This window comes from Aquabacterium commune (assembly GCF_004362855.1).
Taxonomy (GTDB): Bacteria; Pseudomonadota; Gammaproteobacteria; order Burkholderiales; family Burkholderiaceae_C; genus Aquabacterium; species Aquabacterium commune.
Genome location: NZ_SNXW01000014.1, coordinates 1 through 57,671, shown reverse-complemented (window position 1 = coordinate 57,671; position 57,671 = coordinate 1). Strand labels below are relative to the sequence as shown.

The window sequence follows — 57,671 nt, the reverse complement described above, 5'->3', positions numbered from 1 at the left end:
TTTGGCGCGCAGGCGATCGGCCGTCCCGCGCATGACACCCTTGACGATTTCATGGATGGCGCTGCGTGCCAGTGGTTTCTGGGCACCGATGATGGGCAACACCAGCGGACGGCTTTCGCCGCTTGATGGCAGTGCTGACAAGCTGTGGAGTTTGCGGTAGGCCATGAGTTCGGCCATCAACTCGGCCGTAGCTGGAATGATCCGCGACTTGTCGCCTTTGCCGGTAACCTCCAGCCACCAGCGCTCGACACCTGCGCGATCACGCTGGCTGTAGAAGCCACCCATGGTGCTGGACGTGACCTCAGAGACGCGCAGCCCACCGATGTAGAGCAGAGAAAACAGCCATCTGCAGCGGGCGGCGTGGGCCATTTCTCGCCCCGTGTCCGTGGGCATGGCCAGGATCGTCGCTTTGACCTCATCCCAGTGCTCATGGGGCAAGAAGCGGCTGGTTTGCCGTGGGCCTACACGGCGCTTGCGACGGCCAAGCGAAAGCGGGTTACCAGCGAGGTAGCCCGCCTCCACCAACCAAGAAAACATGGCGTTGATGATGGACAGCGCGTGGCGTTGGCTGGCGCTCGACAGTGGCCCTGCAAACGGCCGCCAGTGTGGCGAATCTCGTCCTGGGCGCTGGCGCATGGTCATGACCCAGCGCTCGGCCGGTTGCGGGTCAGCCAGGAAGCGCTCGTATATCAGCACGTCCTCATGGGTCAGCGAAGACATGGCCAGGCCGCGTTGGTGCACACACCACAGCAAAAGCCTTTCGGCCTCCTTGCGGTAGCTGGCCAACGTGGCGGGCGTGCCGGCATACCTGGCCAGCCAGGCGAGCACCGCCGAGCGGTCGTCGTCCGCCACCACCTGGCTTCGGGCATGCGAGCGGTTGAGCCCATCTTGCCCGGTGAGATGTGGCGAAATCAGCATCTGATCAATCGGGACAAGCGCGTTCACGGTGTCAGTGATTTCAAAATAGCATCAAACGGCATTCTATGGACATAAGATGAATTATGTCCATAGAATTGCTTGAATGCAAAATATATCAACGTATTACGTTGTATTATTTACCCGTAAATTTGGAGGATGACCATGACCGATGAGGCCCGCCTGCAGGCTGACATCGAGGCGCTGCGCCCTCGATTCCCAGACACCCAGGACCTCTATCGCGAGGTCTGCACGGTCCTGTTCTTCCGCTACGGGATCACGCCCACAGCCAACAAGCTCTACCAGTTGGTGCGCAAAGGCAGCATGAGTGCCCCGGCCGAGGCGTTGGCCAGGTTCTGGGAGAACCTGCGTGAGAAAAGTCGTGTGCGCATTGAGCACCCCGACATTCCTGAGGCCTTGAGAGACGCTGCAGGCGAACTGACGGCCAAGCTGTGGCAACAAGCGCGGTCATTGGCGGATGAGGCTTGCGCCGCCGTCCGGCTGGACACCCAACACCAGGTGGACGCGGCCAACCAAGCCATCGCTGCAGCCAAGCAGCAGGAAGGCCACGCACGCCATGAGCTTGTCTCTGAGCAGGCACATGGCGCAGCCCTTGCGGAACAGCTCCGAAATCTGGAACAGCGCGTGGCCCACGACGAAGGCCTGAGGACGGGCTTGGAACAGCAGATCCAGCAGCTCGCGGCACAGCGCCAGGAGTTGACCGCTTTCGTCGATGCGGCCCGGGATGCCGAGCAGAGAGCAACCGAAGAGCAGCGCCGACTCCTGCTGGAGATCGATCGAGAGCGCGGCAATGCCGCACGGGTTCAAAAGGAGCTTGACGCCGTCCGGGCTACCCTGGACAAGGCCGCCAAAGCCCAGGCCGAGAAGTTGGCTCAAGCCCTGCAGCAGGTCGATCAACTGCGCCAGCACAACGCTGAACTGGAAGTCTCCCAAGCTGCGCTGCGGGTTGAACGGGATCAGCTGCAAAGACGTTTGGCGTCCAGCGACGGTGATCACTCGTCCCTGACGCGTTTGCGTAGCGCAGGCGCCAACAAATTGTCGGCCAGGCGCCGGATGCGCTGACTTGGCCTGGGCGTGCCTCTGGTGTCTTTCCTCAATTGAGACTAAACTTCATCTCAATTGATTGAAAGCACTGAAAGAACATCATGGCAACCGCTGCGATCAAACCTATCTCTGCAGGCAAACGCTCATCTGGCAAGACCGCCAAGGCTGTTTCTGCTACTGCGGGTGTGAGCGTCACCAGCCGCGCCCGCAAGCCTGCCGGGCAATTTCAACCAGTGAAACCATCCACTGCTGGGGCTGCTACTGGTGGCGTTGTTGTGCTGGGCTACAAGCGCAGCCAGGGCGTGGACGCCTACCTCAAGCAGGTGCATGAGGCCACGCCCGTGCAGATGGTGGAGATGGAGCGTCAGGGGGTGGCAGGCACGTTCATCACAGACCTGTCCAAGCGCATGGAGTTACCGTCGTCACGGGTGTTTGCCATGTTGCGCATCCCCCCGGCGACGGCTGCACGCAAATCTGCTGCAGGCGCCGTGGTTGATGGCAGGGCTGGTCTGGCCGCCATTGGCATGATCAAGCTGCTGGGCATCGCCCAGGACATCGTTGAAGACAGCACGGCTGCCGATGCTAAGGACTTTGACACCGTAAAGTGGCTGGGCCAATGGATCGAGCGCCCCCAACCCGCACTGGGCGGGCGCAAACCTGCTGACTATCTGGATACCCCAACCGGGGTGGAAATCGTGGCCCAGTTGCTGGGCGCCATCCACAGCGGTGCCTACCTGTGAAGTTGTGGCGCATCGCGGCCGAGACGCGCAAATACGCCGCACATGACCTCAGCGGCGGCGGGGCTGCGGCCTCACCAGGCCGCTGGAATGACGACAAGCAAGCCGTCATCTACAGTGCGCCGACCATCGCCATTGCGGTGCTGGAGACCGCCGCGCACATCGACGATGCTGGTTTGCCTCTCAATCGGTTTTTGGTCGAAATCAATGTGCCAGACGACGTGTGGGCCATGCATGAAGTGGTGGCACTTGCATCTCTGCCCGCAACCTGGTCAGCCATCCCTGCTGGGGGTGCCAGTGTCCAGGTCGGATCGACCTGGCTGGCATCCATGAGATCGCCCATCTTGCTGGTGCCGTCGGTGATCGTGCCCGAGGAATTGGCTGCCCTGATCAATCCCCTGCATCCAGCTTCGGCCAAGATCACCGCGAAGGTGATCCGGCCGTTCGAGTACAACAAGCTTTTTCGTGCATAGACAGGCATCGGGCAGGACGTCGGTTTTGCGGCGATCTGGGACATTCATTCTTGGACAGGGATCTCCCATTCATCAATGCCCACGGCTGTCCAACCCAAAAGCGGGGAGCGGCTTGGCACGAGTTCACCCACGCAGACTTAGCGCGATGATCAGGCCGCTCTAGGCCCAAACATGATGATGGCCATGCCGCACAAGCTAACGGACACCCCTATCCAGTCTGTCGCTGTAGGCTGGACCTTGTCCACAAGCATCAGCCACACCACTGCCACGCCGATGTACACCCCACCATATGCGGCATAGACGCGACCGGCGGCACTTGGGTGCAGCGACAGCAACCACGCAAACAGTGCCAAGCTGGCCGCTGCGGGCACCAAGAGCCAAGCTGAGCGCCCTTGTTGAAGCCACAGGTAAGGTAGGTAGCACCCCACGATTTCCGCGACGGCCGTGACAGCGAAAATCAAGAAGGTTTTGAACAGGTCCATGCCGTCATTTTCCTACACACCACTTGCATCTAAAGCAGGATGGAGAACGGTGGCCGTACGAGTGCAAGTATTTCGCTCCTAACCGGGCATGAAATTCACGGCAACCTTTCCCTTGAATCAACCCGTTTAAGGGGCTTCTTGCAATCGGTGATGTTGATGTATATCCACTCTCCAACCTTCAACTGCAAATCATTGGGTACGGCGACTACCCGTTTAGTCCGTAACTTTTGGCTAGAGCCATAGCTATAGGAAGTCACGGCGTAACGTGCGTAGGGCGCATCGTTTCCCAGTTCGGCACGACAGTCCTTGTTGGCGTACTCCATCGCCGTTTTGGCTAGCCCGATCTCAAGAACTTGTGCTCTACGCCATCCCTCCTGATAGCCATACGGCTCATACCTGAAGGCTGCGCACGAACTCAGCAGGCTCGAAAAAATCAATGTCATCGCAAGCAAGCGTCTCGTCATGATCAACTCCTTAAAGGTGGGTATTGCTCTTTCCCGAAACTTCGGGATGAATATTCAGCGCGACGCCGAGATCCATGGCGTCGTCCAAGCGGTGTGCAAGCCGGTACAACAGCGGCAGCACGAACAGGGTCAACACGGTCGATGACAAGATTCCGCCGATCACCACCGTGGCCAACGGTCGCTGCACCTCGGCGCCGGTGCCAATGGCTACCGCCATGGGCACAAAGCCCAGGCTGGCCACCAGGGCGGTCATGAGCACTGGCCTCAGGCGTGTCAGGGCCCCTTCTCTGATCGCTGGCTCCAGGGCCATGCCGCCTTCGCGCAGGCTTCTGATGTAGGCAATCATCACCAAGCCATTGAGCACGGCCACACCCGACAATGCGATGAAACCCACTCCTGCCGAGATCGACAAGGGAATGTCCCGCAGCCACAGCGCCGCCACACCGCCGCTCAAAGCAAAGGGCACACCGGTGAACACCAGCAAACCATCCTTGACGTTGCCAAACATGGCAAAGAGCAACAGGAAGACCAGCAACAAGGCCACGGGCACCACGATGGCCAGACGGCGCGAGGCCGATTGCAATTGCTCAAAGGTGCCGCCCCAGGTGGTCCAGTAACCGGCTGGCACCTTGACCCCAACTTCGATCTTGGCTTGCGCCTCACCCACAAAGCTGCCGATGTCCCGCCCGCGCACGTTGGCGGTGACGACCACACGGCGTTTGCCTTCTTCGCGGCTGATCTGGTTGGGGCCAGGGGTCAGGTCCATCGTGGCCACATCGCCCAGTCGGGCAAAGCCCGCGTGTTCACCCTCAGCGTTGGCGGGAAGACGAATGGGCAACTGCCCCAAAGCGTCCAGGTCGCTGCGCAGGTTTTCTGGCAGGCGCACCAGGATGTCGAACCGGCGGTCACCCTCGAACACCGCCCCTGCCTCGCGCCCACCCAGTGCCGTGGCCAGCGTGTCCTGAATGTCGCTCACGTTCAAGCCCAGGCGCGCAGCCTTCTCGCGGTCGATCTTCACAGATAGCATGGGCAGGCCTGTGGTCTGCTCCACCTTGACATCCTCGGCCCCAGGCACGGCCTCCAGGACCTTGGAGATCTGCTCCGCAGTCTCGTTGAGCGTGTCCATGTCATCGCCAAACACCTTGACGGCCACATCGCTGCGCACGCCAGATATCAACTCGTTGAAGCGCATCTGGATGGGCTGGGTGAACTCGTAGTTGTTGCCGGGTACCTTCATCACGGCCACCTGCAAGGCCTTGACCAGGTCATCCTTGGGCCGCTTGGGATCGGGCCATTGCTCACGTGGCTTGAGCATCACGAAGGTGTCAGCCACGCTGGGCGGCATCGGATCGGTGGCGATCTCGGCCGTGCCCAGCTTGGCGAACACCGCCTCGACTTCAGGGAAGGCCTTGATGGTGCGCTCCAGTTGTGCCTGCATCTCGATGGCCTGGCTCAGGCTGGTACCTGGGATGCGCAGCGCGTGCAAAGCGATGTCGTGTTCGTCCAGGCTGGGGATGAACTCGCTGCCCATGCGGGTGGCCATCAACACGGCCAAGGCCACCGACACACCCGTGATGGTCAGCACCAGTGGCTGGCGGGACATGGCCTTGTCCAGCAGAGGCTCATAGCCGCGCTTGGCCCAACCCATCAGGCGGTTTTCCTTCTCGCTGACCGAGCCCGTCAGGAACAGCGCAACGGCTGCCGGGACGAAGGTCATCGACAGAATCATGGCGCCCAACAAGGCCGCCACCACAGTGAAAGCCATGGGATGGAACATCTTGCCCTCAACACCCGTCAAGGCAAAGATGGGCAGGTAGACCACCATGATGATGAGTTGCCCGAACAACAGGGGACGGCGCGACTCCTGCGCCGCTGCAAACACCTCGTGGAAACGCTCGCTTCGGGTCAAGGGGCGTCCGTGATGCGCTTGGGCGTGCGCCAGGCGCCGCACGCAGTTCTCCACGATCACCACCGCACCGTCGATGATGATGCCGAAGTCCAGCGCACCCAGGCTCATCAGGTTGGCACTGACCTGCTGGGTCACCATGCCCGTGAACGTGAACAGCATCGCCAGCGGGATCACCATGGCCGTGATCAAGGCCGCTCGGAAGTTGCCCAGGAAGGCAAACAGGATCACGACGACCAGCACAGCCCCTTCGAACAGGTTCTTCTTGACCGTGGCAATCGCCTTGTCCACCAGCACGGTGCGGTCATAAACCGTCTTGGCGATCACGCCTGCGGGCAAGGACTTGTTGACCTGCTGGAGGCGCACGTCGACCGCTTTGGACACATCGCGGCTGTTCTCGCCAATCAGCATGAACACGGTGCCCAGCACCACCTCGCGCCCATCCTCGGTGGCCGCACCGGTGCGCAACTCCTTGCCCAGCACCACCTCGGCCACATCGCGGATGCGAACGCTGACGCCCTGCGCTTGCTTGACGACAATGCTGCCGATGTCCGCCATGCCCTGCACCTGGCCAGGCGCGCGGATCAGGTACTGCTCGCCACGCCGCTCGATGTAGCCTGCGCCCACATTGGCATTGTTGCGCTCCAGGGCCGTGACCAGATCGCTCAGGCTCAGGCCATGGGCGACCAGTTTGGCCGGATCGGGTGCCACTTGGAACTCCTTGGCAAAACCGCCAATGGTGTTGATCTCAGTCACGCCGGGCACATTGCGCAACTGAGGCTTGATGATCCAGTCCTGGATCTCGCGCAGATCCATGGGGGTGTAGGGCTGACCGTCGGCCTTGAGGGCACCGGGCTTGGCTTCAACCGTCCACATGTAGATCTCGCCCAGGCCGGTGGCAATAGGCCCCAGAGAGGGGGCCAGGCCTGCAGGCAGTTTGCCGCGTGCCTCCTGGATGCGCTCGTTGACCAGTTGGCGGGCAAAGTAGATGTCGGTGCCGTCCTTGAACACCACGGTGACCTGTGACAGGCCATAGCGCGACAGGGAGCGCACCTCCTTCAATCCCGGCAAGCCTGCCATCGTCGTCTCGATGGGAAAGGTCACACGCTGCTCGGCCTCCAGCGGCGAGTAGCCTGAGGCCTCGGTGTTGACCTGGACCTGGACGTTGGTGATGTCCGGCACAGCGTCAATCGGCAAATGCTGGTAGCTGAAAACGCCCAGGGCGGCAACCGCCAGCGTGGCGAGCAACACCAGCCAGCGCTGCTCCAGCGCAAAGCGCAAGATGCGTTCAAACATGGCTGGGCTCCTTGAAGCATTCAGACAAAGGGGTGCGTTCAATGGTCATGGCTGGCTCCTGCCTTGCCCAACTCAGCCTTGATCACAAAGCTGTTCTTGGCGGCGTAACGCTCGCCTGCGCTCAAACCACTGAGCACCTCCACCACACGGCCGTCGCTTCGGCCCAGCTCCAGGGGGCGCGCCTCCAACTGCTGGCCGTAGCGGCCAAAGACCACCTGCCAATCGCGCACACTTTGGATGGCGTCCACCTGAACGGCCACGGGCACCTCGGCCTCGCTTGAGGTGACCTCCACGGTCACCGGCAAACCCGGGCGCCAAAGCCCCTTGGGGTTAGGCAAAACAACCCGCGCCGTGGCGCTTCGGGTCTGCTCACCCACCAGGGCACTGACGTAGGTGATCGTGCCCGCTGCTTGGGCGTCAAAGCCTGAGGCCTTGACCTGTACGGCCAGACCTGTGCGGATGGTGCCCAGGTCCTTGGTGGCCACAGGCGCTTCCACCCACACAGAGGACAGGTCCGAGACAGTGAACACTGGCTCGGTCTCGCCCACCGATTGGCCCACCGTGATGCGCTTGTCGGTCACGATGCCGTCAATGGGCGAGCGCAGTTCAAAACGCGTCAGGTTGCCGCCGCTGGTGGCCGTGGCACCCAGGTTGGCCAACTTCTGGCGGATGTTCTGCTCAGCGATCTCGGCCTCTTGCAGGGCCGCGCGTGCCTGTTGGTAGTCTTGTTCGGCAGAGATCTTGTCTTGCCAGAGCTTTTTCTCGCGATCATGGGTGGTGCGCGCCAAGGCCAGACGCTTCTGAGCCGCAACGCCTTCGGCGCGTTGATCGGCCAGCGCAGGGCTCGAAAGCACAGCCAGCACTTGACCCTTGCGAACGCGCTCACCCGCGCTGACAGGCACGGCCTCGACCAGCCCCGCCAGGCGCGGCACCACCTGCACGGTGCGGTCGCCGTTGTAGCGGACCTCGCCCAGCAAGGCCAGTTGGCTCTGGATGCGCGCCGGGCCCGCCACGGCCAGCGTCACCCCGGCCTGCTGGAGCTGGGCATCGCTCATGGTCACACGGGCTTCTTCCTGCTCATAGCCAAAGCGATGGGTTTGCCCGCCTTGCGCAGCCTCAACCGTGACCTTGAAGGAATGGGGCTCGACCACCTCGGCATCACCTCGCAGGAAGTCACCCTGGGGTTTGAACTGGATGACTTGCGGCTCACGGCCCAGGCGTTCCAGCGTCAGCTTCGCCGTGGTCTGGCCTGGGGCCAGGGGCTTGCCATTCTGATAGGTGTAGAGGCGGAACTCGGGTGGCACATCGGTCTCGAAGATGGTGACTTCCAGGCCATAAGCGCCAGCGTTGAACAGGCGGCCACCGTGGGGGCCTTTGGCGGGCTTGGCCTCTGTGGCATCTTCATGGTGCTCTTCGTCACCGTGCTCTTTGTCGTCGGCATGAGGCTTGGCTGCGGCAGCACCATGGTGCTCATCATCGGCATGCCCCTCGGCCTCTGCATGTTCGGCTTGGCCGTGTTCATCGTGGGCCTTGGGCTTGTCCTTCAGGAGGATCGCCCAGCCCAGCAGCGCGCCCAAAACGACGACGACCGCAATGGCCAGCCAGGATTTGTGTTTCATGGGGTTGTTCATGGGTCAGTCTTTCGTCGGGGTGGGCTCGCCCAGCAGCTCAAGCAAGCGGGCGTCGGCCTGATAGGCCTGGGCGGCGGCGCTCAGCGCCTGTGTTTCTGCTTCGAAGAGGGTGCGTTGGGCGTCCAGCACGTCCAGGAATCCGAACTTGCCCAACTCGTAGCCTTTGGTGCTGGCTGCAAACGCTTGCCGTGCGGCGGGCAGCACCTTGTCGCGCAGGGTCTGAGCCTGCGCCAGCGTGGCGCTCAGTTGTGCCAAGGCCTGGGTGGCCTGCGCCTCGACGCTGGCACGCACGGCCTCCAGCTCGATCCGCGCCTTGTCCTCGCGGCGACTGGCTTCCAGGATGGCGCCCAGATTGCGATCAAACAGCGGCAGCACCAGGCTCACACCCAAGATGGGCTGATCGCGGCCCAACTGCTGGTCGCGCTTGGCACCCAGCGTCACCGTCAGATCTGGAGTGCGACGTGCCCGCTCCAGATCACTCAGGGCCTGCCTGCGCGAGATTTCTTGTTGCGCCCGAGCGATGGCCGGGGCGGTCTCCAGGCGTTGAGCCAGGGGCTCCCACAGTCCAGCGGAGGGCAGCCGCCCGATGTCAGCGTCGACACGTTCGAACTTGACGGTTGGATCACCCAAGGCCTGTCGCAGTTGGGCCACCGCAGCACGCCACTCGCTGTGGGCAACGGTGCTCGCAGACAGCGCCTGGGCCTCAGCCACCTGCGCCTTGAGTTCCTCAACGGGCGAGACCTTGCCTGCCAGCACCCGCTTGGAGGCCGTCTCACGCGCTTGAGAAGACAAGCGACCCAGCTCATCGGACAGCCTTATCCGTTCTTGCGCCACAGCCACGCCGTAAAACGCCGCCATCACCTGCGACCTGACCTGGGCACGCCGCGCGGCCACATCCAGCTCGGCCTGACCTTGGGCCGCCCGCGCCGCGCTGATGCGAGCCGAGCGCTTGCCGCCCAACTCGATGGGCTGGTTCAACTGGATGGTGGTGGTGCGCGTGGCCTGCCGAGTGTCTTCCACCAGCGTGGACAACTCGGGGTTTTGTCAGGCACCGGCTTGTTGGGTGGCGCCTTCGCTGGCCTCGCGCTCCAGCATCGAGGCGCGCAAATCAGGGTGGTGTGCAAGCGCCGTGGCCAGCGCCGCATCCAGACTCAGGCCTTGAGCCCAAGCTGCTTGAAACATGAAGGGAACACACAGGGCCGCACAAGCCGTGCGCGCCGCCCGGGAAACATCAAATCGTCGCATCGAATTCTCCGCAAATCAGCAGGGGACATTCGGCGAACAGGTCAAGGGCTCAGTTTGAGCGCGTTGGTCACACAGCGCATGTTCTAAGCGGGTGGTGGCCCACCAGCCTGACATGGCCAGGATCACATCAGAGGATGTGCAAAAACCCGTCTCGCCGACTCAGAGCGAGACAGTCCAATTCGGGCGTTCAATGCGGGTCGCATCGAAGGAGACGTAACTCGCCAGCGGCGAGGCTACCCCGGCAGCCTGAGGCAATGGCCCAGGCAGTGGCACAGCAGCAGACAGCAACGATGCACCCGACCAGCAATGGTGATCGTGATCGAGCATCGCCGATGCCTTGCCGGTGTTCTTGGTGTCGTCATCATGTTGGGCGACGTCGGTATCCGCGTGGTGCTGATGCTCGTGGTGCCCGAAATGATGCGATTGACTCTGCGCGTTTTCATGCAGGCAATACGGTTCCATGGCAGCCCAAACGGCTTGGAACGGCAGTAGGACCAGCAGGAAAATGGCGATCAATCGACGCATGGCGCTGAGTATATCGGCATACAAAACAAAATCTGAACCCGATCAGCGTGACGAATTGACACGCAGCAGCCGCAAGCCATTGCCAACGACCAACAAGCTGGCGCCCACGTCCGCGAACACGGCCATCCACATCGTGCCCAGGCCCGTCAGCGTCAGGACCAGGAACACCGCCTTGATGCCAAGGGCCAGTACGATGTTCTGAACCAGCAGCGCATGGGTGCGGCGCGACAGGCGCACAAAACGCGGCAGCTTGCGCAAATCGTCGTCCATCAGGGCCACATCGGCCGTCTCGATGGCGGTGCCTGTGCCCGCCGCGCCCATGGCAAAGCCGATGTCGGCACGGGCCAGCGCGGGCGCGTCGTTGATGCCATCGCCCACCATGCCCACTGAACCACCTTGCTCGATCTTGCCCTCGATGGCCTTGAGCTTGTCCTCGGGCAGCATGTCGCCTTGGGCCTCGTCGATGCCCACCTGCGCCGCAATGGCTCCGGCCGTGTGGGCGTTGTCGCCCGTGAGCATGACCGTCTTGATGCCCAGCGCGTGAAGTTCGGCGATGGCCTGACGGCTGCTGTCCTTGACGGTGTCGGCCACGGCAAACATGCCATGAACGCTTTCTTCGTCTGTCAGCAAGATGACCGTCTTGCCTTGTTCTTCCAGGGAGGTTAAACGTACCTCCAATGCCTCGGAACAGCGGCCCTGCTCATGGATCAGGCGGTGATTGCCCAGAAGGTAGACCTTGCCGCCGATAAGTCCCTTGGACCCACGTCCAGGCAGCGCCTCAAACGCATCCACGTTTTGCAAGGCGATGCCGTCTTGTTGGGCCGCAGTGGCCAAGGCGCGGGACACCGGGTGGTCGGAGCGGCTGGCCAGACTGGCGGCCAGGCTGCGAACGTCCGCCTCGCCATGGCCATTCAACGCGGCGAAGTCCGTCTGCACTGGCTTACCGTGGGTGATCGTGCCTGTCTTGTCCAGGGCCAGCCAAGCCAGCTTGCGACCCTCTTCCAGATAGGCTCCACCCTTGATCAGGATGCCTTGGCGTGCCGCTGCGGCCAGGCCACTCACGATGGTCACAGGGGTCGAGATCACCAGTGCGCAGGGGCAAGCGATGACCAGCAGAACGAGCGCCTTGTAAACCCAGTCAAACCATGCGCCCCCCATCAACAGCGGCGGCAGGATGGCCACGGCCAGTGCGATGGCAAATACCACGGGCGTGTAGACGCGTGCGAATTGATCGACGAATCGCTGTGTCGGCGCCTTCGCCCCTTGCGCTTCTTCCACCGCATGGATGATGCGCGCCAAGGTGCTGTCGTCCGCAGCCGCCGTCACGACGTATTCGAAAGAGCCCGACTCGTTGATGGTCCCGGCAAAGACGGCATCGCCCTCGGTCTTGTCCACGGGCAGGCTCTCGCCGGTGATTGGGGCCTGGTTGATCGCCGAGCGACCACTGACGATAGTGCCGTCCAATGCGATGCGCTCACCCGGCTTGATACGCACACGCGCCCGGAGGGCCACCGACTTGGCTTCGACCTCTTGCCAGTTGCCGTCGTCCTGCAAGACGGTGGCGCGCTCCGGCGCCAGTTGCATCAAGCCCTGAATGGCGTTGCGCGCACGGTCCAACGACTTGGCCTCGATCAGCTCGGCCACCGTGAACAACACCATCACCATGGCCGCTTCGGGCCACTGGCCCAGCACCAGCGCGCCTGTGACGGCAATGCTCATCAAGGCGTTGATGTTCAGGTTGCCATTGCGGATGGCCACCCAACCCTTTTTGTAGGTCGTGATGCCGCAGGCCAGCACGGCAGTGACCGCCAGCAAAGCGGCCAGCCATGTCGGCAAACCGAACCAGTGCACCGCCTCAGAAGCGGTGGCGGCCACCAGGGTTTGGAGGGCTCAGGTGTGAGGGCCGCATCGGATGCGGTGCCCGTGTCGATTTCCGGCGTGAAACCCAAAGAGCGGACCGCATCGAGTACCGACTCAAGGGCCCGAGGCTCGTGCGTCACTGTCAGCACACGCTGCATCAGGTTGAATTCCATGCCGGAGACACCAACCATGCCGCCCAGTTTCTTGCGCAACAAGGCTTCTTCCGTCGGGCAGTCCATCTGCATGATGCGGATGGGGGTTTGGGTGCTTGCCCCCATGACGACGGACTGGCCCAACGCCACTGGTGCGGCCTTCACATCGTGGCCACAGCAAGCCGTCTCGCATGACGCAGCGGGCCGCACGGGTGTCTGGGGCTTCTCGCAGCCCGGTTCATCGCCATGATCGTGGTCGTCGTGTGAATGGTGTTCGTGATGGGTGGACATGGGCATTGAGATCAAAGTTTTGCTCATTACACAACCTGAAGCTACTATAGAGTCAAGTGGTTTTTGGAGTCCTCATGAAAATCGGTGAATTGGCCCAGGTCGCGCAGTGCACGGTCGAGACCATCCGCTACTACGAGAAGGAAGGCCTGCTGGCTGCGCCCGCGCGCACGGGCGGTAACTTCCGTGTGTACGGGCCAGAGCATGTCGAGCGCCTTCGCTTCATCCGCAACTGTCGTGCGCTGGACATGAGCCACGATGAGATTCGCACTTTGCTGGGTCTGGCAGACCAAGCGGAGCAAGGGTGTGGCGCGGTGAACGAGGTCTTCGATCAACACATCGCCCACGTTGACGAGCGCATCCGGGAACTCACCCACCTCAAGCTTCAATTGACCACCTTACGCCAGCGATGTCAAAGCGAGCAAGCCGTGCAGTCCTGCGGCATCTTGCAAGGGCTTGCGATCATGGAAACCGAAGCCAAATCGGAAAGACACACCCATCTGGGTTGAACACCTCAAGGAGTGCCGCATGCAGAACAAGGATCACTGGGAAAAGGTCTACTCCACCAAGGCGCCGGACAGCGTGAGCTGGTTTCAGCAGCGCGCCGACATGTCCATGCGGCTGGTCAAGGCAAGTGGCCTCGGCCGAGGCGCGGCCATCATCGATGTCGGTGGTGGGGCCTCCACGCTGGTCGATGACCTGCTGGACGATGGCTATACCAATGTGACGGTGCTGGATCTGTCCGCCGCAGCCTTAGCAGAAAGTCGGCACCGCCTGGGTGCCCGATCCGATCGCGTGACATGGGTGGAGGCCGACATCACCCGTGCGATCTTTGCGCCCCACAGCATCGACCTGTGGCACGACCGCGCCGTTTTCCACTTTCTGACGACGCAGGCAGACCGTGAGGCGTATGTCAGGCAGGTCTTGCGCGCGCTCAAGCCGGGTGGCCACGTCATCATGGCCACGTTTGGGAGCAAAGGCCCGACACAGTGCAGTGGCCTGCCAGTCATGCGTTACGCACCAGACGAATTGCACGCCGAGTTCGGCGAGGCCTTCACCATGCTGGCCCACGAAGAGCATGTGCACCACACCCCCGCTGGGGCCGAGCAGCAGTTCATCTACTGCATGTGCCGAAAGCACACTACATGAGTGGGTTGCACCGTGCGGCCTGGCCTGCCTTGGGCGCCGCCATCCTGTTCGGCGCGAGCACGCCGTTTGCCAAGCAGCTCATTGGCGCGGGCTTTGCCACCGCATCGCCCTTCTTGCTGGCTGGTTTGCTCTATTTGGGCAGCGGCCTGGGTTTGACGCTGGTCCGCCTGGTGCGCGACAAAGGTTGGCAGTCACCTGGCATGCCGCGCCAGGAGTGGCCCTGGTTGCTGGGTGCCATTGCCTTTGGTGGTGTGCTGGGCCCGCTGTTGCTGATGGTCGGCCTGGCACACACCACCGCAGCCACTGCATCTCTGTTTCTGAACCTGGAATCGGTGCTGACTGCCGTGCTGGCGTGGATGGTGTTTCGTGAGAACACCGATCGCCGCATCGTGCTGGGCATGGCACTGATCGTGGCAGGTGGTGCCGTGCTGGCTTGGCCAACAGGTGAGACGTCAGTGACAGGCATCGGCCCCTTGGCTTTGGCGGGAGCGTGTCTGGCTTGGGCCATCGACAACAACCTCACGCGCAAGGTGTCGGCGTCCGATGCCCTGTTCATTGCAGGCAGCAAAGGCCTGGTGGCCGGGAGCGTCAACACGGCATTGGGTTTGGCACTGGGCGCCGCGTGGCCCACCGCCAGTTTGTTGTCATCAGCCATGCTGATTGGCTTTTTCGGCTACGGCCTGAGTCTGGTGCTGTTCGTTCTGGCCCTGCGCGGTTTGGGGACGGCACGCACCGGTGCGTATTTCTCTACGGCACCGTTTGTTGGCGCAGCCATTTCAATTGCCGTGTTTGGCGAGCCCACCAGCAGCATCTTCTGGGCGGCAACTGCGCTGATGGTCTTGGGCGTCTGGTTGCACCTCACCGAACACCATTCGCATGAGCACGAACACGTGGAGCTAAACCATGAACACGGGCATCGTCACGACGAGCATCACCAGCACGAGCACGAGTTCAAATGGGATGGTCAAGAGCCGCACACCCATCCCCATCAGCATGTGAAATTGACGCACCGTCATATGCATTTTCCAGACGTACACCATAGGCACGCCCATTGATCGAGGCGCTCCTCGTGAGCAATTGCCTGACGCTGCTTTACAGGTCTGCGGGGTTCACTGCAGCCGATGTTCAAGGTCAAGACGACAAAGTCGGCAAACATGCAGGCAACAAACCAAGGGTTTTCACCAATTAGATGGCGGGACTCGCTGCACCGAAACCGAGATCACCCCATCACCCGAATTTCATGCTTGCGGATGCGGGTGAGCTGCTCGCGGGCAGCCGTGGCCACGGGCCCCAGCTTGGCGATCTGCCCGGCGTCTTCCACGATGGCCTGGGCCGCCTCGCGGTCGCCGGCCTTGAGCGCTCGGCGCATCGGCTCGGCCGACTTCTCGATCTCGCCCAGGCGGTCGTAGGCCAGCGCCTGGTCCTGGATGCGGTCAACCTCGCCGTAGAGCTGCTTGACGAACGGCGCGCGCCACCATTCGGTCCTGTCGCGGTCAATGCCGCGCGTGGCCGTGGTGTCGGCAATCGACGTCACGAAGCTGGCCACGCCACCGCCGTAGCCCCGGATCACGTTGTTGATCGTGGCGGGCGTCAGTGAAATGAAACCCTCGTGGTACTGGCTGCCGCCTGTGGCGGAGTTGATAAAGCGGGCAGCGCCGTGGGCAAAGGTGCCCTTTTGGCCGGCAAAAACCTTCTCGCTGTCGGGCATCTTGTCTTGCCCGAACCCCTCCGGGTAGAGCTGCTTGCCGAAGCTGTTCATGTTCAGCAGCGGCTCGACCAGGGGGTCCAGCGCATCGGGCACGCCGATCATGGCCACACCGCGGGCGTTGTCAAAGCTCGGCGCCACGTCGCTCACCGGGATCCACGACCCCACGAACGACTTGAACACCCGGGCGGCACCCTGGGTGGCAGACACGCCGTGCACCGGGTTCATCTGGTGGCGCAGCATGTCGGCCAGCCACCGCGCGGCGGTGCGCACAAACTGCGGGATGTTGCCGCGCGTGCCGATGCCTTGACGGTCAGCGTGCAGTTCTTCAGCGATGTCAGCCAGGGACTCCTCGACGGCCAGGGCGTGCCAGTTGTTGACCGGCATGGCGCCCTTGCGCGCCACGCCATCTGCGGAGCGCTTCCAGCGGGAGGCATACTGTTGCACCAGCGGGTCGGAGCTCATCCGCAGCATGCGCTGCACATAGGCATCCTGGCCCATCGACTGGCTCAAACCAAGGTGGAACAGCTCATGGAAGATCGTCCTGATCGCCTCGGCCTCGCTGACGATGCCGTCCCGGAAAAGGTAGATCTTTCCTGGGAGGGAAACGCCACTTGGCACAACCCCCGCTGGCGGGACAACCCCGATGGCACCAGGACCATCGACAACCTGTATCGATTTCCACGCATCCGCAGTTGGCGCCTCGCGGCGCACGAGCGCCTCAAGGGCATCTTTGGAAAGTTGCTTTTCTGGCGGAACCGCTGATCCCACAGAGAAAACAGCGTCGGCGTCATCGCCAGACGCTGCGGACGGATTCAGCCCTTGCGGGCCTTGAGCATCACGTCCATCTTCGCGGCTGCCTGCTTGGCGTCCTGCCGCAGCGATTCGACCTCGGACGTCGTCAGGCGACTTGTGCTTGGCAAGGTAGCGGGCTTCCGACTCTGTGAGCGCATCGAAGCCCCGGCCGGTTGCGGCGCGGAATGCAGGTTCGACATCGGAGTAGGTTTCACGGACTTGTCCCAGCAGCTCAGGGGAAAGCTGAAGTTTCGCCGAATACTGCTTGCCGGTCAACGCGACGGCGCCCACCACGGTGCCGCCGTTTTGCTGGATGTGGCTGGCAAGGGATGCAAACGTGCCGCCCTGCGTCAGGGTGTCATCCAGCAGCAGGTAGCGTCCGCCAGGCACCACGTCACCGATGAACTCGGGCGAGGCAAACAGGCGGCCCAGTCCGTCCATGGCCGTGCGGTGCGCGCGGCTGCCCTGCACCACCTCCAGGCCAACACTGGCGCCCAGATCCCGGGCCAGCACCTTGGCGCCAGCCAGAGGGATCTTGTTGCGCCCGGCCGCCTCCTCTGCGGTGACCGGCTGCACGATGATGTCCGACCCATAGGCCGCGCGCACCTTGGCCACCAGATCCGGCGTCACGAGATCACCAGCCAGGCGCACGGCAGCAGCAATGTCACCCGCCTTCGCAGCGACATAGTCGGGGTGGTTCGCAGTTGCCGCCAGCGAGTTGGCCACGATGACGTCCGGCAATGCCACCGGCCGGTCATCGCGCACGCTGAATGCCATGCCTTGATCACCATCGCGGCGATCCTGTTGCACACTCGCTCTTGCCCCAGCCGATGCGCCGTTTCGCGCACCCTCATCATTGGGGGTGGACAATGCTTCGGTCTTGAACGCAGCCGCCTGGGGCACCTCATCGCTCTTGCTGAAAGCAGGGTTCGGCGCACGGCTCACGAGCGTGAAGGCCTCGCCGTCGCGGGTCTTGCCGCGCTGGATGGCGCGACGCGCATCGCGCACCAGCTGCAAGACGTCGAGCTCGGCACCCGCGCGGTCCAGCTGGTCGGCCAGGCCGTTCAGGTCCAGCCTGCGCAGCAGCGCCACGATGGCGCCCTTCACATCGGCCATGTAGGCCTTGAACTGGGTCAGCGCGCTGGTGTCGTTGGCCTGGGCCAGGAACGCAATCAGCTCATCGACGATCATCGAGCGCCGGGCAGTCACATCTTCCTGGGTGCCCTGCACATAGGGCTGCAGGCGGTCCCATGCGGTGCTGCCGTCGCCGACCTCGATGCCTTTGGCCAGCTTGGCCACACCCGCCAGTCCATTGAGCTTGTCCCACAGCGCATTGAGGGTGGTCGTCGGCCTGCCGGCCAGTGCGGCCTTGACGCCGAGGTGGCCCAGCGCTTCGTGAAACAGCACACGCTGCGCATGCTCCACATCGCGCAAGTTGGAGCGAACCAGATAGACTTTGTCGCGGAACGCCACACCCTCCACTGCCCCCGCATGAAAACCACGCTTCTTCGCGTCATCAAGAATTTCTTGGGGAAGACCCGTCCAGTGGTCGACGGCGACGATGTTGTCAAGGCCAATGCCCCGCCACCCCTTGAGATTGAGTGCGACGACTACATTGAGATCCACTGCTCTGATGGTGGCGCGACTTGGACGAGGGAAGGTGGATGGGTTCTCTCCTATCCCCAAAATGCCGCCACCGATGCCGCCGGAGACGCCGTCACGCAGCCCACGGGAGAGAAGCGGTAGGTCTTGGCCGCTTTCACCTTGCACGCTGAACATTGCCACGTTGCCAGCGTCGTCCTCGCGGGTCTCGATGGTGTCCACCAGCTTCTGGAATGCTTGCTGCATGTCCAGGCGCTCAGGCCCAGATGGGTATGGGATGTTCTTGCCCGTCGATGCTGCCCAGTCGTGCCAGCCTGCGCTGTCCACCAGGCCGCTCAGGTACAGGCTCTCGCGCCGCCTGTCTTGCAGGGCATCCTTGGCGAAGGTCTCAAACGCCCGGGCGAACTTTTCCCACGGCGTTGACCAGTAGCCCTCGCCACCCGACTTCTTCGCATCCATGGCATCGGATGCCTTGCTGAAGTTCGTGGCCACCTGAGGGATGTGGGAGGCCATGAAGCGGGCCTCGTCTGCCAAGTCACGCAAGCGATAGGCCGCGGTGAACGCACTGGCTGCGATGCCGGCCCCGGGCTTGAGGCCAGATGCGCGCATGAACTCGGCCAGGTTCGACTCCACATCGGTGTCGCTGGGCTCGCCCACATCGCCGCGCTTGAGCTTCTCGGCGACGGCGTCCAGCGCTGCGAGGTCTGCACCCTTGTTGCCCTTGAACTCCTTGACCCAGCGATCAAAGCGCTGCTGGTTCATGGCGCGCTGATCGTCCATGTACTTGCGCGCCTCTGCCTCGGTCATGGGGCGCGAGTTGAGCGCCTTCATCACCTGGCGCATTGCGTCCATCACCTCGGGCCGCACACCGCCGGGGTCGCGCAAGGTGTCAACCACCGCCGACAAGTAGGGGCGCTTGGCCATCGACACCGCGCGGCCATGCTGGGCGGCAAAGTAGTGGTCAAGGGCGTGCCCGAGCTCGTGAGCCAGCGCACCAGCGCCAGCGTCGCGTGTGATGTTGATCTCGTTGACGCCCGGCATGAAGTGCGCCAAAGCCTTGCCGCCACCCTGCGCGCCGATGGCCACACCCAGCGTGCCGCCCAAGCTCATTGCTTTGGGTTGCACACCCAGGATGTCAGCCAGGTCACTGAAAGCATCGAACACATGGTTCAGGTGCAGCTGAGCGACATCCTGCTTGGCCTTGACGTACTCCCCCAGGTTGACACCACGGAAACCGAAGTGCGCCATGACCTGGTCGGCGGTCACATCCTTGCCACCGCGCCAGTCCGGCCCTGTGCGCGTCACGCCGGCAAGGTCAAGGCCTCGGCTGGGCGGCTGGACCTCACGCTTGCGAGACGTCAAGGTGCGGGCGAAGGCCTCGGCCTGCTCCTGCGTTGCATAACCGCCGTCCTGCATGCCCTTGGCCAGGCGGAAGCGCGAACCCTTCTCATAGACGGCAAACCGCTGCTGAGGCTGGCCCGTACGCTCAGTTTCGGGCACATCGCTGTCGCGCATCTCAACGGGGCGCACCTCGTAGGACTTCTGCCAGGCCTCTTGCTTGGCGGGGAAGCCATCGGCCAAGAGTTCATTCACCTTGGCCAGCGTCCGGCCAGTGAACTGCAGGGGCTGGATGGCGCCATTGCCACCAATCAGCAAAGCCCGACGATTGTTGTCCTTGCCCTGCTCGCTGGTGCGGTCAAAAGCACTGGGTCGGCCATAGGCAGAGCGCACATCCGTCGGGAGCGGGAACACCTTGCCAAAGACGTTGTCAGCCTTCAATGAGACCCGAAGGTCATCGCCGCCGCCGGCCGCCTGCACCCGGTCAAGCTCAGCGGTCAAGGCGTCCCGAACCGAGTGCATGGTCTCGATGTAGGCCTTGAGGTCCGCATCCGTGGGTGCAGCTCGCGTTGCCGGGGCGGCGGCCAGCTTGTCATAGACCGCCTTGAGCGCGGCGGCCTTCCATGCGGGTGCGCCGTCTTCCACCATCTTGGCGTAGTCCGGGCGTGGCCACACATTCGACTTGGTGACCTGTGCCACCTTGAGGGTGTCGTTCATCGCTGAAACGTCATCCCATGCCAGGCCCTTGAGCTTGCTGCGACGGTTGCCGATCAGCTCCTCGCCGGCGTCGGTCAGGCGCCGCGCTCCCTTGTCGGGCGCGGGTTTTCCTGTGGGTGCGGTGATCGCAGGCGCCGGCCGGGAGCCCCCAGCCTCGTCACTCCGGGCAGCCCCAGGGTCAGCCTGCGGGCTGAACATGTCCGTGATTCCCGACAGCTGCTGGTCTGCAGACTGACCCAGCTGGAAGTCATCAACGGTCGAGTCGGCGCGCGCCTTGTTGTCGCGGGCCTCGGCTTCACGGCGCAAGCGCTCTTGCTCGGCCGCCTTCTTGGCGGCTGCGGCCTTGGTCGCTGCGTCTTCGCGCTCGGTCTTGGCCTTGAGCTCGTCGGCCGACTGGCTGGTGAGGATGGGCTGCGTGTCCGTCTTGCTTGTCAAAAGCTCGCGCAGTACACTGCCGACGTCTCCTGCACTCAACGGGCCAGAATGCTTTGCCGATGCGTCGGTCGAGCTGGAAGAACTGGAAACCCGGGATTGCAGGAGATTTTCTTTGGTCGTCACACTGTGCAGGTACATCCGCTGGGTGTGCTCATCGCGGTGCACAAGCACCGTGACCACGTCATCAACGCCCCCGATGACCACTGGCGCGCTGACGTAGTAGCTGGACCGATCACCGGTTTTGCCCTCGGCAATCACCACACCCTTTGCCAACACATCCCCAACGGCGGCAAACGCAGCGGCCTTGAACTTGTTGATGCCGTGGCCAAGCGAGTCCCTGACTGCACGCTGGTCCAGCGTCACGTCGCCAAGTCGTGGGTTCTTCGCCATGCCGCCTGCGGCTGCGAACAGTGCGGTTGCCCATTCACGCAGAGCGCTCATGCCACCAGACGCCGGGGCCTCATCCCCGCGCAGCACTGCCACAGGCGCACCTTGGAGCACAGACGCCGCATGATCACGGTCATCCAGGAGGCTGTTCGCCTCCTCCCTGCCTTGGGCCAGCGCCGCCTTGGCTTTGCCTGCCTGCGTCTTGCCCACCACCACGCCGGTGGCTGACTTCATGACCGAGCGGGCGGGGATGCCAGCGTCGGCAAGTTGCTGCTTGATCGCAGCGCTGTCACCCATGACGGCAAGCGTGCCGTCCGGGCGCAGCTCGTAGCTCAGCCCTTGGGTTGCGTCAGGTCGATCTTGCCGTCCGTCGCCTCGGCCTCCCGCTTCGCTCGGATCGCCAGCAGCTTCGATGCCGTCTCCACCACCTTGCTGCGGTCGGCTGGGCTCAGGTTGTTCAGGCGATTCACCAACTCGGGTGATAAGCCTTTGGATTGCTTGCTTGACGGCGGCGTTGTAGTCATTTTGGCTTGCTTCCTCACCCACTTGACGGGCAATGTCATCACGGATGGTTTCGGTGCCCAGACCAGCCTGATCCGCTTCGGAAATCAGGCGTTCAACTTCGGCCTGCAGTTCAGGGTTCAGATCGGAGTAGCCCGCCTCATCCAGATCATCGGGCGTGAATGTGAAATCATCCCACGGGTCGCTTGAGGAACTGTGCGACCACATCCGCGCCCTGCCCCGCCACCAACTCTGGCGCTGGGGCCAGGCCGGCGATCTGCCGGGTGACGGCAAGCGTATCGACGCCCAGGCTCTGCAGCTCATCGCAGACGCGAACCGTTGGCGCCGGGGCTTTGGCTTCACGCACTATGACCCGGCCCTCAAGGCCAATGCCCGAGCCATCGCTGCGGCCAACGCCGGCGGGTTCACACTGAACCGCTCAGCCGACAACGTCGTCGAGGCCGACAAGCTCGTCGCCCTGGGCATCGCGCCCGTCGTCCTGGTGCTGCCCAAGGGCACGACCAAGCACTTCACCACGCCCGCCGGCAACCACGTCAGCGTGTGCCCGGCCACCGTGCGCGACGACGTGACCTGTGCCCGCTGCGGGATCTGCCAGAACAAAGACCGCAAGGCCATCATGGGGTTCCCGGCGCATGGCTCGGGCGCTGCCAAAGCTCATGTGATCAGCCTGACAGGTCTGACAAAGAGTCTGACAAAGAGTCGTCGAACGACGCCGTTCGATGACGGATCGGTCGAAACAGCCAAAAGAAAAACGGCCTAGCATCGCTGCTAAGCCGTTGTTCTACAAGGGAATCCTGGTAGGCGCTATTGGATTCGAACCAACGACCCCCACCATGTCAAGGTGGTGCTCTAACCAACTGAGCTAAGCGCCTGCAAGACCAAGACTATAGCACTATTTTCGACGAACGCGCAAGATGCCGCTGATTTGCGACACCCGCGACAACAGCCCGCCAAGCTTGCCGGTGTCGGACGTCTGCAGGGTCAGGACGATGTGCAGCTGGTCGCGCGTGGTCTGGTTGTGCATGGACAGCACCGCCGTCTTGCCCTGGGCCAGCACGTCGAAGACATCGCGCAGCAAGCCTGGGCGGTCGTGGGCATCGATGCAGACGTCCACCGCGTAATGCGTCGATTCGGCCGTGGCCTGTCGCCCCCAGGTGACGGGGATGACGCGCTCGCGGTGCGCAGTCGCCATGTGGCGGAAGTTGCTGCAGTCGGCACGGTGCACGGCCACGCCCTTGCCGCGCGTCACGTAGCCGCCGATGGCATCGGGCGGCGCGGGCTTGCAGCAACGCGCCAGCTGTGTGAGCAGCGAGTCCATGCCCACCACGAGGATGCCTTTGCCTTTGCCTTCGCCGGCCCGGTCGCCGGGCTCGCCCCGCAGCATCTTCTGGACGATGACCTCATCGGGATCGGGTGCGGGCTCCGCCGGCCGCAGCACCTGCTCGATGGTGCGCAGCGAGAACTCGTCCTTGCCGACCACGTCGAAGAGGTTGTCGGCGCTGCGGAAACCCAGTTGCGCGGCCAGGTCATCGAGCTTGATGGCGGTTTTGCCCTCGCGCTGAAGCAGCTTTTCCACGGCTTCGCGGCCGCGGGCGATGGTGGCTTGCTGCGCCAGGGCATTGAACCAGGCGCGCACCTTGGCGCGCGAGCGCGGGCTCTGCAAATAACCCAGCTCGGCGTTGAGCCAGTCCATGGACGGCCCCCCCTCTTTGGCCGAGACGATTTCCACCGTCTGACCGCTTTGCAGCGCGGTCTGCAGCGGCACCATGGCGCCATCCACCCGGGCACCCCGGCAGCGGTGTCCGAGGTTGGTGTGCAGGGTGTAGGCCAGGTCCACGGCGGTGGCGCCGGTGGGCAGGTCGATGATGTCGCCGCCCGGGGTGAAGACGTAGATGCGGTCGTCGAACAAGCCGCGGTTGCCTGCGCTGCCCTCCCCTTGCGCGCCATCGGCCAGGTCGCGCTCCCAGGCCAGCAGCTGGCGCAGCACGGTTTTGCGCGCTTCGGCCACGCGGCTTTCGAAGTCGCCCGCGGCCTGCACGCCGGCATAGCCCTTGGTGCCGGCTTCTTTGTAAGCCCAGTGGGCCGCCACGCCGCTTTCGGCGTGTTCGTGCATGGCCTGGGTGCGGATCTGGATCTCGATGGAGCGGCCTTGCGCGTCCACCACCACCGTGTGCAAGGACTGGTAGCCGTTGGGCTTGGGGCGTGCGATGTAGTCGGAGAATTCGTCGGGCAGCGGCTGCCACAGCTCGTGCACGCAGCTCAGCGCGGCGTAGCAAGCGTTGACGTCGGCCACGATGATGCGCAGCGCGCGCAGGTCGAACACCTTGTCGATGGACAAGGCCTTGCCCTGCATCTTCTTCCAGATGCTGTAGAGGTGCTTGGGGCGGCCTTGCACCTGCGCGGCGATGCCGGCGTCACGCAAGGCGTCGGCCAGTTGCTGGCGCACTTGCTCGATGTGGCGCTCGCGCTCCAGGCGCTTTTCGTCGAGCGATTGGGCGATGCTGCGGTAGGTGTCTGGCATCAGGAAGCGGAAGGACAGGTCCTCCAGCTCCCACTTGATCTGCCAGATGCCCAGGCGGTTGGCCAGCGGCGCGAAGATCTGCAGGGACTCCCGTGCCAGCGTGCGCGGGCATGGCAGCTTGGTCTCGGCGTAAAAGCGCAGGGTCTGCAGGCGCGAGGCCAGGCGCAAGAGGACCACGCGCAGGTCGCGCGAGAAGGCCAGCAGCATCTTGCGGATGCGCTCGACTTGTTCGGCGTCCAGGGGCGCATCAGCTTCGTTCGACAGGGTGTCGCGGGCATTGCGCTGGACCTGCACCAGCTTGACGGTGTGCGCGGCCAAGGCCGCCGCGTCGGGCCCGAAAGCGCGGCTCAGCACGTCCTGGGGCTGCGCGAGGTAGTCGCTGGCATAGACAAGGTAGGCCGCGGCGCGCAGCGAGGGCGATGCCCCCACGCCGTGCAGGATGGCGCTGACGCCGTCGGCATGGGCCAGGGCGTCTTCGCCGGTGTCGAAGCGCTGGGCCGTGAGCAAGGGCTCGGCAAAGGCGCGCGCGCGCTGCAGCATGCTGTGCTGGCTGGCCAGGGCGCCGGCAGCGGCATCGCCCTCGTCGGCCATCTGGCTGACTTCGGCCAGATCGACGATGGCCGCGTGTGCAGCGCCGCGGGCTTCGGGGGCCTGGACGTCCAGGATGGCGGTCTTCATGCCAGCAGGAACTCCTTGACCACGCGCACCTGGTCGGGCGCCATCAGGGTGGGCGCGTGGCCCACGCCCGCGAATTCCACGAGGCGCGCTCGCGGGCCGCGCTGGGACATCTCTCGGGCCGTGTCGGCATCGAGCAGGTCGGAATCGGCGCCGCGCAACAACAGGACCTCGCACGTCAAAGCGTCATAAACCTGCCAGACAGCGGCCTCGCCACTGGCCGCGCTTTCGGCGCTGAAGCCTTTGAAGGGCTCGGCGATGGCGGGGTCGTAGTGCAGCACCAGACCGTCGCCGTCGGGCGCAGGACGCAGCAGCGGCCGCGACAAGGCCAGCCACTGCTCGGGCGTGTGCGGGCCGAAGCCGGCGGAGATGCTCCAGAGGTAATCGGCCGCCTCCTGCTCGCTGGCGAAACGCAGCGGACGGCCGAGGTAGTCGCCGATGCGCTGCAGGGCTTCGACGCGCAGGCGCGGCCCCACGTCGTTGAGCACAAAGCGGCGCAGGCGCACCCCCGACACTTGGGGCGGCACCGACGAGAAACCCAGGCCGATCAGGCCGCCCATGGAGGTGCCGACCCAGTCGAGGTCCAGCACTTGGTCCGCCGCCAGGCCCAGCGAGGCGCGCAGGTGTTGCACCAGCACGACCATGTCGGACGCGTAGGTGAAGATCTGGTAGCCCTTGGCATCGGCCAGCCAGTCGGAGTGGCCACGCCCGACCACGTCGGGGCAGATGACTTGGTAATGCTGGCTGAGCTCGCGCGCCAGGGTGTCGAAGTCGCGCCCCTGGCGACTGAGGCCGTGCACGCACATCAGCACGCGTGGGTTGGCGGCATCGCCCCAACGCCAGTAGGCCATGCGGTGGGTCTGCGCATCGGTGCGGCTGGCGCCCGGGCAGCTCACGAGGTGCAGCGATGGGCTCGGGGTCAAGTTTTCAGCACTTTGCATCGTCGTCCTCAGGCATCGTCAGATAATGGTTCCAGTCACCATTGTGTTTCTTCACGTTGTTTCTTCAAGCGAACCGGAGGTCCAGATGTTGAACGGAAAAACTGCCCTCGTGACCGGATCCACCAGCGGGATCGGCCTGGGCATTGCGGAAAAGCTCGCAGCCCAGGGCGCGAACATCATTCTGAACGGCTTTGGCGATGTCGATGCGCCCAAGGCTTCTGTGGCCGAGGCGGGCAAGGCCCATGGCATCAAGGTGGGCTACCACGGCGCGGACATGAGCAAGCCCGCAGAGATCGAGGCCTTGTTCGCCTACGCCCTGGCCAACTTCGGCGGCGTGGACATCGTGGTCAACAACGCGGGCATCCAGCACGTGGCCAACGTCGAGGACTTCCCCGTCGAGAAGTGGGACACCATCCTGGCCATCAACCTGAGCTCGGCCTTCCACACCATGCGCCTGGCCATCCCGGGCATGCGTGCCAAGAACTGGGGCCGCATCGTCAACATCGCCTCGGCCCACGGCCTGGTCGCATCGGCTGGCAAGTCGGCTTACGTCGCGGCCAAGCACGGCCTGGTGGGCCTGACCAAGTCGGTCGCGCTGGAAACGGCCACCACCGGCATCACCGCCAACGCGGTGTGCCCGGGTTGGGTGCTGACGCCGCTGGTGCAAAAGCAGATCGATGCCAAGGCCGAGCGCGAAGGCGTGTCCGTGGCCGAGGCGCAAAAGGGGCTGCTGGGCGAGAAACAGCCCTCGCTGCAGTTCGTCACGCCAGCCCAACTCGGCGACCTGACCGTGTTTTTGTGCTCGCCCGGTGCCGATCAGGTGCGGGGCGCGGCCTGGAACATGGACGGCGGCTGGCTGGCGCAGTGAGCGCAGCCTGATGCGGTGGCGACGGGGATGACGGAGGGCGTGACGGGAGAGATGGCAGCGCCAAGCCCCAGCGACGTGTTCCTGGCAGGCCACGACTTGCCCACGCGCTGGCAAGGCCGCGAGCACTTCGCCATCCTGGTGACCGGGTTCGGGCAGGGCGAAGGTGTGATGGCCATCTGGGCCGCTTGGCGGGCCGACCCGCAACGCTGCGACCGGCTCACCGTCATCGCCATCGACCCCAAGCCTCAAGCCCCGCAGGCTTCGAGCGATGCCAGCCACCCGTGGGCGATCCGTTCGGCCTCTGGTTTGGCCTCTGGTTTGGCCTCTCGCATGGCGGCACTCTGGCCGCCCATGACGCCTGGGTGGCATCACCTGTGTCTGGACGATGCCCCTGCCGCAACGTGCGAGGGCCCGCACCTCAGCTTGGCGCCAGGGCAACACCTGCATCTGATGTTGGGCGTGGGCGAACCCGCCGACTTGCTGCCCAGCCTGGTGGCGTCGGTCGACGCATTCTGTTTGCCGGCGTGCCGGGATGCGCTCGGCGCTCAGACCCGAGCAGCGCGGTGGGTCTCGCGGCTGAACCGGCTGGCGGCACCGGGGGCCACGCTGTGTGTCCAGGCCGCCTCTGCGGACGTGCTCAGTGCCTTGGCAAGTGCCCATTTCACGGTTCAGCCGCCGGGGGCTGGCACGAACAGCGGCACCGTTGAGGGCCAAGATGGCGCACTGAGCGCAGCCGCCAGCACCTGCGCCAGGTACGTCCCCAGGTTCGTGGCACCTGCGTCGCCAGGCGGGCTGTGGCCTGCGGCAGCGCCTGCGCACCGCCACGCCCTGGTCATCGGAGCGGGTCTGGCGGGCTGCAGCGCGACCTGGTCGATGGCTCGGCAGGGCTGGCGCGTGACCTTGCTGGATGCCGCCGAAGGCCCGGCACTGGGCGCTTCAGGCAACCCCGGCGGTTTGTTCCACAGCATCGTCCATGGGGAAGATGGCATCCACGCACGGGCGCACCGCGCCGCGGCGCTGGCCACCTGGGCGCGTGTGCATGCAGCGCTGGCGCGCGGCGATTTGCCCGGGCAAGGCCAAGGCCTGCTGCGCCTGGACGCCCGCATGGACGAGGCCAGCGCACAGGCGCTGCTCGCGCGCCAACCCTGGCTGTCAGAACAAGCACGCTGGCTGAACCAGGCCGAGGCCCAGGTGCTGTCCGGCCTGCCCTTGCCCAGCGGAGGGTGGCATTTCCTGCAAGCAGGCTGGCTGCAACCGGGTGCTTATGCCCAGTGGCTGCTGGCAGACGCCGAAGCCCGTGCCGGCGCCGCCTTGCAAACGCAATGGTCATGTCAGGTGACCGGCATCCAGCGCGACGAGGCCAGAGGCCTCTGGCAGGCACTGGATGCGCAAGGTCAGGTGCTGGCCGAGGCCCCTTCGCTCGTCCTGGCCAATGCCTGGCAGGCCCAGGCCCTGCTGGACACCCTGCCGCCCGGCCAGGCCACAGCACCCCTGCCGATGAGCGCGGTGCGGGGCCAAATCACCGTGCTGCCGCCTGTGCCCGACGCCAGCGCATCGACGCGCATCACCCTGCCACGCCTGCCCGTGGCAGGTGGCGGCTATGCGCTCGCCTTGCCAGACGGCCGTCTGCTGTGCGGCGCCACCACACAGCACCACGACACCCACCCCGGCGTGCGCGCAGCCGACCACCTGCACAACCTGCGGCAAGCCGAACGGCTAGGCGCCTGGCGCGGCGGTGAGAAGGACGGTGAGCGCGGCAACAGCGCAGGCGAGGGCCAAGGCGTCTCACCACCGCCCATCGACACCCAGCCCCTCGACGGCCGCGTCGGCTGGCGCGCCACCACGCCCGACCGCCTGCCCCTGATCGGCGCCCTGCCCTGGCACGCCGACCGCCTGAGCGACGCCCGCCACACACGGCGCGAGCAAGTGCGCATGCTGCCGCGCGAACGCCACAGCCTGGACGGCCCCACCCAGGGCGGCCTCACCCAGGGAGGCCTCTACGTGCTCAGCGGCCTGGGCTCGCGCGGCATCACCTGGGCGGCGCTGGCCGGGGAACTTCTGGCGCACTGGGTCACTGGCTCAGTCTGCCCGGTCGAAGCAGAATTGCGGGACGCGATGGACCCGGCGCGCTTCCTGGCCCGTCAGCACCGACAGTGACATCCGCAGCCCTCACCCGATGACAACCGATGACAGCCGACGACGACCGCCCCCTGCCCGGACTGACCGAGCGCTTGCGCCTGGACAAGTGGCTGTGGGCGGCGCGCTTCTACAAAACCCGCAGCCTGGCCGCCGAGGACATCGACAAGGGCCGCGTGCAGGTCAATGACCAGGTGGCCAAAGCCTCGCGCGAGCTCAAAGCCGGTGACGTGCTGTGCGTGCGCCAGGGCAGCGGCCAGGCCGTCGTGGTGCGCACCGTCGTCGTCCAGGCCCTGAGCACCGTGCGCGGCCCCGCGCCTCAGGCACAGCGGCTTTACACCGAAACGCCCGAAAGCACCGCCGCGCGGGCTGAAGCGGCCGAGCGCCGGCGGATGTCGTCCGAACCCGCTGATGCCATCGCGCACGGGCGCCCAACCAAGCGCGACCGCCGCCTGCTGGCCGACTGGGATCGTTGGTCCGCCAGCCTGGACGAATGAGCAGCCTGCGCTGACACGGGCCGACGCCGGCCCGCCCCTGCGCTTCGGTTACATTTTCGCCCTTCGGCGGGACTTGCATTCCGTCACCCCATCCCCACTTGCAGCGGCATGCCCGCGCAAGGCGCGCCCCACGACAACCCGTCCGACACACCTGCCACCATGAGCGAGACCACCCCCACGCCCGAACACGCCGACGCAGGCGCTGAAGCCAGCCCGCTGACGCTGGAGCAACAGTTCGCAGAGCTGCAAGCCAAGCACACCGAAGTGTCCGACGCCTACCTGCGCGCCAAGGCCGAAGCCGAAAACATCCGCCGCCGCGCCGAAGAAGAAATCAGCAAGGCCCGCAAATTCGCCGTGGAATCCTTCGCCGAAAGCCTGCTGCCCGTGCGCGACAGCCTCGAAGCCGCCCTGGCCACCCACACCGCCAAGCCCGACACCCCGGTCGAAACGGTCATGGAAGGCGTGAACGCCACGCTGCGACAGCTGGCCGCGGCCCTGGAGCGCAACAAGGTCATCGAGCTGAACCCGGCCGCCGGCACCAAGTTCGATCCCAACATCCACCAGGCCATCAGCATGGTCCCGGCCGAGCAGGAAGCCAACACCGTGGTCGGCGTGCTGCAAAAGGGCTACCTGATCGCGGACCGTGTGCTGCGCCCCGCCCTGGTCACGGTCGCCGCACCCAAGTGAACGCGCACTGAGGCTCACGGAGGCGCACTGGAAGCCCTTTTTTTGACAAGGCCTTCACAAACGCCTCTTGAAATCGCTGCAGTCGCTCGCACATCCAGATCAAGCACCGCACGGCCGACCTGCCAGACAAAGCCAGACAGCGCCAGACGCTGAAGGCGGCCGGGCACACCACAGATTCACAGATTCCTTAGGAGCACCCTCATGGGCAAGATCATCGGCATCGACCTGGGCACCACCAACTCGTGCGTGGCCATCATGGAAGGCAACACCACCAAGGTGATTGAGAACTCGGAAGGTGCACGCACCACGCCGTCCATCATCGCCTACCAGGAAGACGGCGAGATCCTCGTCGGCGCCTCGGCCAAGCGCCAGGCCGTGACCAACCCGCGCAACACGCTGTACGCGGTCAAGCGCCTGATCGGCCGCAAATTCACCGAGAAGGAAGTGCAAAAGGACATCGACCTGATGCCCTTCACCATCGCCGCTGCCGACAATGGCGACGCCTGGGTGGAAGTGCGCGGCAAGAAGTACGCGCCGCCCCAAGTGTCGGCCGAAGTGCTGCGCAAGATGAAGAAGACCGCCGAAGACTACCTGGGTGAGGAAGTCACCGAGGCCGTCATCACCGTGCCCGCCTACTTCAACGACGCCCAGCGCCAGGCCACCAAGGACGCCGGCCGCATCGCCGGTCTGGACGTCAAGCGCATCATCAACGAGCCCACCGCCGCGGCCCTGGCCTTCGGCCTGGACAAGCATGGCGCCGGTGACCGCAAGATCGCCGTCTATGACTTGGGCGGCGGCACCTTCGACGTCTCCATCATCGAGATCGCCGACGTCGATGGCGAAAAGCAGTTCGAAGTGCTGTCCACCAACGGCGACACCTTCCTGGGCGGCGAAGACTTCGACCAGCGCATCATCGACTTCATCATCGCCGAGTTCAAGAAGGAACAAGGCGTTGACCTGTCCAAGGACGTGCTGGCCCTGCAGCGCCTGAAGGAAGCCGCCGAGAAGGCCAAGATCGAGCTCTCCAGCAACTCGCAAACCGACGTCAACCTGCCCTACATCACGGCCGACGCCACCGGCCCCAAGCACCTGAACGTCAAGCTGACCCGAGCCAAGCTGGAAAGCCTGGTCGAAGAGCTGATCGAGCGCACCATCGCGCCTTGCCGCATGGCCATCAAGGACGCTGGCGTGGCCGTGGGCGACATCCAGGACGTGATCCTGGTCGGCGGCATGACCCGCATGCCCAAGGTGCAGGAGAAGGTCAAGGAGTTCTTCGGCAAGGAGCCCCGCAAGGACGTGAACCCTGACGAGGCCGTCGCCGTGGGCGCCGCCGTGCAAGGCCAGGTCCTGGCCGGCGACCGCACCGACGTGCTGCTGCTGGACGTGACCCCGCTGTCCCTGGGCATCGAAACCCTGGGCGGCGTCATGACCAAGATGATCGGCAAGAACACGACCATCCCGACCAAGTTCGCACAGACCTTCTCCACCGCCGACGACAGCCAGCCGGCCGTGACCATCAAGGTCTTCCAGGGCGAGCGCGAGATGGCTTCGGGCAACAAGATGCTGGGCGAGTTCAACCTCGAAGGCATCCCGCCCGCACCGCGTGGCACGCCGCAGATCGAGGTGTCCTTCGACATCGACGCCAACGGCATCCTGCACGTGGGCGCCAAGGACAAGGCCACGGGCAAGGAAAACAAGATCACCATCAAGGCAAACTCCGGCCTCACCGAGGACGAGATCCAGAACATGGTGAAGGACGCCGAGCTCAACGCCGCCGAAGACAAGAAGAAGCTGGAACTGGTGCAGGCCAAGAACCAGGGCGATGGCCTGGTGCACAGCGTGCGCAAGTCCCTGACGGAGTACGGCGACAAGCTGGACGCCGGTGAGAAGGAGAAGATCGAAGCCGCGATCAAGGACGTCGAAGAATCGCTCAAGGGCGAGGACAAGGACGACATCGAGGCCAAGACCAACGCCCTGATGACCGCCAGCCAGAAGCTGGGCGAGAAGATGTACGCCGACATGCAGGCTGCCCAAGGCGCCGCTGGTGCCGATGGCGCTGCGGCTGGCGCACAAGGCGCCCCGGGCAGCGAGCAGGCCAAGCCCGCCGACGACAACGTCGTGGACGCCGAGTTCAAGGAAGTCAAGAAGGACTGACCACCGGGGCTCGCCCCCACTCTGACAGGGCACAGGCCGTGTGAGCACCTCGCTCACGCCCTGTGCCTTTGTCGGGTCTGGACACCAACACCATGGCAAAACGCGATTTTTACGAAGTCCTCGGTGTCGCCAAGAGCGCGTCCGACGACGAGATCAAGAAGGCCTACCGCAAGCTGGCCATGAAGCACCACCCTGACCGCAACCAGGGTGAGAAGGCCAAGGAGGCCGAGGAGCAGTTCAAGGAGGTCAAAGAGGCCTACGAGATGCTCTCCGACCCCAAGAAGAAGGCCGCTTACGACCAGTACGGCCACGCTGGCGTCGATCCCAACATGGGCGGCGGACGCGGTGGCGCCGAGGGCTTCGGTGGTTTCGCCGATGCCTTTGGCGACATCTTCGGCGACATCTTCGGCCAACAGGGCGGCGGTGGACGGCGCAGCGGTGGCCCGCAGGTGTACCGTGGCAGCGACCTGTCGTACGCCATGGAAATCAGCCTGGAGGAGGCCGCGGCCGGCAAGGACACGCAGATCCGCATCCCCGCCTGGGACGAATGCGGCGTCTGCCACGGCTCCGGCGCCAAGCCCGGCACCAGTGCGAAAACCTGCCCGACCTGCAACGGCTCGGGCACGGTGCACATGCGCCAGGGCTTCTTCAGCGTGCAGCAGTCCTGCCCGCACTGCCAGGGCACCGGCAAGGTCATCCCCGAGCCCTGCACCGCCTGCCATGGCCAGGGCAAGGTCAAGAAGACCAAGACGCTGGAAGTCAAGATCCCGGCCGGCATCAACGAAGGCATGCGCATCCGCTCGGCCGGCAACGGCGAGCCGGGCACCAATGGCGGCCCCGCGGGCGACCTCTACATCGAGATCCGCATCAAGCAGCATGACATCTTCGAGCGCGACAGCGACGACCTGCACTGCTCCGTGCCGGTGCCGCTGACCACGGCGGCCCTGGGCGGCAGCATCGAGGTGCCGACGCTGGGCGGCAAGGCCGAGATCGACATCCCTGAAGGCACCCAGCACGGCAAAACCTTCCGCCTGCGCGGCAAGGGCATCAAGGGCATCCGCTCCAGCTACCCGGGTGATTTGTACTGCCACATCGTGGTGGAAACCCCGGTCAAGCTCACCGAGCATCAGCGCAAGCTGCTCAAGGAGCTGGACGTATCCTTCAAGAAGGGTGGGGAGAAGCACTCGCCCAACTCCAAAAGTTGGACCGACCGGGTGAAGAACATCTTCAAGTGATGCCCAGGTTCAAGCGCTGAACCAGACGACGGCGCCCCAGTGGCGCCGTCTTCACGTCTGCGAGGGCCGAGCCCTTGAAGCCATGCAGCACCTCACGGTCAGGCTGGTGTGCTCAAGTTCACACCTCCACATGCCGAAAACGGCACACAGCCTGGCTCCACCGCGATGCACCCTGCACGCCGCAGAGCCAGGGCTTTGTCCCAGAGGGTGACGCGCATGGCGTATCAAGGTTCGCTGTCTCACATACAAGCATTGATCATCGAAGACATGGCCGTGCAGCAAACGACGCTGCGGGGCCAGTTGGCGCTGCTGGGCATCACCCGTGTGGACGTGGCATCGAACGCGAACGACGCCTACCGCCTGATCCGTGCCAACAGGTATGGCCTGATCATGTGCGACTTCAACCTCAACCACCGCACCGACGGGCAGCAGCTGTTCGAGCACGTGCGCGAGCAGGGCCTGCTGCCGGCCGATTGCCTGTTTTTCATGATCACGGCCGAGAGCAGCTACGCCTCGGTCGCGGCCACCACCGAGCACCACCCCGACGCCTACCTGCTCAAGCCCGTCACGGCCAGCGACATCGAAGACCGCCTCAAGGCCATGCTGGAAAAGCGCCAGGCCCTGCTGCCCGTGAGCTCCCGCCTGGCCAAGAGCGATCTGAACGGGGCGCTGCAGGCCGCTGACGAACTGATCGCGCAACGCAACCGCTGGTTCATGTCAGCCTTGCAGCTCAAGGGGCAGACGCTGCTCAAACTCGGACGCCATGAAGACGCCAAGGCCGTGTACGAACAGGCCCTGGAGGTGCGTCCCGACCTGCTGTGGGCCCGCCTCGGCGTGGCCCGCGCCCACAAGGCCGCAGGCCGTTTCAACGAAGCGCACCGCCTGGCGCAAGACATCATCGAATCGCCCGAAGGCGAAAAAATGGTCGCGGCCTACGACGTCGTCGCCGAATCGCAGGAAGCCAGCGGCGACCCGTTGGGCGCCTTGTGGACGCTGCGCGATGCGTCCATGGTCGTACCCTCCACCCGCCGGCACCGCATGGTGGGCGAATCGGCCTACCGCAATGGCGACCTCGACATGGCCAAGCAGGCCCTGGGCAAGGCCGCCAAAGCCAGCCGGGGCACCATCGTGGCCCAGGCCCAGGACGACCTGCTGCTGGCCCAGACCCTGGTGGACATCGGCGAACCCAGCGAGGCCCTGCGCGTGCTGCAGGACGCGAAGAACCACTACAAAGACCACCCGGGCTTCGGCGCCACGTCCCTGTCGCTGCAGGCCCAGGTGGAGATGGCCAACGGGCAGCCCGAGCAGGCCGAAGCCACCTTGGAAAAGGCCCGCGCCAGCCTGGGCAAAGGCAAGGCCGACTTCGCCACCGTGGCCCTGGCCAAGGCCGAGCTGATGGCCGGCAACGAAGAAGCCGGTCTGGCCTTGCTGGGCAGTGCCATCAGCGCCGACCACGAAAACCTGCGGGTCAAGCAGATGATCGCCAAGGCGCTGCAAGACACCGGCCACGAGGACAAGGTCTCGGCCGTCATCGAGTCGGCCACGGCCAGCATGCAGAACATGGTCACCGACGCCCGCAAGCTGCTGCGCGACAGCCGCATCGACGACGCCGTGAGCATCATCGAAAACGCCGCGCACGAGTACCCCGAAAACACCGGCGTGCTGCTGCAGGCCGCGCAGATCCAGTGCATGGCCCTGCGCCTGAAGAAGAGGCTGGACGAGCCCCGCATCGGCACCATCCGCGACCACCTCGACCGCCTTGACAAGCTGCTGCCCGGCCACGACCGCGTCACCATGATGCGCCGCTACTTCCGCGAAACGCTGGGCACGCTGGACGCGTCCAGCCCACAAAGCTGAGCCCCATGAGCGACGCCCTCGCGCTCATCGCGCACGACCTCAAGAACGCACTGGGTGGCCTGGAAGGCGAACTCGCGGAACTGATCGACCACCCCACCCCCGTGATGGCGCAACGCGCCCACCTGCACTGCGCCGAACTGCGCCGGCAGTTCATCCAGTTCCTGACGCTGTACGGCGCCCGCACCGACGGCCTGTGCGCCCTGTGCGAGGACGAATCCCCGCTGGACCTGCTGCAGGCCTTGCAACGCGTCTGGTCGGTCAAGCTGCAGATGGAGGGCAGCCCCATCCAGGTCGTCACACAGACCGCCTGCGTGGACACCGCCCCCGCGTTCTGGTACTTTGACCACCGTTTGGTGCAACTGGCGCTCGACGCGGCCATCCACAACGCCGTGCGCTTTGCCCGCACGCGGGTGGAGATCAACGTGACGCAGGCCAACGGCTTCCTGGTATGGCGCGTGCACGACGATGGCCCTGGCCTCGATGCCGACGACCCCGGCCAGGCCAACGCCACCGGTCTGGGCACGGCCCTGGCAGAAGCCGTGGTGAACGCGCACGCGCACAGCGGCCGCCACGGGCGCATCCAGCTCGGCAGCAGCCCAGGCCAGGGCACCACCTTCACCATGGCGCTGCCCTGAGATCGCCATGGAATCGCCATGAAACGCACCCGCAGTACCCAGAGGAGCGCCCATGCATGAGGTCTTCTCGTCCAGCAGCACAGCCAAACCCGGGCTGGGCGATGCCATGCACGACATGCGCAGCGCCCGCGCGCTCGTCATCGACAGCAACCTCACCTCGCGCAGCATCCTGCGCACGATGATGTCCGACCTCGGCGTGCCCGGCGACCGCATCAAGCAAGTCGGCCGCTACAACGACGCCCGTGGCGAGCTGGAACGCACCCGCTACGACATCGTCCTGTGCGACTACCACTTCGGCGACACCCGCCAGACCGGCACCGACCTGCTCGATGAGCTGCGCGCCGGCAACCACCTGCCCTTCTCCACCATCTTCGTGATGGTGACCTCTGAAGCCTCGTACGCCAAGGTCGCCGAAGCCGCCGAAGCCGCGCTGGACTGCTACCTGCTCAAGCCCCACACGCACAACGAACTGGCCGGGCGCATCCAGGTGGCGCGCCTGCGCAAACAGGCCATGGCCGACATCTTCAAGGCGCTCGAGACCGAGCAATACGAAGAGGCCACCAAGCTCTGCCTGGCCCGCGTGGAGGCCAAATCGGAGTACTGGATCTACGCCGCCCGCATCGGCAGCGAGCTGCTGCTGCGCCTGAACCGGCACGACGAGGCCCGCGCGCTCTTCGAAATCATCGACGCCACCAAGGCCATGCCCTGGGCGCGGCTGGGCATTGCGCGCGCCCACGTGGAGGCCGGCCAGATCCCACCGGCACTGCGCGTGCTCGACGCCCTCATCCTCGACAGCCCGGGCTACGCCGACGCCTACGACGTGATGGGCCGCGCTCACCTGCAAGTGGGCGACTTCGAACGCGCCTACCAGACCTACCAGAAGGCCGTCAGCCTCACGCCCAATGCCGTGGGCCGGCTGCAGAAGATGGGCTTGCTGGCCTTCCACCTGGGCCACACCGACGAGGCCGCCGAAGTGCTGGAGCGCGCCATCGCCATGGGCCTGGGTTCGCGCTCCTTCGATTTCCAGAGCGTGGTCATGCTGGCCCTGACCCACTTCGCCAAGGACGACGGCGCCGCGCTGCACAAATGCGTCAACCAGCTGCTGCGCGCCCACGAACGCAAGTCCCGCAGTGCGCGGCTGCGCCGGATGTACGAGCTGGTGCAGGTGCTGGCCCTGGTCCAGCAGAACCAGGGCACCGAAGCCTCGCGTCGGCTGAAAACCATGGCCCGCGAATTCGGGCAGCCGGACTACGACTACGAAACCGCCGGCAACATGATGACCGTGCTCACGCGCCTGCGCGAGCGCAGCCTCGACCTGCCCGATGCCGATGCCTGGATGCAGCGCCTGGCCAGCCGCTTCTGCACCAACAAGCCGCTCACCGGCATGCTGTGCATGATGGTGACCAGCCACGAGCCCTATGGCGACATGCTGCGCGAAAGCTACCGCCAGCTCAGCGCCCTGGCCGAAAGCTGCCTGGCCCAGGCCAAGAACGGCGCACCGGCCAAGGCCGTGGAAACGCTGCTGCAACGCGGCGCCGACACCGGCAACGCCCGCACGGTCGAGCTGGCCGACATGATCTGGCAGCGCTACCTGACGCAGCTGGAGTCCCACACCGAGATGGCCGCGCGCCTGCAGGACCTGCTCACACGCTACGGCCGCCGCCCCGCCAGCGAGACGGACGGCTGAAACCCCGCCCTCGCGCGGCTCAGATCTCCGCGCCCGCCTTCACGCAATCCACGTAGTAGCGTTTGCCGCCGCCGGCCAAGTCTTCGGCCACCAGGCCGTGCACGTCGGTGGCGAAGCCCGGAAAGGCTGCGCTGAAGGTCTGTGTGAACTTCAGGAAGTCGCAGATCTTCTTGTTGAAACGCTCGCCCGGGATCAGCAGCGGGATGCCCGGGGGATACGGCGTCAGCAGCGCCGTGGTGATGCGGCCTTCGAGCTGGTCGATGTCCACGCGCTCGGTCTGCTTGCGCGCGATGCAGGCATAGGCGTCCGACGGCTTCATCGCCGGCTCCAGGCCCGACAGGTACACCTCGGTGGTCAGGCGGGCGATGTCGCCCTTGGCATACGCCTCGTGCACGCTCTGGCACAGGTCGCGCAGGCCCATGCGCTCGTACATCGGGTGCTTCTGGCAGAACTCCGGCAGCACGCGCCACATCGGCTGGTTCTTGTCGTAGTCGTCCTTGAACTGCTGCAGTGCCGTCAGCATCGTGTTCCAGCGGCCCTTGGTGATGCCGATGGTGAACATGATGAAGAAGCTGTACAGGCCGGTCTTCTCGACCACCACGCCGTGCTCGGCCAGGTACTTGGTGACGATGGATGCCGGGATGCCCGAGGTCGCGAACTTGCCCGACACGTCCAGGCCCGGCGTGATGATGGTGGACTTGATCGGGTCCAGCATGTTGAAGCCATCGGCCAGGTTGCCAAAGCCGTGCCACTCCTCGTTGGCCTGCAGCACCCAGTCTTCCGGTTTGCCGACGTCGTGGCCCATGCCGGTGTCCAGGCGGGCATCCGGGCCCCAGACCTTGAACCACCAGTCCTCGCCGTATTCCTTGTCCACCTTGCGCATGGCGCGGCGGAAGTCCAGCGCTTCCTTGATGCTTTCTTCCACCAGGGCGGTGCCGCCAGGAGGTTCCATCATGGCCGCGGCCACGTCGCAGCTCGCGATGATCGCGTACTGCGGCGAGGTCGAGGTGTGCATCAGGTAAGCCTCGTTGAAGAGGTTGCGGTCCAGGGGCACGGTCTGCGAGTCTTGGACCAGCACGTGCGAGGCCTGCGAAATGCCGGCCAGCAGCTTGTGCGTGGACTGCGTGGCATAGACCACCGCCTCTTTCGGACGCGCGCGGCCCTTGCCCATGGCGTGGTACATGCCGTAGAACTTGTGGAAGGCGGCATGCGGCAACCAGGCTTCGTCGAAGTGCAGGTTGTCGATCCAGCCGTCGAGCATGCCCTTGATGGTCTCGGTGTTGTAGAGCACGCCGTCGTAGGTGCTCTGCGTGATCGTCAGGATGCGCGGCTTGACCGTGGCGGGGTCCACGCCCTTGAGCAACGGGTTGGCCGCCACCTTGGCACGGATGGTGTCCGGCTCGAACTCGCTTTTCGGGATGGGGCCGATGATGCCGTAGTGGTTGCGCGTGGGCGTGAGGAACACAGGCACCGCGCCCGTCATGATGATGCTGTGCAGGATGGACTTGTGGCAGTTGCGGTCCACCACGACGATGTCGTCCGGGGCCACGGTGTGGTGCCACACCATCTTGTTGGATGTCGATGTCCCGTTGGTGACGAAGAAGCAGTGGTCGGCATTGAAGATGCGCGCGGCGTTCTTCTCGGACTCGTAAATCGGGCCGGTGTGGTCCAACAGCTGGCCGAGCTCTTCCACGGCATTGCACACGTCGGCGCGCAGCATGTTCTCGCCGAAGAACTGGTGGAACATCTGCCCGACCGGGCTCTTCAGAAACGCCACGCCACCGGAGTGCCCGGGGCAGTGCCAGGAGTAGGAGCCGTCCTGGGCGTAGTCCATCAGCGCCTTGAAGAAAGGCGGGGCCAGGCCGTCGAGGTAGCTGCGGGCTTCGCGGATGATGTGACGCGCCACGAACTCGGGCGTGTCCTCGAACATGTGGATGAAGCCGTGCAGCTCGCGCAGGATGTCGTTCGGGATGTGCTCCGAGGTGCGCGTCTCGCCGTACAGGTAGATGGGGATCTCGGCGTTCTTGAAACGGATTTCGCTGACGAAATTGCGCAGGGCCTTCAGGGCCACATCGACCTCGTCCTTGGAGCCGGCGCCGAACTCCTCGTCGTCGATCGACAAAATGAAGGCGCTGGCCCGGCTTTGCTGCTGCGCAAACTGCGACAAATCGCCATAACTGGTCACGCCCAGCACCTCGCAACCTTCCTTCTGAATGGCGTCGGCCAGGGCGCGGATGCCCAGACCGGAGGTGTTTTCGGAGCGGAAGTCTTCGTCGATGATGACGATGGGGAAATGGAAGCGCAGCATGACCTGTTCCTGTGCACAAAAACGGAGCAATGGCAAAAGCCAGAACGGAGAAATCCCGAAGACGGCGAAGTGTAGGGGGCAAGCCTGCGGATTTGTTTGACACGCCGGCGTTTTTGCATGAACGATCAGAAAAATGTCCCCACTGTGCCGGCAGCGAAATTCCCGCCTAAACTTGGCGCTTGACAACGGCATGACACCCCATCCAAGGTGAAATGCCACACACCCCATGGACAACGCAGCAAGGAGTTGCGGCGGATGAGCGAATCGACGCTGTGGTGGATCGTGGCGGGGTTCTTTGTGAGCCTGGAGCTGCTGACGGGTTCCTTTTACCTGCTGATGCTGGCGCTGGGCGCGGCCACGGCGGCCGCGATTGCGACGCTGGGCGGTGACCAGGCCTCCCAAATGGTGTCCGCGGCCCTGGTGGGCGGTGGCGCCGTGTACCTGTGGCACCGCAAATTGCTGCGGCGCGGCATGCTGCCGGTGGACGACTACATCTCCACGGGTCTGGGCAGCCTGGACGTGGGCGAGCAGGTCACCGTGTCGAACTGGCACCCCGATGGCACGGCCCGGGTGCATTACCGCGGCAGCGACTGGATGGCCCGCTACCACGGCGCCCACGTGCCGGCCTCGGGGCCCCACCGCATCCGCGCCGTCGAAAGCAATTACCTGGTGTTGGAGCGCCTCTGAGCCATGGAAGTCGCACTGGTTTTGCTCATCGTCGCGGCGATCTTCGTCGTCCGCGCCATCAAGGTCGTGCCCCAGCAAAGCGCGTGGGTCGTGGAGCGTCTGGGCAAGTACAGCACCACGCTCAAGCCCGGCCTGAACGTGCTCGTGCCCTTTGTGGACAAGGTGGCCTACGAGCACTCGCTCAAGGAGATCCCGCTGGACGTGCCCAGCCAGGTCTGCATCACCAAGGACAACACCCAGCTCCACGTGGACGGCATCTTGTATTTCCAGGTGACCGACCCGATGCGCGCCAGCTACGGCGCGTCGAACTACATCGTCGCCATCACCCAGCTGGCACAGACCACGCTGCGCTCCATCGTGGGCCGCATGGAGCTCGACAAGACCTTCGAAGAGCGCGACGCCATCAACACCTCGGTGGTGGCCGCCCTGGACGAGGCCGCGCTGAACTGGGGCGTGAAGGTGCTGCGCTACGAGATCAAGGACCTGACGCCGCCGGCAGAGATCCTGCGCTCCATGCAGCAGCAGATCACCGCCGAGCGCGACAAGCGCGCCCGCATCGCCGAATCCGAAGGCCGCAAGCTGGAGCAGATCAACCTGGCCACGGGCGAGCGCGCATCCTTCATCGCCAGGTCCGAGGGCGAGAAGCAGGCCGAGATCAACCGCGCCGAGGGCCAGGCGGCGGCCATCACCGCCGTGGCCGACGCCACCGCAGCGGCCATCGCCAAAATTGCCGCGGCCATCCAGCAGCCCGGGGGCCAGGACGCCGTCAACCTCAAGGTGGCCGAAAAGGCCGTCGAGGCCTACGCGCAGCTCGCGCAGAAGAACAACACCATGATCGTGCCAGGCAACATGAGCGAGGTCTCGGCCCTGATCGGCACGGCCATGACGCTGCTGCGCCAGTCGCCACAGCCGCCCCAGTCGCCCCACTCGACGCCCGCAGGCAACACCCGATGAGCGTTCACCTCGTGCCCGGACGCAACGTGCTGGGGGGCCCCTTGCGCGCCTGCTCCTACGACCCGGTGACGGGCTATTTCCGCGATGGTTGCTGCCGCACCCGCGAGGACGACTCCGGCCTGCACGTGGTCTGTGCGCGCGTGACGGCCGATTTCCTGGCGTTCTCGATGCACCAGGGCAACGACCTCTCCACGCCGCGGCCCGAATGGCGCTTCCCCGGCCTGCAACCGGGCGACCGCTGGTGCCTGTGCGCCGAACGCTGGCTGGAGGCCTGGCGCGCAGGCGTGGCGCCCCCGGTGGCGCTGGACGCCACGCACGAGGCGGCGCTGCAAGTCATCCCGCTGGAAGTGCTGCTGGCCCATGCGCTGCAGCCTGTGCGCCCGGACCCGGCCTGAAAAGCCGGCTTGAGAACAGGCAGCGTCAGGCCAGCTCCGGGAACAGCACCGAGGTGTAGCCGAAGCGGCTGAAATCGCGCACCCGCATGGGATAGAGCTGGCCGATGAGGTGGTCGCACTCGTGCTGCACCACGCGCGCATGGAAGCCCTCGGCCTCGCGCTCGATGGGCAGGCCTTTCACATCGAAGCCCGAATAGCGGATGCGCGCCCAGCGGGGCACCACGCCGCGCAGCCCGGGCACCGACAGGCAACCTTCCCAGCCCTCCTCTTCCACGTCCGACAGCGGCGTGATCAGGGGGTTGATGAGCACCGTCTCGGGCACGGGCGGGGCGTCCGGGTAACGCTGGCTGCGCCCGAAACCGAAGATGACGACGGCCAGGTCCACGCCGATCTGCGGGGCGGCCAGGCCAGCCCCTTGCGCGGCGGCCATGGTGTCTTTCAGGTCGGTGATGAGCGCCAGCAGTTCGGACGAACCGAAGGCCTCGGGCTCGACCTGCTCGGCGGGTTTGAGCAGGCGCGGATCGCCCATCTTCAGGATCTCGCGCACGGCCATCAGGGGGCTCCCGTCTCGGTGGGTGTGGACGCCAGCAAGGCCTGCAGCCCGGCTTCGTCCAGCACGGTCAGGCCCAGCTCGCGGGCCTTGTCCAGCTTGCTCCCGGCCTCCTCGCCGGCCACCACGTAGCTGGTCTTCTTGGACACCGAGCCCGCCACCTTGCCACCCGCGGCTTCGATCAGGGCCTTGGCCTCGTCGCGCGACAGGGTGGGCAGCGTGCCGGTGAGCACCAGCGTCTTGCCGTTCAGGGGCAGCGTGGCCGGGTCGATGCTGGACGCGCCATCGTGCTCCGGCCAGCTCAGGCCACAGGCGCGCAGTTGCTCGACGACTTCGCGGTTGTGCGGCTGGTTGAAGAAGGTGCGGATGCTGTTCGCCACCACGGGGCCGACATCGCGCACCGTCAACAGGTGCTCCTCGGAGGCGTCCATGATGCGGTCGAGCTGGCCGAAGTGCTTGGCCAGGTCCTTGGCCGTGGCCTCGCCGACGTGGCGGATGCCCAGGCCAAAGAGGAAGCGCGGCAAGGTCGTCTGCTTGCTTTTCTCCAGCGCGGTGACGATGTTCTGCGCGCTCTTGTCGGCCATGCGGTCGAGCGCAGCCAGCTTGAGCAAGCCCAGCTTGTAGAGCTCAGGCAGGGTGCGCACCAGGCCGGCATCGACGAGCTGGTCCACCAGCTTGTCGCCCAGGCCTTCGATGTCCATGGCGCGACGCTGGGCGAAGTGCAGCAGCGCCTGCTTGCGCTGGGCCGCGCAGAACAGGCCGCCTGTGCAGCGGTGGTTGACCTCGCCGGGCTCGCGCAGCACGGTGCTGTCGCAGACCGGGCAGGTGCGCGGCATGCGGAAGTTGGGCACGTAGGTGGCACGCGCCGGGGTCAGGCCGTCGGCGCCGGCCGCGCAATCGGCCGTGGGGGGCACCACGCCCACCACCTCGGGGATGACGTCGCCCGCACGGCGCACGATGACGGTGTCGCCCACGCGCACCCGCTTGCGGCGCAGCTCGAAGAGATTGTGCAAGGTCGCGTTGGTGACCGTGACACCGCCCACGAACACCGGCTTGAGGCGCGCCACGGGCGTGAGCTTGCCGGTGCGACCGACCTGGATGTCGATGCCCTCGACCACGGTCATCTGCTCTTGCGCAGGGTACTTGTGGGCCACGGCCCAGCGCGGTTCGCGGGTCACGAAGCCCAGGCGTTCTTGCAACGCGCGTGAGTTGACTTTATAGACGACGCCGTCGATGTCGAAGGGCAGTTGGTCGCGTTTGGCACCGATGGCCTGGTGGAAGGCGACCAGGCCATGCGCCCCCGTCGCACCCTCGGCCACGGTGCGCTCGGCACACACGGGCAGGCCCAGCGCGGCCAAGGCATCGAGCAAGGCGCTGTGGGTGTCGGGCACGGCCCAGCCCTGCACCTCGCCCAGGCCGTAGGCGAAGAAGCTCAAGGGGCGTTGCTTGGCGATGGCCGGGTCGAGCTGGCGCACGGCACCGGCTGCGGCGTTGCGCGGGTTGACGAAGGTCTTGCCGCCCTGCTCGCGCTGGCGCTCGTTGAGGGCTTCGAAGTCGTCGCGGCGCATATAGACCTCGCCGCGCACTTCGAGCACGGGCGGAGACGACCCGGCACCGTCGCCTTGCAGCCGCAGCGGGATCTGGCCAATCGTGCGGATGTTCTGGGTGACGTCCTCGCCGGTTTCGCCATCGCCACGGGTGGCCGCGCACACCAGCACGCCGTGCTCGTAGCGCAGGTTGATGGCCAGGCCATCGAACTTCAGCTCGGCGGCGTACTGCACGGGCAGGGCGTCGTCGGGCAGTTCCAGCTCGCGGCGCACGCGGGCGTCGAAGGCCTCGGCGCCGCTGGCCTCGGTGTCCGTCTCGGTGCGGATGGACAGCATGGGCACCGCGTGGCGCACGGGCTGGAAGCCATCGAGCACCTGGCCCAGCACACGCTGCGTGGGCGAGTCGGGCGTGCGCAACTCGGGGTGTTCGGCCTCCAGCGCCTGCAGTGCCTGGAAGAGGCGGTCGTACTCGGCGTCGGGGATGCTGGGTTCGTCCAGCACGTGGTACCGGTGCGCGTGCGCGTTCAGTTGCGCGCGCAAGCTTGCTGCCATCTGTGGCGGAGTGGGCGCCGGGGTGGGGGTCGCTGAGTCACCAGCTTCAGCCGGTGCACCAAACAGATCCGACTGAGACATGTGGCGTGGCTCCTGTCTGCTCAGCTGAACAGGCGGCGCGTGGACGGCGCCCCCGCGGCGAGGTCACGCGCGGCCAGGGCCTCGTAGAGCTTGGCCAGCTCGCCCTCGATCGATTCGAACGCCGCGGGAGAAAACGGCCGTCCCGAGTCGTCGAGCATGAGGCCGTCCATGGCCATGGACAGAGCCTCGCCAGCCGCGCACCAGGCCTTGAACGGGGCCTGCTCGGCGGCGGTCTGCGGCACGTCGAAGCACAGCAGCAGCTCGCGCAGGGTGGCCTGGTCTTCGTCTTCCGCGAAAGCGGCCTGGGCGTCGAACTGCAGCGTCAGCACGGGCGGCGCGCCCTCGTCCGGCGAGGGCAGCACGAAGCGGCCGGGCAAGGCGCCGGGCAGGAAGCCGTGGCGCTGCGCCTGCTGCTGCACATAGCCCAGCGACCAGGCGCTGCCCTTGCCCGCCAGGCGCATGGCCAGTTGGGCGTCGTGGGCGCCGGCGAAGGCATCGAGCTCACGGGCACGCGCAACGATGTCGAGCATGTCGGGGAACTCGGGCGAGGCAGGCAAGGCATCGGCCATGGCCTGCACCTTCTGCACGAACTCGGAGTATTCGATTTCGTTGAGGCCGCCCGTGCGGTTGGCCATCAGCACGCCGGCTTGCAGCTCGGTGTAGAGCACACCGGCCTGCGGCATTTCCCACTCACCGCAGTCGCTGCGCAGGCCCTCGACCAGCACCGGCTTGCTGCCGGCACGGCGCGAGGGCGGCAGGTGCATGAGGATGTGGTCGCCGCTCATGGGCGCGTCCAGGGTCAGGGTGGCGATGGCGTCCACCAGGGCGTCCAGGCGGGGGCCGGTGCGGCGCAGGGGGGGCAGGCTGGCGGTGGGCGATGCGGCCACGTTGCCCGCGCCGTCGTCCATCGGGATCGTGGGGATGTCGTCGAGCGGCACCGACGTGGCCGACGGCGCGGCGCCGCCATCGACGGGCTCCACCGAGGCGCGGCGCGGTTGCCGGGCGGCGGCACGGCGCGCGGTCCAGGCGCCATGGGCGACGACCACGGCGAGCACAACGCCGCCCAGGATGGCCAGGTACAGGGTCAGGGAATGGTTCATTGCGAAGTGTCTTTCTCAAGCGGCGTGGGCCATGCCCAGCGCGGCTTCCATGTCCACCGCCACGATGCGGGACACGCCTTGTTCTTGCATGGTCACGCCCACCAGCTGCTCGGCCATCTCCATCGCGATCTTGTTGTGCGAGATGAAGAGGAACTGCGTGCCGGCGGACATGGTTTTCACCAGGCGCGCGTAGCGCTCGGTGTTGGCGTCGTCCAGCGGGGCATCGACCTCGTCGAGCAGGCAGAACGGCGCGGGGTTGAGCTGGAAGATGGCGAACACCAGCGCGATGGCGGTGAGCGCCTTTTCGCCACCCGAGAGCAGGTGGATGGTGCTGTTTTTCTTGCCCGGCGGGTGGGCCATGACCTGCACGCCGGCGTCGAGGATCTCGTCGCCCGTCATCACCAGCCTGGCGCTGCCGCCACCGAACAGGCTGGGGAACATGCGCCCGAAGTGCTCGTTGACGGTGTTGAAGGTGGCGCCCAGCAGGTCGCGGGTTTCCAGGTCGATCTTGTGGATGGCGTCTTCCAGGGTGCCGATGGCGTCGAGCAGGTCGGTCATCTGCGCGTCGAGGAAGCCCTTGCGCTCGCGGGCGGCGGTGAGCTCGTCGAGCGCGGCCAGGTTGACGGCGCCCAGCGCGTTGATCTCGCGCTGGATGCGGTCGATCTCGGCCTGCAGACCGAAGAGCTTGATGCCGTCGCGCTCGATGGTCTCGGCCAGCAGGCCCAAGTCCACCGCGGCGGCGGTGAGCTGCTCCATGAACTGCGCGCCGCCCAGCGAGGCCGCTTGCTGCTCCAGCTGCAGCTTGGTGATCTGGTCGCGCAGGGGCTGCACGCTGTGTTCGAAGCCCATGCGCTGCTCGTCGAAACGGCGCAGCTGGGCGGAGAGGTCGTCGTAGCGCTGGCGGGCTTGGGCCAACAGGCCTTCGCGCTGCACGCGCAGGGCCAGGGCTTCGTCCAGGCCGGTGTGGGCCGTGGCCTCGCTCAGGCGGGCTTGTTCTTCGTGCAACTGCGCCACGGTGGCCTCGTTGGCCTGCACCTGTTGCGATGCGGTTTCGATGCTGCGCTGCAGCTCACCCCGGCGAGCGGCCATGCTGCGCACGCCGAAGGTGGCCTCCTGGGCCTGGCGCTCCAGGGCGCGGCTTTGCTCGCGGGCCTGGTTGAGCTTGCGCTCGGCCTCGATGACATGCTCTTCCAGCGTGGCGTGCTTTTCCTGGGCCTCGCCCAGCGAGATGTCGAGCTCCTCGAAACGGGCCTCGCCCATGGCGCGGCGCTCTTGCAGGCCTTCGAGCTGCGCGTCGATCTCGGCCAGCTCTTCGCTGATCTGGCTGCGGCGGCTGTGGGCCTGCTCGGCCTGCTGGCTCAGGCGCAGCACCTCGACCTGTTGCTGGTGCACGCGCTGCTGGGCCTCGGCGGCTTCGCGGCGGGATGTGGCCAGGCGCTGCGAGCCATCGGTGTAGGCGGCCTCGGCGCGGATCAAGGCGGCGCGGGCCTCGTCGGCGATCAGGCTCTGCGCCCTCACCTCTTTGTCCAGGCCCTCGATTTCCTGGGCACGGGCCAGCATGCCGGCCTGCTCGGAATCGGGGGCGTAGAAGCTGACGGCGAACTGGCTGACCGTGTGGCCAGCCGGGGTCATGATGACCTCACCGTGGGTGAGCTTGCCGCGCTGGGACAGGGCCTCTTCCAGGTGGGCGGCGGTGTAAACGCCTTCCAGCCAGTCGTTCATCAGCGCCTGCAGGCCGGCGTCGTTCAGGCGCAGCAGGTCCGACAGGCGCGGCAGGGTGGCGTGGGTGTTCTGGATGCCAGAGGCGGGCGGGCTGTAGAAGGCCAGCTTGGCCGGCGGCGCATCGCTCTCGAAGGCGCGCACGGTTTCCACGCGGCCCACTTCCAGGGCCGACAGGCGCTCGCGCAGGGCCGATTCCAGCGCGTTTTCCCAACCGGGCTCGATGTGCACGCGCGTCCACAGGCCTTGCAGGCTGTCGAGGCCATGCTTGGCCAGCCAGGGCTTGAGCTTGCCCTCGGTCTGCACCTTGTCTTGCAGGGCGCGCAGGGCGTCCAGGCGGGCGCTGCGCTCTGACAAGCGGGCGGCCTGCTGCTGGCTGTCGGCCTGGGCGGCCTTGCGGGCGTCGTCCAGCGCAGGCACGGTCTCGGACAGTTCGCCCAGGCGCGCTTCCAGCACGGCCTGGTCCTCCTCGCCGGCTTCGAGCTGGGCTTTCAGCTCGGCCAGGCGGGCCTCGTCGGGTGTGGCCAGGCCTTGCACCTCGGTGCGCAGGCGCTCGCGGCGCTGCTGGACCTGGCGGGCCTGGTCATCGACGTTGCGCGACTCGGCCGCCAGCAGCTGGATCTGCTGCTGCACCTGGCCTGCCACGCCGCGCTGCTCGTTGGCCTTTTGCGTGGCTGCGCGCACGGCGTCTTCCAGCGTGGGCACGTTCATGGCGAGCTCTTCGGCCTGGGCGGCCAGGATCTCGGCGTGCTCCTCGCCCATCGCCATCTTGGCGGCCAGCGCTTCCAGCTCGGTCTGGGCCTCGTCGCTGCGGGCGCGCCACTGGTCGTTCTGGGCCTGGATCTCGGCCAGGCGCTGCTCGACCTTCTGGCGCCCCTCCACCACGTAGCGGATGCGCTCTTCCAGGCGGCTGACTTCGAGGTTGGCCTCGGCCAGCGAGCCCTGCACCTCGTGCAGCGCGTCGCTGGCGGCGTAGTGGTCCTGGCGCACATGCTCCAGCTCGGCCTCCACGCTGCGCAACTCGGCCATGCGGGCCTCCAGCGCGTTGGTGGCCTCGTTCACGGCGGCGTGGATGCGGGTTTCTTCAGACGACGCGTCGCGGTGCTTCAAGAACCACAGCTGGTGCAGCTTGGCCGTGCCCTGCTCCTGCAGCGCGTGGTAGCGGCTGGCCACCTCGGCCTGCTTTTCCAGCTTGTCGAGGTTGCTGTTGAGCTCGCGCAGGATGTCGTCCACGCGGGTCAGGTTCTCGCGGGTGTCCTTCAGGCGGTTCTCGGTCTCGCGTCGGCGCTCCTTGTATTTGGAGACGCCCGCGGCCTCTTCCAGGAACAGGCGCAGCTCTTCCGGCTTGGACTCGATGATCCGGCTGATGGTGCCCTGGCCGATGATGGCGTAGGCGCGTGGCCCCAGGCCCGTGCCCAGGAAGACGTCCTGCACGTCGCGGCGGCGCACAGGCTGGTTGTTGATGAAGTAGCTGGAGGTGCCATCACGCGTGAGCACGCGCTTGACGGCGATTTCAGCGAACTGGTTCCACTGGCCGCCGGCGCGGGCGTCTTCGTTGCTGAAGACGAGCTCCACGCTGGCGCGGCTGGCCGGCTTGCGGTTGCCCGAACCGTTGAAGATCACGTCCTGCATGGACTCGCCGCGCAGCTCGGAGGCTTTCGACTCGCCGAGCACCCAGCGCACCGCGTCCATGATGTTGGACTTGCCGCAGCCGTTCGGGCCCACCACGCCGACGAGCTGCCCGGGCAGCTGGAAGTGGGTGGGTTCGGCGAAGGACTTGAAGCCCGCCAGCTTGATCGAATTCAGACGCATCTAAGTCGTTGATTTGCCTGATGAATCTCAGAAAAATCCAGGTCTTTGAGGAGCGGCGATGATACCATCCGGGGTTCCAAGTTCCCCCCACGTTCGACACCATGGCCAAGCCTATTTCTGTCAGCACCCGCGCCAAGCCCGCCACGCCGCCTTCGGCCCCCTCGCGCTCCCTCGACGTCTTCCCCAACCCGGCGCCCGAGCGTGACTACGTCATCCAGTTCCAGGTGCCCGAGTTCACCTGCTTTTGCCCGCTGACCGGCCAGCCCGACTTCGCGCACTTCACCATCGACTGCATCGCCGACAAGCTCTGCATCGAGCTCAAGAGCCTGAAGATGTACATGTGGAGCTACCGCAACGACGGCGCCTTCCACGAGAAGGTCACCAACGACATCCTCACGGACATGGTCAAGGCCATCAACCCGCGCTACATCCGCATCACGGCCAAGTGGTACGTGCGCGGTGGCATCTACACCAACGTGGTGGTCGATCACCGCAAGAAGGGCTGGAAGCCGGCTCCGAAGGTGGACCTGCCGCAGCTGGGCCCTGAAACCGGCATGCTCGGTTGAATGGTGTGAACCTGCCTGAGTTCGGTCACGCCCCCTGGGTGGACTGGGCCATCTTCTGCGGGGTGCTGCTGAGCGCCCTGCCCTTCAAGCCCTGGTTGCCGCTGCGCCATGGCCCCCTGCAAAGCCCCTGGCTGGGCGCGCTGGTGCTGCTGCCCTTCCTCTGGAGCGCCGAGCGCCTGCTGCCCTCCGGCCTGGCGCTGCACGTGTCCTCGGCCTGCCTGCTGGCGCTGATGTTCGGCTGGCCCCTGGCCATGTGGACGCTGCTGCCCGTGGTCGCCCTGGCCAGCCTGGTCGGGCGCCAGCACCCGCCCGACGTGGGCAGCATGGTGTCTCACCTGGTGTGGCTGGGCCTGGTGCCCGGCACCTTGTCGCTGGGGTTCGGGCTGGCGATCCGCCGCTGGCTGCCCCACCACCTGTTCGTCTTCATCCTGGGGCGCGCCTTCATCGCCACGGCGCTGGCCGTCAGCCTGACGGGCTACCTCGCCTACCTGGCCGGCCGCAAGCCCGACACCCTGGGCCTGGAGGAATGGCTGCTGGGCTACTGGTTGATGGGCTGGGGCGAGGCCTTCAGCACCGGCATGCTGGTGGCCATCTTCGTGGCCTTCAAGCCGGAATGGCTGCTGACCTACTCCGACGCGCGCTACCTGCCGGGCAAGCCGCCCGCGCCGCCCACCCCCTAGGGTTGACCCTGGGTTTCAGGGTGGATGTCGCACAAGCGCCCGCGCACCGAGTCAAGCCCTGGCCGGTTCCGGCCGATATGGGGTGACACACACGCCATCCGACGATGAACCTCCCCCCCTGGCTCCAAACCCCCGCCCGATGGCTGCTGGGGACGCACGCGCCCATGCGAAGGCACGTCATCTTCGTGCTGGCTTCGTCGCAGCTCTACATCGTCAACCTGGGCATCTTCTGGCACTCGGTGCACCTGGGGTTGATGCACCCGCCTTTCGCCGCCGCCCTGACCTGGGCCAGCGTGGTGACCTACCTGAGCGTGTTCGCGCTGGTGCGCAGCGGCTGGACGCAACGCCTGCCCGACCCGGTGCTCACCATGCCGCACGCGCTGGTCTCCATCGGGCTGTGCATCCTGGCCTACACGCAGCTGGGCGAACACCGCGCCAGCGTGCTCATCCTGGTGGCCGAAGCCCTGGTGATGTGCATGTTCCGCCTGCGGCCCACGCAAATGCTCTCGCTGGGCCTGGCCTCGGTGGCGATGCTGCTGGGCGCGGTGATCTGGTTGAGCTGGCATGACCCGGTCAGTTACCCGGCCTCCACCGGGCTGATGCACTTCGTGATCGGTGGCTCGACGCTGCTGATCCTGTCGCTGGTGGCCAAGTGGGTCACCGACATCCGCATGCGCATTGGCAGCCAGGCGCGCGAGCTGTCGCGGGCACTCGACACCCTGCAGCACATGGCCACGCAAGACACCCTCACTGGCCTGCTCAACCGCCGCACCATGACCGACGTGGCCGAGGCCGAACTCAAGCTGATGGACCGCAACGGCAGCGCACTCAGCGTGGCCCTGCTCGACCTCGACCACTTCAAGCACATCAACGACCACGCCGGCCACGCCGCAGGCGATGCCGTGCTCTGCGGCTTCGCAGCCCACGCCCAAGGCGTGCTGCGCCAGGTGGACAAGGTGGCCCGCTGGGGCGGCGAAGAGTTCCTCGTGCTGCTGCCCCAGGTGGCGCAGCACGATGCCAAATCGGCCATCGAGCGCCTGCGCGCCGGCACCGAGCGCCTGGCTTACGCCGGCCACCCGGGCCTGCGCGCCACCTTCTCGGCCGGCATTGCCCAGGCCCACCCGGGCGACACCCTGGAACAGTTGGTGGACCGCGCCGACCGCGCCCTCTACGAGGCCAAGCGCAAAGGCCGCAACCGCAGCGAATGCGCCGACCCCGAAGAAGTGCCACCGGCCGCGCCTGACCTGGCGCCCCTCCTGGCCCCGCCGCACGTCTTGGAGGGCAGCACCCCATGAACGCCACCGTGGACACCCTGCCCGACGCCGCCGGACAGAGCAACGCCCCCGACCCCATCATCGACGCCATGGGGCGCCTGGTGAAGTTCATCTTCGGGCCCGACCGCGCCACCCGCGCACGCACCGGCGTCATCCTGCTGTGCGCCATCATGTACGCCATCTGCTGCAGCGCGGCCTTCTACGCCGCCGAGATGGGCCTGATGCGCAGCTTCGCGCCGCGCCTGCTGCTGGCCACCGCCCTGCCCACCTATGCGCTGTTTTATGTGCTGGTGCGCTTTGGCAAAACCCGCCGACTGCGCGACCCCAACCTGATGATCCCGCAGCAGAGCTTCTCGCTGCTGGCCATCGCCTTCGCGTACACCGCCATCGGCCCGCACGACCGCGGCCTGGTGCTTGTGCTCATCGCGCTGGTGATGGTGTTCGGCATGTACACCCACCAGCCGCGCCAGTCGGTGTTCACCGGCGTGCTGGCCATGGCGATGCTGGGTGTGTGCATGGGAGTGCTTTCGCACATCGACCCCGAGTTCTACCCGCCCACGCTGGAGCTGCTGCGCTTCGAGCTGCTGCTGGGCACCCTGCCCCCGCTGGTGCTGGCGGCTTACCAGATCTCGGCCTGGCGCAACCGGCTGTCGCAGCAGCGCCGCGAACTGCGCAGCACGCTGGAGAAAGTGCAGGCCCTGGCCAGCCGCGACGCGCTGACCGGCCTCTACAACCGCCGCCACATGCAGGACAAGATGCAGGACTGCGTGCGCCGCTTCGAACGCTATGGCGAGCGCTTCACCGTGGTGCTGGTGGACCTCGACCACTTCAAGCGCATCAACGACCAGCACGGCCACCGCGTGGGCGACGAGGCCCTGGTGGCCTTCTCGGCCGGCGCCACCATGGTGCTGCGCGACTCCGACACCGTGGGCCGCTGGGGCGGCGAAGAGTTCCTCTTCGTGCTGCCCAACACCAGCCCGCGCAAGGCCGACATCGCCCTGCAGCGCCTGCGCGACGCCTTGGCGCGCTCGCAAATCAGCACCGCCGCGCCCACGCTGCGCGTGGCGTTCTCGGCCGGCGTGGCCCAGCACGAACCCGGCGCGCCCATGCACCGCACCCTGGAACGCGCCGACCGCGCGCTCTACCAGGCCAAGCACGAAGGCCGCGGACGCAACGTGATGGCGCCGCCCAGCCCAGTGACGGACGTGGGATAGACGGGACCTGGGGGGCTCGGTAAGGTGGCCGGTTCCATCACCAGCCCTCAGAGAGCCCCCATGAAGCCCCTCCGCACCGCCCTGCCCGCCCCGCTGCTGGCTGCCTTGTCACTGGCCACCGCCTCCCACACCGCCTTCGCGCTGGACTGCCCCGCCGGCAGCCAGCCCTACGCCGAACGCTGCGTGACGCAGAAGATGGCCGACTACATCTCCTGCGTCGAAGCCAGCGGTGGCAACAAAGACAGCATCGTCGATGAGATGTCGCAGGTCGAGGGCAAGAAGAGTGGCACCGCCGTCAAGGCCAGCGGCAGCACCCTGGCCGGCAAAGCCAGCGGCGCCGTGGTGCTGGACCGCAACTCCGAGAGCGCCCTCGTCAAGCGCCTGGAAAAGCGCTGGTTCAGCGGCAGCATGAGCGAGTGCTCCAAGGCCATGACGCTGAAAACCACCTCCGAGGTCAACCAGCACACCGACCGCACCGTCAAAACCGCCATGACCAAGGCCGTGACCACGCTCAAGGCGTCCGACCTGCTGGTGGAGTTCTCGGTGGCCAGGTACAGCGGCGCCAGCGTGATGATCGGCAACCAGGGCCAGGGCATCGTCCTCGTCTCCGACATCACCTTGAACTGGGACCACAAGGCGTGCCCGGAAATGACGCCGCGGCGTTCGGGTGCACCGCTGGTGACCTACAAGTACGAGGTCAACCTGACCCAGGCCAAGGGCAGCAAGCTGCTGGACACGCAAGACTTCAAGTACGGCCCAGGCGACATCGACCGCTTCCTGGTGGACCTGAACTACCCCGGCCACGGCATTTACAGCGTGTGGTTCAGCTTCAAGCACAAGGCACCGGGCGAGGCGGACTTCAAGACCTACACCACCGCCAAGGCGGAACGTTCGGTGTGTGAAGGCTGAAGGCCCCCAGGGAGCCCCCATGCCTGACACCCCCCACACCACCCGCTGGTGGCAAACGCTGCCCGGCGTGCTCACCGCCCTGGCCGGGGTCATCACCGCGGTGAGCGGCTCACCTGTCTCCCCCACGAAAGCCTGATCGGAGACGACAGCCGTGGTGGCCAGGCGCGATGGCAGCCAGACGCGGCTGCGCGCGCCGAGTCTTTCAGCAACTGCATCTCGGCCGGACACGACCTGACGCTGACCTCCGGCCAGACGGTGCGGCTCGAGCGCTGAGGCGTTCACAGCCACGTCACACGCAAAGCCGATACCCGGGGCTTCACCACCCGAAGGAGCGTTTTCATGTTGCTCAGGTCGTCGATCAACAAGTCCTTGTTCCGCACGCTGCGCGACGGATTTGACTGCCACCTCCAACGGCGCGTGCAAGCCCATGGGCGCGGGTGAGCGGCGCGGCGTGCCACTTCAGGGGCGGGCCGCCGGGGTGGTGACGCGGGCCCTGTGTTTGGCGATGGCGCTGGCGCTGGGGGCCTGCGCCACGGTCGATGGCCCGGCCAGGCCAGAGCACCTGCATTGGGACTACGAGCGCGACGGACTGGGCATCAGAGACAACGACCGCAAGGCCAGCATGTTCAGCGAATTCACCAGGGGCCGCTTGCTCAGCCGATTGGAAGGTTCGCCCACCCTGGACAACTTCGAACTGAGCCCCAGCGAACTGCACGCCGCCATCGTGTCGGCCTTGGCGCCACCGCGGCACTTCCTGACGGCGATGCCCAGGTCCGGCACATCGCGGACCTCGCTGGCGCCCGAAGGCGCGGCTGCGGCACCCGCCGACCGCACCGCAGACGGCGATGAACGCAGCTGGGGCATCGCATCGTCGAACGAGGGGCAAATCACCACCGACTGGCAACGCATCCAGGGCCGCGAGGCCGGCTTCCTGTGGTGGAAAAAACGCTACGACACCGAGGTGCGCCACGTCATCACCGTCAAGCAGGCGTTCCGTTCCAGCAGCCTCAGCAGCTACAGCATCGAGACCGAAGTGCGCGAGCGCCCCAACGCCAACTACGACTGGGCACCCGCCAACCCCGAACTGGGCCGCACCTCCTTCGAGCGCATCAAGGGCCAGCTGTGGGCGTTCATCCAAGTGCAATCGAACCGAAAGAAGGCGCGCAAATGAAGGTCAGCACCCTCCAGGCCATCCTCAGCATCCTGATCGTGGCGGTGTTCCTGGCCGTCACCGCCATCGTCGCCCTCACGCCGGTGCTGGGCGGCTACCCGCCCGAACCCTTCACCGAGCACCTCAAGACCTTCTCCACCCTCTACTCGGGCGTGATCGGCATCGTGATTGGCTACTACTTCGGCCGCCGCAGCGACAGCCCTCACGAAGGCTGAGCCGCGCGCCGCCTTGTTGGAGCGGGCCGTCGCCCGTTGTGAGCGGCACGCCGGGTTCAACCAGCTCGCACGCAACCCAGTTTGGGCGACCGCTGCCCCGATGTGCTCGGCGTGCCGCACCCAACGCCTCGCGCACGACACCTTGCGCCGTGAACGCCCGGGCATTTGAGAGCGGCGCGCCACTCGAAAGGCCTTGCGCACGACTGGCCGCGGGCGACACACCAAGCTTGCTTGCTGACAGCCCGCTCAAAACCAGCGGCGCCTGGATGCCCGCGAGCGGTGCGCGACCCGGCGTGGCTTGCGCGCAAAGCTCTGCGACGCTGCGCCCGACTGCAGATTGCGGCGGCCGAAGCAAACGTGGCGGCCCGCAAAGCGTTTGGCTCGGCGCGCAAGGTTTTTTGCTCGGCACGCCGAGTTCAGGCACTTCGCGCGCAAAGACATTGAGCTTGCGCGCCGCCCTCCGAGCTTTGCGCGCAAGCCTTTGAACCTTGCACGCCGAGCTGAAAGCTTCGCGCGCCGAGTTGCTGCACTTCACGCGCCAAGCCAAAAGCCTTGCGCCCCGAGCTGCAGGGCTTTGCGCGCCAGGCTTTTGGGCTTGCGCTCGGGGCTCAAAGGCTTGCGCACGGCGCTTTGAAGCTTGCGCGCCGGGCGAACTGGCTGACGCGAGAGCGCCCGTGCGCGACTTGGAAGTGTCAACGGCACTCGTTATAGTGCGGACGATACAAATACAAACACTTGGGGGCGGGGTATGGGAGCGTGTGCTTGGGTGCTGGAGCGGAGCGCGCGGCTGCCGGGGCGGGATGCTTGTGCGGCGGGGCGCGTTGAGATGCCGGTGGGCCGGGGGGCTGGCGATGCGGCTGGTTTCAGGGGCTCCGGCGCCGGTGAACTTTGGCGTTAGCCGTCACCATCGCCATATTTATACAAAGCGAAAATCGCATGGAACAACCAGCCTTCTCTAACAAGCATAAGCACCTTGAGTTTGTTCAGACGGCAATCAATAGGATGGCTGGCAACCTCTTCCTTCTTAAAGGCTGGAGCATTACATTGATCGCTGCACTCTTTGCTTTGGCCGCAAAGGATACCAATAAGTCTTACGTCCTAATCGCGTACTTTCCTTTACTCATCTTCTGGTGTCTTGATGGCTATTTCTTGAGTCAAGAGCGGAGGTTTCGCGCTCTTTATGATCACGTTAGAAAAATGGATGAGTCCAACATTGATTTCTCGATGGACACTCGGCCATTCAGTGATGACCCACGCAATTCTTGGGCGGGAGCAATCCTCTCCCGCACTCTCGTCATTTACTATGCTGGGCTAGCGATCGTAATGCTAGTCCTCATGTACACGGTTCGCTAAACAAGGAAGAGATATTGCAGATGGCACGCAGATGCTTCTATAGTTTTCACTACGAGCCCGACGATTGGCGAGCATCGACGATTAGACAGATTGGTGCAATTGAAGGCAATCAGCCCGCGACTGACAACGACTGGGAATCAGTTGCTGCCGGAGTCTATGCAGAAGAGAAGATCAAGCGATGGATAGCAACGCAAATGCAAGGCCGGACTTGCACGATCGTACTCGTCGGAGCCGGAACGGCAAAACGCAAGTGGATCAACCATGAAATCATCAAATCATGGAACGATGGTCTTGGTGTTGTGGGAATTCGCATCCACGGCCTGAAGGATCGATTCGGTCAAACCTCGGCGATGGGCGAAAATCCCTTTGATCACATAACTCATGGCCCGTCAAAGAAGCCGCTCACTTCGCTCGTTAAGTGCTACAACCCAGGTGGGAGCACGAGTCAAGAGAAGTACGCTTGGATCTCGCAGCATCTAGCAAATGCAGTTGAGGAAGCAATTCGTATCCGGAACTCTAATTCATAACACTTTACCGTGACGTCTAAATCTAGGTTCAACTCGGACGCCGCTTACCTTGGTAGTTAGACCTCATCAACACAGAGAGCATCTATGACACATACAGTAGAAGAAGTTTTTAGAACCGAAGGCATCCCCCCCTTCACATTCGTGAATCCGCCAAACTTCAACGAACTTCTGGTAGACATACGAAATCCAGGGAAGCCTGTGGTCATTGAAGGGCAATCCGGAACGGGCAAAACAACAACCACAAGAAAAATTATCGAAGATAATATTTCCGGCGAACCTTTCGTATATCTTTCAGCAAGAAAAGCAAAAGACATCCCGAAAATACTTGAGATAGCAAATGGAGGCGCGTTTGGGCGATTCGTCATTGATGACTTTCATCGCCTAGGGAAGGTCTGCAAAACCTTCGCATGCAGCCCTGAATGTGAGACAGTATCAGCATGAAGCAGATGAGCCTGAGCACCACTGGATTTGAACG

The 57,671-nt window shown here is 65.3% G+C and carries 45 protein-coding genes, 1 tRNA gene and 1 pseudogene (1 of these 47 running past the window's edge); 28 read left to right on the top strand and 19 right to left on the bottom strand.

Features of this window, described 5'->3' with window-relative positions; translation table 11 throughout:
• Positions 1-945, bottom strand: the 5' portion of a protein-coding gene (locus EV672_RS17345; protein WP_481725693.1) for a tyrosine-type recombinase/integrase. 237 nt of this gene lie to the left of the window's left edge; the window shows 945 of its 1,182 coding nt (coding positions 1-945); the start codon lies at positions 943-945; its stop codon lies off the left edge, out of view.
• A gap of 135 nt (positions 946-1,080) precedes the next feature.
• Here EV672_RS17345 and EV672_RS17340 point away from each other — a divergent pair, with 135 nt between their 5' ends.
• From EV672_RS17340 to EV672_RS17330, 3 genes are all read left to right on the top strand, one after another.
• Complete coding sequence (locus EV672_RS17340; RefSeq protein ID WP_166643627.1) at positions 1,081-1,998, top strand: DNA-binding protein; 918 nt, start codon at positions 1,081-1,083, stop codon at positions 1,996-1,998.
• An 83-nt stretch (positions 1,999-2,081) separates the two neighbouring features.
• Entirely contained in the window at positions 2,082-2,720 is a 639-nt protein-coding gene (locus EV672_RS19165) for an antitoxin Xre/MbcA/ParS toxin-binding domain-containing protein (RefSeq protein ID WP_243738755.1), read from the top strand.
• Positions 2,717-3,190: an RES family NAD+ phosphorylase gene (locus EV672_RS17330; RefSeq protein ID WP_133611225.1), complete on the top strand. Its 474-nt coding sequence runs from the start codon at positions 2,717-2,719 to the stop codon at positions 3,188-3,190. Before EV672_RS19165 ends, EV672_RS17330 begins: the two co-directional genes overlap by 4 nt.
• Positions 3,191-3,339: 149 nt before the next feature.
• Here the strand turns inward: EV672_RS17330 and EV672_RS17325 are convergent, their stop codons facing one another.
• The 8 genes and pseudogenes from EV672_RS17325 to EV672_RS17295 all read right to left on the bottom strand — a co-directional run bounded on the left by EV672_RS17325 (position 3,340) and on the right by EV672_RS17295 (position 13,069).
• Positions 3,340-3,672 (bottom strand): YnfA family protein, encoded by a 333-nt coding sequence (locus EV672_RS17325; RefSeq protein ID WP_133611224.1) that lies wholly within the window; start codon positions 3,670-3,672, stop codon positions 3,340-3,342.
• A gap of 95 nt (positions 3,673-3,767) precedes the next feature.
• Positions 3,768-4,136, bottom strand: coding sequence for a hypothetical protein (locus EV672_RS17320; RefSeq protein ID WP_133611223.1), 369 nt, complete (start codon positions 4,134-4,136; stop codon positions 3,768-3,770).
• A gap of 10 nt (positions 4,137-4,146) precedes the next feature.
• The gene (locus EV672_RS17315) at positions 4,147-7,338 is read right to left on the bottom strand and encodes an efflux RND transporter permease subunit (protein ID WP_133611222.1); all 3,192 of its coding nucleotides are present in this window, start codon (positions 7,336-7,338) and stop codon (positions 4,147-4,149) included.
• 38 nt (positions 7,339-7,376) lie between these two features.
• Positions 7,377-8,957: an efflux RND transporter periplasmic adaptor subunit gene (locus tag EV672_RS17310; protein ID WP_243738754.1), complete on the bottom strand. Its 1,581-nt coding sequence runs from the start codon at positions 8,955-8,957 to the stop codon at positions 7,377-7,379.
• A gap of 15 nt (positions 8,958-8,972) precedes the next feature.
• Positions 8,973-10,001, bottom strand: a complete 1,029-nt coding sequence (locus EV672_RS17305) for a TolC family protein (RefSeq protein ID WP_133611220.1) — start codon at positions 9,999-10,001, stop codon at positions 8,973-8,975.
• Between the two features lie 12 nt (positions 10,002-10,013).
• On the bottom strand, positions 10,014-10,151 hold the full coding sequence (locus EV672_RS18755) for a hypothetical protein (RefSeq protein ID WP_166643626.1): 138 nt from the start codon (positions 10,149-10,151) through the stop codon (positions 10,014-10,016).
• Between the two features lie 222 nt (positions 10,152-10,373).
• Entirely contained in the window at positions 10,374-10,739 is a 366-nt protein-coding gene (locus EV672_RS17300) for a hypothetical protein (protein WP_133611219.1), read from the bottom strand.
• A gap of 42 nt (positions 10,740-10,781) precedes the next feature.
• Positions 10,782-13,069, bottom strand: a pseudogene (locus tag EV672_RS17295) (heavy metal translocating P-type ATPase).
• 47 nt (positions 13,070-13,116) lie between these two features.
• Between EV672_RS17295 and cadR the strand changes: the two are divergent.
• The 3 genes from cadR to EV672_RS17280 are packed head-to-tail and all read left to right on the top strand — an operon-like array spanning position 13,117 to position 15,243.
• Positions 13,117-13,548 (top strand): Cd(II)/Pb(II)-responsive transcriptional regulator, encoded by a 432-nt coding sequence (gene cadR / locus EV672_RS17290; RefSeq protein WP_133611218.1) that lies wholly within the window; start codon positions 13,117-13,119, stop codon positions 13,546-13,548.
• 19 nt (positions 13,549-13,567) lie between these two features.
• The gene (locus tag EV672_RS17285; RefSeq protein WP_133611217.1) at positions 13,568-14,188 is read left to right on the top strand and encodes a class I SAM-dependent methyltransferase; all 621 of its coding nucleotides are present in this window, start codon (positions 13,568-13,570) and stop codon (positions 14,186-14,188) included.
• Positions 14,185-15,243: a DMT family transporter gene (locus EV672_RS17280; RefSeq protein WP_133611216.1), complete on the top strand. Its 1,059-nt coding sequence runs from the start codon at positions 14,185-14,187 to the stop codon at positions 15,241-15,243. The genes EV672_RS17285 and EV672_RS17280 overlap by 4 nt, the downstream gene beginning before the upstream one ends.
• A 164-nt stretch (positions 15,244-15,407) precedes the next feature.
• Here EV672_RS17280 and EV672_RS17275 read toward each other — a convergent pair whose 3' ends face one another.
• Positions 15,408-21,464: an LPD38 domain-containing protein gene (locus EV672_RS17275; RefSeq protein ID WP_133611215.1), complete on the bottom strand. Its 6,057-nt coding sequence runs from the start codon at positions 21,462-21,464 to the stop codon at positions 15,408-15,410.
• A gap of 35 nt (positions 21,465-21,499) precedes the next feature.
• Positions 21,500-21,730 carry a hypothetical protein gene (locus EV672_RS17270; RefSeq protein WP_133611214.1) on the bottom strand — a complete coding sequence of 77 codons (231 nt, stop codon included), beginning with the start codon at positions 21,728-21,730 and terminating at the stop codon, positions 21,500-21,502.
• Positions 21,731-21,846: 116 nt separating this feature from the next.
• On the opposite strand from EV672_RS17270, the gene EV672_RS17265 reads away from it, so the two are divergent.
• Positions 21,847-22,449, top strand: a complete 603-nt coding sequence (locus EV672_RS17265; protein ID WP_133611213.1) for a DUF7227 family protein — start codon at positions 21,847-21,849, stop codon at positions 22,447-22,449.
• Positions 22,450-22,484: 35 nt separating this feature from the next.
• Here EV672_RS17265 and EV672_RS17260 read toward each other — a convergent pair.
• From EV672_RS17260 to EV672_RS17250, 3 genes are all read right to left on the bottom strand, one after another.
• A tRNA-Val gene (locus EV672_RS17260) sits at positions 22,485-22,561 on the bottom strand.
• A gap of 20 nt (positions 22,562-22,581) precedes the next feature.
• The gene (locus EV672_RS17255) at positions 22,582-24,888 is read right to left on the bottom strand and encodes a RelA/SpoT family protein (protein ID WP_133611212.1); all 2,307 of its coding nucleotides are present in this window, start codon (positions 24,886-24,888) and stop codon (positions 22,582-22,584) included.
• On the bottom strand, positions 24,885-25,736 hold the full coding sequence (locus EV672_RS17250) for an alpha/beta fold hydrolase (protein ID WP_133611231.1): 852 nt from the start codon (positions 25,734-25,736) through the stop codon (positions 24,885-24,887). Before EV672_RS17250 ends, EV672_RS17255 begins: the two co-directional genes overlap by 4 nt.
• A 175-nt stretch (positions 25,737-25,911) precedes the next feature.
• Between EV672_RS17250 and EV672_RS17245 the strand changes: the two genes are divergently transcribed.
• From EV672_RS17245 to EV672_RS17205, 9 genes are all read left to right on the top strand, one after another.
• Entirely contained in the window at positions 25,912-26,694 is a 783-nt protein-coding gene (locus EV672_RS17245; RefSeq protein WP_133611211.1) for a 3-hydroxybutyrate dehydrogenase, read from the top strand.
• 51 nt (positions 26,695-26,745) lie between these two features.
• The gene (gene mnmC1, locus EV672_RS17240) at positions 26,746-28,851 is read left to right on the top strand and encodes an FAD-dependent 5-carboxymethylaminomethyl-2-thiouridine(34) oxidoreductase MnmC1 (RefSeq protein ID WP_166643625.1); all 2,106 of its coding nucleotides are present in this window, start codon (positions 26,746-26,748) and stop codon (positions 28,849-28,851) included.
• Between the two features lie 29 nt (positions 28,852-28,880).
• Positions 28,881-29,327 carry an RNA-binding S4 domain-containing protein gene (locus EV672_RS17235; protein ID WP_208110803.1) on the top strand — a complete coding sequence of 149 codons (447 nt, stop codon included), beginning with the start codon at positions 28,881-28,883 and terminating at the stop codon, positions 29,325-29,327.
• A 108-nt stretch (positions 29,328-29,435) separates the two neighbouring features.
• Positions 29,436-30,014, top strand: a complete 579-nt coding sequence (grpE, locus tag EV672_RS17230) for a nucleotide exchange factor GrpE (protein ID WP_279536286.1) — start codon at positions 29,436-29,438, stop codon at positions 30,012-30,014.
• 201 nt (positions 30,015-30,215) lie between these two features.
• A complete protein-coding gene (gene dnaK, locus EV672_RS17225) occupies positions 30,216-32,168 on the top strand; it encodes a molecular chaperone DnaK (protein WP_133611209.1) in 1,953 nt (650 codons plus the stop codon).
• Between the two features lie 92 nt (positions 32,169-32,260).
• On the top strand, positions 32,261-33,403 hold the full coding sequence (gene dnaJ, locus EV672_RS17220) for a molecular chaperone DnaJ (protein WP_133611208.1): 1,143 nt from the start codon (positions 32,261-32,263) through the stop codon (positions 33,401-33,403).
• A gap of 216 nt (positions 33,404-33,619) precedes the next feature.
• Positions 33,620-35,260 carry a tetratricopeptide repeat protein gene (locus EV672_RS17215; RefSeq protein WP_166643624.1) on the top strand — a complete coding sequence of 547 codons (1,641 nt, stop codon included), beginning with the start codon at positions 33,620-33,622 and terminating at the stop codon, positions 35,258-35,260.
• A 5-nt stretch (positions 35,261-35,265) separates the two neighbouring features.
• Complete coding sequence (locus EV672_RS17210; RefSeq protein ID WP_133611206.1) at positions 35,266-35,895, top strand: sensor histidine kinase; 630 nt, start codon at positions 35,266-35,268, stop codon at positions 35,893-35,895.
• A 52-nt stretch (positions 35,896-35,947) separates the two neighbouring features.
• Complete coding sequence (locus EV672_RS17205; protein WP_133611205.1) at positions 35,948-37,582, top strand: tetratricopeptide repeat protein; 1,635 nt, start codon at positions 35,948-35,950, stop codon at positions 37,580-37,582.
• 19 nt (positions 37,583-37,601) lie between these two features.
• Here the strand turns inward: EV672_RS17205 and EV672_RS17200 are convergent, their stop codons facing one another.
• Positions 37,602-39,890: an arginine/lysine/ornithine decarboxylase gene (locus tag EV672_RS17200; RefSeq protein WP_133611204.1), complete on the bottom strand. Its 2,289-nt coding sequence runs from the start codon at positions 39,888-39,890 to the stop codon at positions 37,602-37,604.
• Positions 39,891-40,145: 255 nt separating this feature from the next.
• Between EV672_RS17200 and EV672_RS17195 the strand changes: the two genes are divergently transcribed.
• From EV672_RS17195 to EV672_RS17185, 3 genes are read left to right on the top strand one after another with little or no spacing between them, the layout of a single operon-like run.
• Complete coding sequence (locus EV672_RS17195) at positions 40,146-40,577, top strand: NfeD family protein (RefSeq protein WP_133611203.1); 432 nt, start codon at positions 40,146-40,148, stop codon at positions 40,575-40,577.
• 3 nt (positions 40,578-40,580) lie between these two features.
• The gene (locus tag EV672_RS17190) at positions 40,581-41,531 is read left to right on the top strand and encodes an SPFH domain-containing protein (RefSeq protein ID WP_133611202.1); all 951 of its coding nucleotides are present in this window, start codon (positions 40,581-40,583) and stop codon (positions 41,529-41,531) included.
• A complete protein-coding gene (locus EV672_RS17185) occupies positions 41,528-41,926 on the top strand; it encodes a DUF2237 family protein (protein ID WP_133611201.1) in 399 nt (132 codons plus the stop codon). The genes EV672_RS17190 and EV672_RS17185 overlap by 4 nt, the downstream gene beginning before the upstream one ends.
• Positions 41,927-41,951: 25 nt before the next feature.
• Here EV672_RS17185 and EV672_RS17180 read toward each other — a convergent pair whose 3' ends face one another.
• The 4 genes from EV672_RS17180 to smc are packed head-to-tail and all read right to left on the bottom strand — an operon-like array spanning position 41,952 to position 49,287.
• Positions 41,952-42,479, bottom strand: a complete 528-nt coding sequence (locus EV672_RS17180) for a peptide deformylase (protein WP_133611200.1) — start codon at positions 42,477-42,479, stop codon at positions 41,952-41,954.
• Positions 42,479-44,656: an NAD-dependent DNA ligase LigA gene (ligA, locus tag EV672_RS17175; RefSeq protein WP_133611199.1), complete on the bottom strand. Its 2,178-nt coding sequence runs from the start codon at positions 44,654-44,656 to the stop codon at positions 42,479-42,481. The genes EV672_RS17180 and ligA overlap by 1 nt, the downstream gene beginning before the upstream one ends.
• Before the next feature lie 20 nt (positions 44,657-44,676).
• Positions 44,677-45,756 carry a cell division protein FtsZ gene (locus EV672_RS17170; RefSeq protein WP_133611198.1) on the bottom strand — a complete coding sequence of 360 codons (1,080 nt, stop codon included), beginning with the start codon at positions 45,754-45,756 and terminating at the stop codon, positions 44,677-44,679.
• A gap of 15 nt (positions 45,757-45,771) precedes the next feature.
• Positions 45,772-49,287: a chromosome segregation protein SMC gene (gene smc, locus EV672_RS17165; RefSeq protein ID WP_133611197.1), complete on the bottom strand. Its 3,516-nt coding sequence runs from the start codon at positions 49,285-49,287 to the stop codon at positions 45,772-45,774.
• A gap of 101 nt (positions 49,288-49,388) precedes the next feature.
• On the opposite strand from smc, the gene queF reads away from it, so the two are divergent.
• The 9 genes from queF (at position 49,389) to EV672_RS17115 (ending at position 57,637) form a co-directional block, all read left to right on the top strand.
• Positions 49,389-49,853, top strand: coding sequence for a preQ(1) synthase (gene queF, locus EV672_RS17160; protein WP_133611196.1), 465 nt, complete (start codon positions 49,389-49,391; stop codon positions 49,851-49,853).
• A gap of 5 nt (positions 49,854-49,858) precedes the next feature.
• The gene (locus EV672_RS17155; protein WP_208110802.1) at positions 49,859-50,533 is read left to right on the top strand and encodes an energy-coupling factor ABC transporter permease; all 675 of its coding nucleotides are present in this window, start codon (positions 49,859-49,861) and stop codon (positions 50,531-50,533) included.
• Positions 50,534-50,697: 164 nt separating this feature from the next.
• Positions 50,698-51,828, top strand: coding sequence for a GGDEF domain-containing protein (locus EV672_RS17150; RefSeq protein WP_166643623.1), 1,131 nt, complete (start codon positions 50,698-50,700; stop codon positions 51,826-51,828).
• The gene (locus EV672_RS17145) at positions 51,825-53,021 is read left to right on the top strand and encodes a GGDEF domain-containing protein (protein ID WP_133611194.1); all 1,197 of its coding nucleotides are present in this window, start codon (positions 51,825-51,827) and stop codon (positions 53,019-53,021) included. The genes EV672_RS17150 and EV672_RS17145 overlap by 4 nt, the downstream gene beginning before the upstream one ends.
• A gap of 60 nt (positions 53,022-53,081) precedes the next feature.
• Positions 53,082-53,930 carry a hypothetical protein gene (locus EV672_RS17140; RefSeq protein WP_133611193.1) on the top strand — a complete coding sequence of 283 codons (849 nt, stop codon included), beginning with the start codon at positions 53,082-53,084 and terminating at the stop codon, positions 53,928-53,930.
• A gap of 394 nt (positions 53,931-54,324) precedes the next feature.
• Positions 54,325-55,101: a hypothetical protein gene (locus EV672_RS17135; RefSeq protein ID WP_133611192.1), complete on the top strand. Its 777-nt coding sequence runs from the start codon at positions 54,325-54,327 to the stop codon at positions 55,099-55,101.
• Positions 55,098-55,316 (top strand): hypothetical protein, encoded by a 219-nt coding sequence (locus EV672_RS17130; RefSeq protein ID WP_133611191.1) that lies wholly within the window; start codon positions 55,098-55,100, stop codon positions 55,314-55,316. Before EV672_RS17135 ends, EV672_RS17130 begins: the two co-directional genes overlap by 4 nt.
• Positions 55,317-56,689: 1,373 nt before the next feature.
• Entirely contained in the window at positions 56,690-57,196 is a 507-nt protein-coding gene (locus tag EV672_RS17120; protein ID WP_133611227.1) for a TIR domain-containing protein, read from the top strand.
• An 84-nt stretch (positions 57,197-57,280) separates the two neighbouring features.
• Positions 57,281-57,637: a hypothetical protein gene (locus EV672_RS17115; protein WP_133611189.1), complete on the top strand. Its 357-nt coding sequence runs from the start codon at positions 57,281-57,283 to the stop codon at positions 57,635-57,637.
• Positions 57,638-57,671 lie beyond the last annotated feature (34 nt).

Bases quoted from the DNA above. Each gene is read 5' to 3' on its own strand.
- ligA (WP_133611199.1), bottom strand. From the start codon at position 44,656: ATGTCTCAGTCGGATCTGTTTGGTGCACCGGCTGAAGCTGGTGACTCA.
- EV672_RS17140 (WP_133611193.1), top strand. From the start codon at position 53,082: ATGAAGCCCCTCCGCACCGCCCTGCCCGCCCCGCTGCTGGCTGCCTTG.
- EV672_RS17120 (WP_133611227.1), top strand. From the start codon at position 56,690: ATGGCACGCAGATGCTTCTATAGTTTTCACTACGAGCCCGACGATTGG.
- EV672_RS17205 (WP_133611205.1), top strand. From the start codon at position 35,948: ATGCATGAGGTCTTCTCGTCCAGCAGCACAGCCAAACCCGGGCTGGGC.
- smc (WP_133611197.1), bottom strand. From the start codon at position 49,287: ATGCGTCTGAATTCGATCAAGCTGGCGGGCTTCAAGTCCTTCGCCGAA.
- queF (WP_133611196.1), top strand. From the start codon at position 49,389: ATGGCCAAGCCTATTTCTGTCAGCACCCGCGCCAAGCCCGCCACGCCG.
- EV672_RS17170 (WP_133611198.1), bottom strand. From the start codon at position 45,756: ATGAACCATTCCCTGACCCTGTACCTGGCCATCCTGGGCGGCGTTGTG.
- EV672_RS17315 (WP_133611222.1), bottom strand. From the start codon at position 7,338: ATGTTTGAACGCATCTTGCGCTTTGCGCTGGAGCAGCGCTGGCTGGTG.
- EV672_RS17340 (WP_166643627.1), top strand. From the start codon at position 1,081: ATGACCGATGAGGCCCGCCTGCAGGCTGACATCGAGGCGCTGCGCCCT.
- EV672_RS17300 (WP_133611219.1), bottom strand. From the start codon at position 10,739: ATGCGTCGATTGATCGCCATTTTCCTGCTGGTCCTACTGCCGTTCCAA.
- EV672_RS17145 (WP_133611194.1), top strand. From the start codon at position 51,825: ATGAACGCCACCGTGGACACCCTGCCCGACGCCGCCGGACAGAGCAAC.
- EV672_RS17270 (WP_133611214.1), bottom strand. From the start codon at position 21,730: ATGACATTGCCCGTCAAGTGGGTGAGGAAGCAAGCCAAAATGACTACA.
- EV672_RS17180 (WP_133611200.1), bottom strand. From the start codon at position 42,479: ATGGCCGTGCGCGAGATCCTGAAGATGGGCGATCCGCGCCTGCTCAAA.
- EV672_RS17320 (WP_133611223.1), bottom strand. From the start codon at position 4,136: ATGACGAGACGCTTGCTTGCGATGACATTGATTTTTTCGAGCCTGCTG.
- EV672_RS17130 (WP_133611191.1), top strand. From the start codon at position 55,098: ATGAAGGTCAGCACCCTCCAGGCCATCCTCAGCATCCTGATCGTGGCG.
- EV672_RS17285 (WP_133611217.1), top strand. From the start codon at position 13,568: ATGCAGAACAAGGATCACTGGGAAAAGGTCTACTCCACCAAGGCGCCG.
- cadR (WP_133611218.1), top strand. From the start codon at position 13,117: ATGAAAATCGGTGAATTGGCCCAGGTCGCGCAGTGCACGGTCGAGACC.
- EV672_RS17310 (WP_243738754.1), bottom strand. From the start codon at position 8,957: ATGAAACACAAATCCTGGCTGGCCATTGCGGTCGTCGTCGTTTTGGGC.
- EV672_RS17200 (WP_133611204.1), bottom strand. From the start codon at position 39,890: ATGCTGCGCTTCCATTTCCCCATCGTCATCATCGACGAAGACTTCCGC.
- EV672_RS19165 (WP_243738755.1), top strand. From the start codon at position 2,082: ATGGCAACCGCTGCGATCAAACCTATCTCTGCAGGCAAACGCTCATCT.
- EV672_RS17325 (WP_133611224.1), bottom strand. From the start codon at position 3,672: ATGGACCTGTTCAAAACCTTCTTGATTTTCGCTGTCACGGCCGTCGCG.
- dnaK (WP_133611209.1), top strand. From the start codon at position 30,216: ATGGGCAAGATCATCGGCATCGACCTGGGCACCACCAACTCGTGCGTG.
- EV672_RS18755 (WP_166643626.1), bottom strand. From the start codon at position 10,151: ATGTTTCAAGCAGCTTGGGCTCAAGGCCTGAGTCTGGATGCGGCGCTG.
- EV672_RS17115 (WP_133611189.1), top strand. From the start codon at position 57,281: ATGACACATACAGTAGAAGAAGTTTTTAGAACCGAAGGCATCCCCCCC.
- grpE (WP_279536286.1), top strand. From the start codon at position 29,436: ATGCCCGCGCAAGGCGCGCCCCACGACAACCCGTCCGACACACCTGCC.
- dnaJ (WP_133611208.1), top strand. From the start codon at position 32,261: ATGGCAAAACGCGATTTTTACGAAGTCCTCGGTGTCGCCAAGAGCGCG.
- EV672_RS17195 (WP_133611203.1), top strand. From the start codon at position 40,146: ATGAGCGAATCGACGCTGTGGTGGATCGTGGCGGGGTTCTTTGTGAGC.
- EV672_RS17280 (WP_133611216.1), top strand. From the start codon at position 14,185: ATGAGTGGGTTGCACCGTGCGGCCTGGCCTGCCTTGGGCGCCGCCATC.
- EV672_RS17185 (WP_133611201.1), top strand. From the start codon at position 41,528: ATGAGCGTTCACCTCGTGCCCGGACGCAACGTGCTGGGGGGCCCCTTG.
- EV672_RS17215 (WP_166643624.1), top strand. From the start codon at position 33,620: ATGGCGTATCAAGGTTCGCTGTCTCACATACAAGCATTGATCATCGAA.
- EV672_RS17150 (WP_166643623.1), top strand. From the start codon at position 50,698: ATGCGAAGGCACGTCATCTTCGTGCTGGCTTCGTCGCAGCTCTACATC.
- EV672_RS17275 (WP_133611215.1), bottom strand. From the start codon at position 21,464: ATGGGTGACAGCGCTGCGATCAAGCAGCAACTTGCCGACGCTGGCATC.
- EV672_RS17190 (WP_133611202.1), top strand. From the start codon at position 40,581: ATGGAAGTCGCACTGGTTTTGCTCATCGTCGCGGCGATCTTCGTCGTC.
- EV672_RS17255 (WP_133611212.1), bottom strand. From the start codon at position 24,888: ATGAAGACCGCCATCCTGGACGTCCAGGCCCCCGAAGCCCGCGGCGCT.
- EV672_RS17245 (WP_133611211.1), top strand. From the start codon at position 25,912: ATGTTGAACGGAAAAACTGCCCTCGTGACCGGATCCACCAGCGGGATC.
- mnmC1 (WP_166643625.1), top strand. From the start codon at position 26,746: ATGGCAGCGCCAAGCCCCAGCGACGTGTTCCTGGCAGGCCACGACTTG.
- EV672_RS17250 (WP_133611231.1), bottom strand. From the start codon at position 25,736: ATGGCCTACTGGCGTTGGGGCGATGCCGCCAACCCACGCGTGCTGATG.
- EV672_RS17235 (WP_208110803.1), top strand. From the start codon at position 28,881: ATGACAGCCGACGACGACCGCCCCCTGCCCGGACTGACCGAGCGCTTG.
- EV672_RS17210 (WP_133611206.1), top strand. From the start codon at position 35,266: ATGAGCGACGCCCTCGCGCTCATCGCGCACGACCTCAAGAACGCACTG.